At 60.2% G+C, this 40,667-nt stretch carries 37 protein-coding genes (1 of these 37 only partly in view); 24 read left to right on the forward strand and 13 right to left on the reverse strand.

Annotated features, from left to right (window positions below):
- From rnr to KGB25_RS15460, 11 genes are all read left to right on the forward strand, one after another.
- Positions 1-209 carry the end of a ribonuclease R gene (gene rnr, locus KGB25_RS15410; RefSeq protein ID WP_207284728.1) on the forward strand. The gene continues 2,410 nt to the left of window position 1, outside the view, so 209 of the gene's 2,619 nt are visible here — the last part of the coding sequence; the start codon falls outside the window, past its left edge; it ends in the stop codon at positions 207-209.
- On the forward strand, positions 206-970 hold the full coding sequence (gene rlmB, locus KGB25_RS15415) for a 23S rRNA (guanosine(2251)-2'-O)-methyltransferase RlmB (protein WP_192419680.1): 765 nt from the start codon (positions 206-208) through the stop codon (positions 968-970). Before rnr ends, rlmB begins: the two co-directional genes overlap by 4 nt.
- 285 nt (positions 971-1,255) lie before the next feature.
- Positions 1,256-1,678 carry a 30S ribosomal protein S6 gene (gene rpsF / locus KGB25_RS15420; RefSeq protein ID WP_008035342.1) on the forward strand — a complete coding sequence of 141 codons (423 nt, stop codon included), beginning with the start codon at positions 1,256-1,258 and terminating at the stop codon, positions 1,676-1,678.
- Between the two features lie 28 nt (positions 1,679-1,706).
- The gene (gene rpsR / locus KGB25_RS15425; protein WP_002551829.1) at positions 1,707-1,937 is read left to right on the forward strand and encodes a 30S ribosomal protein S18; all 231 of its coding nucleotides are present in this window, start codon (positions 1,707-1,709) and stop codon (positions 1,935-1,937) included.
- Positions 1,938-1,973: 36 nt separating this feature from the next.
- Entirely contained in the window at positions 1,974-2,867 is an 894-nt protein-coding gene (locus KGB25_RS15430; RefSeq protein WP_008035345.1) for a hypothetical protein, read from the forward strand.
- 19 nt (positions 2,868-2,886) lie between these two features.
- A complete protein-coding gene (gene rplI / locus KGB25_RS15435) occupies positions 2,887-3,333 on the forward strand; it encodes a 50S ribosomal protein L9 (protein ID WP_008035347.1) in 447 nt (148 codons plus the stop codon).
- Between the two features lie 119 nt (positions 3,334-3,452).
- Complete coding sequence (gene dnaB / locus KGB25_RS15440; protein WP_008035349.1) at positions 3,453-4,847, forward strand: replicative DNA helicase; 1,395 nt, start codon at positions 3,453-3,455, stop codon at positions 4,845-4,847.
- A gap of 176 nt (positions 4,848-5,023) precedes the next feature.
- On the forward strand, positions 5,024-7,327 hold the full coding sequence (locus tag KGB25_RS15445) for a YgiQ family radical SAM protein (protein ID WP_192226931.1): 2,304 nt from the start codon (positions 5,024-5,026) through the stop codon (positions 7,325-7,327).
- A gap of 397 nt (positions 7,328-7,724) precedes the next feature.
- Positions 7,725-11,000: a DUF2126 domain-containing protein gene (locus KGB25_RS15450; protein ID WP_223435547.1), complete on the forward strand. Its 3,276-nt coding sequence runs from the start codon at positions 7,725-7,727 to the stop codon at positions 10,998-11,000.
- Between the two features lie 88 nt (positions 11,001-11,088).
- Positions 11,089-13,575, forward strand: coding sequence for a circularly permuted type 2 ATP-grasp protein (locus KGB25_RS15455; RefSeq protein WP_223435548.1), 2,487 nt, complete (start codon positions 11,089-11,091; stop codon positions 13,573-13,575).
- On the forward strand, positions 13,575-14,465 hold the full coding sequence (locus KGB25_RS15460; RefSeq protein WP_223435556.1) for a transglutaminase N-terminal domain-containing protein: 891 nt from the start codon (positions 13,575-13,577) through the stop codon (positions 14,463-14,465). Before KGB25_RS15455 ends, KGB25_RS15460 begins: the two co-directional genes overlap by 1 nt.
- Positions 14,466-14,627: 162 nt before the next feature.
- Here KGB25_RS15460 and KGB25_RS15465 read toward each other — a convergent pair whose 3' ends face one another.
- Positions 14,628-14,819, reverse strand: a complete 192-nt coding sequence (locus KGB25_RS15465; RefSeq protein WP_008035362.1) for a hypothetical protein — start codon at positions 14,817-14,819, stop codon at positions 14,628-14,630.
- Positions 14,820-14,887: 68 nt separating this feature from the next.
- Positions 14,888-15,475 (reverse strand): TIGR00730 family Rossman fold protein, encoded by a 588-nt coding sequence (locus tag KGB25_RS15470; protein ID WP_008035363.1) that lies wholly within the window; start codon positions 15,473-15,475, stop codon positions 14,888-14,890.
- 343 nt (positions 15,476-15,818) lie between these two features.
- On the opposite strand from KGB25_RS15470, the gene azu reads away from it, so the two are divergent.
- A complete protein-coding gene (azu, locus tag KGB25_RS15475; RefSeq protein WP_223435559.1) occupies positions 15,819-16,265 on the forward strand; it encodes an azurin in 447 nt (148 codons plus the stop codon).
- 164 nt (positions 16,266-16,429) lie between these two features.
- Here azu and nadE read toward each other — a convergent pair whose 3' ends face one another.
- From nadE to KGB25_RS15490, 3 genes are all read right to left on the reverse strand, one after another.
- Positions 16,430-17,257, reverse strand: a complete 828-nt coding sequence (nadE, locus tag KGB25_RS15480; RefSeq protein ID WP_008043144.1) for an ammonia-dependent NAD(+) synthetase — start codon at positions 17,255-17,257, stop codon at positions 16,430-16,432.
- 4 nt (positions 17,258-17,261) lie between these two features.
- Positions 17,262-18,488 (reverse strand): nicotinate phosphoribosyltransferase, encoded by a 1,227-nt coding sequence (gene pncB, locus KGB25_RS15485; RefSeq protein WP_223435564.1) that lies wholly within the window; start codon positions 18,486-18,488, stop codon positions 17,262-17,264.
- Positions 18,489-18,704: 216 nt separating this feature from the next.
- Entirely contained in the window at positions 18,705-19,610 is a 906-nt protein-coding gene (locus tag KGB25_RS15490) for a LysR family transcriptional regulator (protein ID WP_008043152.1), read from the reverse strand.
- Between the two features lie 174 nt (positions 19,611-19,784).
- Here KGB25_RS15490 and KGB25_RS15495 point away from each other — a divergent pair, with 174 nt between their 5' ends.
- From KGB25_RS15495 to KGB25_RS15530, 8 genes are all read left to right on the forward strand, one after another.
- On the forward strand, positions 19,785-21,275 hold the full coding sequence (locus tag KGB25_RS15495) for an aldehyde dehydrogenase family protein (protein WP_223435570.1): 1,491 nt from the start codon (positions 19,785-19,787) through the stop codon (positions 21,273-21,275).
- Between the two features lie 132 nt (positions 21,276-21,407).
- Positions 21,408-22,691 (forward strand): NAD(P)/FAD-dependent oxidoreductase, encoded by a 1,284-nt coding sequence (locus KGB25_RS15500; RefSeq protein ID WP_192419684.1) that lies wholly within the window; start codon positions 21,408-21,410, stop codon positions 22,689-22,691.
- A gap of 365 nt (positions 22,692-23,056) precedes the next feature.
- Entirely contained in the window at positions 23,057-24,190 is a 1,134-nt protein-coding gene (locus KGB25_RS15505; protein WP_008035383.1) for a branched-chain amino acid ABC transporter substrate-binding protein, read from the forward strand.
- A gap of 171 nt (positions 24,191-24,361) precedes the next feature.
- Positions 24,362-25,276 (forward strand): ABC transporter permease subunit, encoded by a 915-nt coding sequence (locus KGB25_RS15510; RefSeq protein ID WP_008035385.1) that lies wholly within the window; start codon positions 24,362-24,364, stop codon positions 25,274-25,276.
- 3 nt (positions 25,277-25,279) lie between these two features.
- Positions 25,280-26,563 (forward strand): high-affinity branched-chain amino acid ABC transporter permease LivM, encoded by a 1,284-nt coding sequence (gene livM, locus KGB25_RS15515; RefSeq protein ID WP_008035387.1) that lies wholly within the window; start codon positions 25,280-25,282, stop codon positions 26,561-26,563.
- Positions 26,560-27,435, forward strand: coding sequence for an ABC transporter ATP-binding protein (locus KGB25_RS15520; protein WP_008035389.1), 876 nt, complete (start codon positions 26,560-26,562; stop codon positions 27,433-27,435). Before livM ends, KGB25_RS15520 begins: the two co-directional genes overlap by 4 nt.
- The gene (locus KGB25_RS15525) at positions 27,432-28,148 is read left to right on the forward strand and encodes an ABC transporter ATP-binding protein (protein WP_008035391.1); all 717 of its coding nucleotides are present in this window, start codon (positions 27,432-27,434) and stop codon (positions 28,146-28,148) included. Before KGB25_RS15520 ends, KGB25_RS15525 begins: the two co-directional genes overlap by 4 nt.
- Positions 28,149-28,988: 840 nt before the next feature.
- Positions 28,989-29,753 (forward strand): SDR family oxidoreductase, encoded by a 765-nt coding sequence (locus KGB25_RS15530; RefSeq protein WP_008035394.1) that lies wholly within the window; start codon positions 28,989-28,991, stop codon positions 29,751-29,753.
- A gap of 87 nt (positions 29,754-29,840) precedes the next feature.
- Here KGB25_RS15530 and KGB25_RS15535 read toward each other — a convergent pair whose 3' ends face one another.
- From KGB25_RS15535 to KGB25_RS15565, 7 genes are all read right to left on the reverse strand, one after another.
- Positions 29,841-30,968, reverse strand: coding sequence for an AGE family epimerase/isomerase (locus KGB25_RS15535; RefSeq protein WP_223435573.1), 1,128 nt, complete (start codon positions 30,966-30,968; stop codon positions 29,841-29,843).
- A gap of 130 nt (positions 30,969-31,098) precedes the next feature.
- A complete protein-coding gene (locus KGB25_RS15540; RefSeq protein ID WP_192226939.1) occupies positions 31,099-31,671 on the reverse strand; it encodes a HupE/UreJ family protein in 573 nt (190 codons plus the stop codon).
- Positions 31,672-31,705: 34 nt separating this feature from the next.
- Positions 31,706-32,320 carry an urease accessory protein UreG gene (ureG, locus tag KGB25_RS15545; protein WP_008035409.1) on the reverse strand — a complete coding sequence of 205 codons (615 nt, stop codon included), beginning with the start codon at positions 32,318-32,320 and terminating at the stop codon, positions 31,706-31,708.
- Positions 32,321-32,343: 23 nt separating this feature from the next.
- Positions 32,344-33,018, reverse strand: a complete 675-nt coding sequence (locus KGB25_RS15550) for an urease accessory protein UreF (protein ID WP_223435575.1) — start codon at positions 33,016-33,018, stop codon at positions 32,344-32,346.
- A complete protein-coding gene (gene ureE / locus KGB25_RS15555) occupies positions 33,015-33,515 on the reverse strand; it encodes an urease accessory protein UreE (protein ID WP_207284739.1) in 501 nt (166 codons plus the stop codon). The genes KGB25_RS15550 and ureE overlap by 4 nt, the downstream gene beginning before the upstream one ends.
- Positions 33,516-33,886: 371 nt before the next feature.
- Positions 33,887-34,519, reverse strand: coding sequence for a TetR family transcriptional regulator (locus KGB25_RS15560; protein ID WP_008035416.1), 633 nt, complete (start codon positions 34,517-34,519; stop codon positions 33,887-33,889).
- A 157-nt stretch (positions 34,520-34,676) separates the two neighbouring features.
- Positions 34,677-35,189 carry a hypothetical protein gene (locus KGB25_RS15565; protein ID WP_207284740.1) on the reverse strand — a complete coding sequence of 171 codons (513 nt, stop codon included), beginning with the start codon at positions 35,187-35,189 and terminating at the stop codon, positions 34,677-34,679.
- 388 nt (positions 35,190-35,577) lie between these two features.
- Here KGB25_RS15565 and KGB25_RS15570 point away from each other — a divergent pair, with 388 nt between their 5' ends.
- Positions 35,578-37,653: an AsmA family protein gene (locus tag KGB25_RS15570; protein WP_223435577.1), complete on the forward strand. Its 2,076-nt coding sequence runs from the start codon at positions 35,578-35,580 to the stop codon at positions 37,651-37,653.
- A 62-nt stretch (positions 37,654-37,715) separates the two neighbouring features.
- On the opposite strand, the gene KGB25_RS15575 is transcribed toward KGB25_RS15570, so the two are convergent.
- Positions 37,716-38,678, reverse strand: coding sequence for a LysR substrate-binding domain-containing protein (locus KGB25_RS15575; RefSeq protein ID WP_223435592.1), 963 nt, complete (start codon positions 38,676-38,678; stop codon positions 37,716-37,718).
- A gap of 108 nt (positions 38,679-38,786) precedes the next feature.
- On the opposite strand from KGB25_RS15575, the gene KGB25_RS15580 reads away from it, so the two are divergent.
- From KGB25_RS15580 to KGB25_RS15590, 3 genes are all read left to right on the forward strand, one after another.
- On the forward strand, positions 38,787-39,425 hold the full coding sequence (locus KGB25_RS15580; protein ID WP_223435579.1) for an FMN-dependent NADH-azoreductase: 639 nt from the start codon (positions 38,787-38,789) through the stop codon (positions 39,423-39,425).
- Positions 39,426-39,731, forward strand: coding sequence for a DMT family transporter (locus KGB25_RS15585; protein WP_008031171.1), 306 nt, complete (start codon positions 39,426-39,428; stop codon positions 39,729-39,731).
- 108 nt (positions 39,732-39,839) lie between these two features.
- Positions 39,840-40,667, forward strand: an 828-nt coding sequence (locus KGB25_RS15590; protein WP_223435584.1) for an esterase/lipase family protein, incomplete at its 3' end; no start/stop codon positions are given.

A 40,667-nucleotide genomic window follows, 5' to 3' on the forward strand; every position in this document is an offset into this window, starting at 1 on the left:
CTGAGCTGCGCAAAAGCCGTGAAATGAAGCAGGCGTTGCTGTCTGAAGCGAAAAGCGGTGGTAAAGCGGCGTCTGGGGGAAAGACCGGACGGTCGGCGCCTGACAAGGCTCCCGGCAGCAAGCCGAGCAAACACCGTAAAGGCCCGCCGAAAGCGGGCTCGGCCCCAGCCAAAAGCGGCGGGGCGCGTAAACCTAAGGCCAAGTCATGAGTCAGTTGGAAAAAATCTACGGCGTGCATGCGGTAGAAGCATTGCTGCGTCACCACCCGAAACGCGTCAAGCAGATCTGGCTGGCGGAAGGCCGCAGTGATCCGCGGGTTCAGACGCTGATCGCGCTCGCGGCCGAAAACCGCGTGGCCGTCGGCAATGCCGAACGTCGCGAGCTGGATGCCTGGGTTGAAGGCGTGCACCAGGGCGTGGTGGCGGATGTGAGTCCGAGCCAGGTCTGGGGCGAGGCAATGCTCGACGAGCTGCTCGATCGCACCGATGGTGCACCGCTGTTGCTGGTGCTCGACGGCGTGACCGATCCGCACAACCTTGGCGCTTGCCTGCGTTCGGCCGATGCGGCCGGTGCGCTGGCGGTGATCGTGCCGAAAGACAAGTCGGCCACGCTGACCCCGACGGTACGAAAGGTTGCGTGTGGCGCAGCGGAAGTGATTCCTTTGGTCGCCGTAACCAACCTGGCGCGCACCCTGGAAAAACTCAAGCAGCGCGGCTTGTGGGTCGTCGGTACGGCGGGCGAAGCCGAGCAGAGCCTGTATCAGCAAGACATGACCGGGCCGACCATCCTGATCATGGGTGCGGAAGGCAGCGGCATGCGTCGCCTGACCCGCGATCTTTGCGACTACCTGGTGCACCTGCCGATGACTGGCAGTGTCAGCAGTCTCAATGTTTCCGTGGCGACCGGCGTCTGCCTGTTCGAGGCCCAGCGCCAGCGCAGCGTAAAAGCCGCCACTGGCAAGAAGCCCTGACACTCCCTTGTAGGAGCCGGCTTGCTGGCGATCCAAGCGCCACGGTACTTCTGAAGCACCGCGTTGCCTGAATCGCCAGCAAGCCGGCTCCTACAGGTATGGGGTAATTGGTGGTTGTTCAAATAATCACCAATTGCCTTGCACCTCTTCTGTCCCTTCTCTACAATTGCGCCCCTTGCTGTGACGGCAGGCACGCATGTGTCTATCGCAGGCAAGTCCATAAGTGTCATTCACTCCTTGTCTGACCGCTTTTGAGCGGCAGGCTACAACCCGTAAGGAGCATTCATGCGTCATTACGAAATCATCTTTTTGGTCCACCCGGATCAAAGCGAGCAAGTCGGCGGCATGGTTGAGCGTTACACCAAGCTGATCGAAGAAGACGGCGGCAAAATCCACCGTCTGGAAGATTGGGGCCGTCGTCAACTGGCCTACGCAATCAACAATGTTCACAAGGCTCACTACGTGATGCTGAACGTTGAGTGCACTGGCAAGGCCCTGGCCGAGCTGGAAGACAACTTCCGCTACAACGATGCAGTGATCCGTAACCTGGTCATCCGTCGCGAAGAAGCCGTTACCGGCCAATCCGAGATGCTCAAGGCTGAAGAAAACCGCAGTGAGCGCCGTGAGCGTCGCGACCGTCCTGAGCACTCCGACGCCGAAGGCGTTGATGGTGATGACAGCGACAACAGCGATAACGCTGACGAGTAATCCACGGACCTTTTGAGGAGCCTATTACATGGCACGTTTCTTCCGTCGTCGTAAATTCTGCCGCTTCACCGCTGAAGACGTGAAAGAGATCGATTACAAAGATCTCAACACTCTGAAAGCCTACGTATCCGAGACCGGCAAAATCGTTCCAAGCCGCATCACCGGTACCAAAGCTCGTTATCAGCGTCAGCTGGCCACCGCTATCAAGCGCGCCCGCTTCCTGGCCCTGCTGGCCTACACCGACAGCCACGGCCGCTGAGACCGGGCAGTCGACACGTAGCAAAGGATTGAATGCATGCGTGCCATAGCTGAGTTCATCATGCGCGGCCGTATGCAGGCCACTCTCGTAGTGGCCGGATGCGCAACATTGCCGTTGTTGTATTGGTTGGGTGCTGCCGCTGGATGCCTAGTGCTCCTGCGGCGCGGATTGAAGGACGCCCTTGGCGTACTTGCTCTGGGACTGCTGCCGGCGTTGATCTGGTGGCTTTACTCCGATGACCCACGGGCACTTCTGGTGCTGCTGGGGTCTTCGAGCCTTGCGTTGGTTTTGCGCGCAAGCGAGTCCTGGAACCGCGTGCTGCTGGTCAGCATAGCGATGGGAGTGGTGTTTGCAGTGGTGCTGGGGACAGTTTTTGCTCCCCAAATCGAGATGCTGGCGCAGGCCTTGATAAAGGTCATGCCGTCGCTACTCGGTGATGTCTACCAGAAGTTGTCGGTAGACGAGCAAGCGCATTTTGCGTCCCTGATTGCACCGGTCCTGACTGGCCTGATTGCGGCCTTGTTGCAAATCGTCAGTGTGCTGAGCCTGATTGTCGGGCGCTACTGGCAGGCGTTGTTGTACAACCCGGGTGGTTTTGGTCGCGAATTTCGCGCCATCCGATTCCCGCTGGGGCTGGCGATGTTACTGCTGGCGTTCATGCTTCTGGGGCCGAACATCGGCCCGCAGATGGCCATGTTGACGCCGTTGTGCAGTGTACCGCTGGTGTTCGCCGGGCTGGCCCTGATTCACGGGCTGGTGGCGCAAAAGCGACTGGCCAGATTCTGGCTGGTGGGGTTGTACGTCACGCTGTTGCTGTTCATGCAGCTGATCTATCCGTTGCTGGTGGTCCTGGCCATCGTCGACAGCCTGATTGATTTTCGCGGTCGTTCGACGCCGAAAGACGTCGATAGCGCGAACGGTGAAGGTTAAAAGTTAAGAGGATTTTCACATGCAACTGATCCTTCTGGAAAAAGTCACCAACCTGGGCAACCTGGGTGACAAAGTAAACGTTAAGGCTGGTTACGGTCGTAACTACCTGCTGCCTTACGGCAAAGCTACCGCCGCGACCCCAGCCAACCTGGCTGCGTTCGAAGAGCGTCGTGCTGAGCTGGAAAAAGCCGCAGCAGACCGTAAAACTTCGGCTGAAAGCCGTGCCGCCCAACTGGCTGAGCTGGAAGTGACTATCACTGCCACCGCTGGTGACGAAGGCAAGCTGTTCGGTTCGATCGGTACTCACGACATCGCTGATGCACTGACCGCCTCTGGCGTTGAAGTTGCAAAAAGCGAAGTTCGTCTGCCGAACGGCACCATCCGCAACGTAGGCGAATTCGACGTAGCCGTGCACCTGCACGCCGAAGTTGAAGCCACCGTACGCGTTGTCGTGGTAGCAGCTTAAGCAGCACTTGTCGGCTGGCACCCTCGGGTGCTTGCCGGTAACATCGGGCACGATCCTGTTTACAGGTCGTGCCCTTTGTCTTTCTGCAGTTCCTGATTTTCACAACTATTCAAGTGGCCATGAACGATATCTCCGCTCCCGAGCAATACGATCTGCAAACCGCTTCCCTGAAGGTGCCGCCGCATTCCATCGAGGCCGAACAGGCCGTGCTCGGTGGTCTGATGCTGGACAACAACGCCTGGGAGCGCGTGCTTGATCAAGTCTCCGACGGCGATTTCTATCGACATGACCACCGCCTGATTTTCCGCGCGATCGCCAAACTCGCCGACCAGAACTCCCCGATCGACGTCGTGACCCTTGCCGAGCAATTGGACAAGGAAGGTCAGACCTCGCAGGTCGGTGGCCTCGGTTACCTCGGTGAACTGGCGAAAAACACGCCGTCCGTCGCCAACATCAAGGCGTATGCGCAGATCGTTCGCGCGCGAGCGACGTTGCGGCAGTTGATCGGCATCGCCACCGAGATTGCCGACAGCGCCTTCAACCCGGAAGGTCGCACGGCTGAAGAGATTCTCGACGAAGCCGAGCGGCAGATCTTCCAGATCGCCGAGGCCCGGCCTAAAACCGGCGGCCCGGTGAGCGTCAATGACCTGCTGACCAAGGCCATCGACCGCATCGACACCTTGTTCAACACCGATAACGCCATCACTGGCTTGTCCACCGGTTACACCGACCTCGACGAGAAGACCAGCGGCCTGCAGCCGGCCGACTTGATCATCGTCGCCGGCCGTCCGTCGATGGGTAAAACCACCTTTGCGATGAACCTGGTGGAAAACGCCGTGTTGCGCAGCGACAAGTGCGTACTGGTTTACTCGCTCGAGATGCCAGGCGAATCGCTGATCATGCGTATGTTGTCGTCCCTCGGTCGTATCGATCAGACCAAGGTCCGTGCCGGTCGCCTGGACGACGACGATTGGCCGCGCCTGACATCGGCGGTCAACCTGCTCAACGACCGCAAGCTGTTCATCGACGATACGGCGGGCATCAGCCCGTCGGAAATGCGCGCGCGGACCCGGCGTCTGGTGCGTGAGCACGGCGATGTCGCCCTGATCATGATCGACTACCTGCAATTGATGCAGATTCCGGGTTCCGGTGGTGACAACCGGACCAACGAGATTTCCGAGATCTCGCGTTCCTTGAAGGCCCTGGCCAAGGAATTCAATTGCCCGGTGGTGGCGCTGTCCCAGCTCAACCGCTCCCTGGAGCAACGACCGAACAAACGGCCGATCAACTCCGACCTCCGGGAATCCGGAGCGATCGAGCAGGATGCCGACGTCATCATGTTCGTTTACCGGGATGAGGTTTATCACCCGGAAACCGAACACAAAGGCATCGCCGAAATCATTATCGGCAAGCAGCGGAACGGCCCGATCGGCACGTCGCGACTGGCGTTCATCGGTAAGTACACCCGCTTCGAAAACCTGGCGCCGGGTAGCTACAACTTCGACGACGAGTAAGTTATTTGTTGTTTTTTTGGGCCCCATCGCCGGCAAGCCGGCTCCTACAATGATTGTGTAGGAGCCGGCTTGCCGGCGATGGGGCCTGATAATTTCCGACCATAACCGTCGGAATTGGTCATTTTTTGTGCTATATTCCGCGCCCGCGATTTTTCATCTCAACACCGGTCATCGTCATGCAAACAGCCAAGCCGTTATTTGACTATCCCAAGTACTGGGCCGAATGCTTCGGTCCAGCGCCATTCCTGCCAATGAGCAGGGAGGAGATGGATCAGCTTGGCTGGGATTCATGCGACATCATCATCGTCACCGGTGATGCCTACGTTGACCATCCGTCGTTCGGCATGGCGATCATCGGCCGGCTGCTGGAGTCCCAGGGCTTCCGCGTCGGGATCATTGCCCAGCCGAACTGGCAGTCCAAAGACGACTTCATGAAGCTCGGCGAGCCGAACCTGTTCTTCGGTGTCGCGGCCGGCAACATGGACTCGATGATCAACCGCTATACCGCCGACAAGAAGATCCGCTCCGACGACGCCTACACCCCCGGTGGCCTGGCGGGCAAACGTCCGGATCGCGCGAGCCTGGTTTACAGCCAGCGCTGCAAGGAAGCCTACAAGAACGTGCCGATCGTACTCGGTGGCATCGAAGCGTCCCTGCGCCGCATCGCCCACTACGACTACTGGCAGGACCGGGTGCGCAACTCGATCCTGATCGACGCCTGCGCCGATATCCTGCTCTACGGCAACGCCGAGCGTGCGATTGTCGAAGTTGCCCAGCGCCTGTCCTACGGTCACAAGATCGAAGACATTACCGATGTGCGCGGCACCGCGTTCATCCGTCGCGATACGCCGAAAGACTGGTACGAAGTCGACTCCACGCGCATCGACCGTCCGGGCAAGATCGACAAGATCATCAACCCGTACGTGAACACCCAGGACACCCAGGCCTGCGCCATCGAGCAGGAAAAGGGGCCGGTTGAAGACCCGAGCGAAGCCAAAGTCGTACAGATCCTGGCCAGCCCGAAAATGACCCGCGACAAGACGGTGATCCGTCTGCCGTCGGTCGAGAAGGTCCGTGGCGATGCGGTGCTTTACGCTCACGCCAACCGCGTGCTTCACCTGGAAACCAACCCGGGCAACGCCCGCGCGCTGGTGCAGAAGCACGGCGAAGTCGACGTCTGGTTCAACCCGCCGCCGATTCCGATGACCACCGAAGAAATGGACTACGTGTTCGGCATGCCTTACGCACGTATTCCACACCCGGCGTACGGCAAGGAAAAAATCCCTGCCTACGACATGATCCGCTTCTCGGTGAACATCATGCGTGGCTGCTTCGGCGGCTGCACCTTCTGCTCGATCACCGAGCACGAAGGCCGGATCATCCAGAACCGTTCCGAAGAGTCGATCATTCGCGAAATCGAAGAGATCCGCGACAAGGTGCCAGGTTTCACCGGCGTCATTTCCGACCTCGGCGGCCCGACCGCGAACATGTACCGCATCGCGTGCAAGAGCCCGGAAATCGAATCCGCGTGCCGCAAGCCATCGTGCGTGTTCCCAGGCATTTGCCCGAACCTGAACACCGACCACTCGTCGCTGATCCAGCTGTATCGCAGCGCCCGTGCGTTGCCGGGTGTGAAGAAGATTTTGATCGCGTCCGGTCTGCGCTACGACCTCGCGGTCGAGTCGCCGGAATACGTCAAGGAGCTGGTGACCCACCACGTCGGTGGTTACTTGAAGATCGCCCCGGAACACACCGAGGAAGGTCCGCTCAATCAGATGATGAAACCGGGCATCGGCAGCTATGACAAGTTCAAGCGCATGTTCGAGAAGTACTCCAAGGAAGCCGGGAAAGAGCAGTACCTGATTCCGTACTTCATCGCCGCTCACCCGGGCACGACCGACGAAGACATGATGAACCTGGCCCTGTGGCTCAAGGGCAACGGCTTCCGTGCCGACCAGGTGCAGGCGTTCTACCCGTCGCCGATGGCCACCGCCACCGCGATGTACCACTCGGGCAAGAACCCGCTGCGCAAGGTCACTTACAAGAGCGACGCCGTGACCATCGTCAAGAGCGAAGAGCAGCGTCGTCTGCACAAGGCGTTCTTGCGTTACCACGACCCGAAAGGCTGGCCGATGCTGCGTGAAGCGCTGACCCGCATGGGCCGCGCCGACCTGATCGGGCCGGGCAAGAACCAGTTGATCCCGCTGCATCAGCCAGCGAGCGACAGCTACCAGAGCGCCCGTCGCAAGAACTCGACGCCGGCCGGCAGTCACAAGGTCGCGGGTGAGAAGACCACCAAGATCCTGACCCAGCACACCGGTCTGCCACCACGTGCCAGCGATGGCGGTAACCCGTGGGACAAGCGTGAACAGGCCAAGGCAGCGGCATTTGCCCGCAACCAGCAGGCGGCCAAGGAGCGCAAGGATGCCGCCAAAGGCAAAGGGCCGAAGCCTGCGCGCAAGCCGGTTGTGCCGCGCTAAACCGCACTTGAGCTGAACAGAACGCCAACCTTCGGGTTGGCGTTTTTGTGTGCGGCAACCAAGCGGGCGTTTTCAGAGTCAGATAATGGGTTGTAGCTATTGGCCTCATCGCGAGCAGGCTCGCTCCCACAGGTTCTTCTTTGGATGCAGAATTTGTGAACGACAGAGATCATTGTGGGAGCGAGCCTGCTCGCGATGAGGCCACTACAGCCGCAGCCAACTCCAGCTGACAGCCCACTGGTCGCCACATTTGCGTGCAACGCCCCCAAAGCAATTTCCTGCATCGCCCGATTTTGGTGCTGTACTGCCTCAAGCAACCGGAGAAAGCGCCAGCGCCACTGGATGGCATAAGTCTTGCGCGCTTTCGATAACGCTTAAGGCTCGCAGGAGGCACGCCGTGTCGATTCATGTCGCATTGCACCACGTCACGCATTACCGCTACGACCGCGCTGTCGAGCTCGGTCCGCAGATTGTTCGCCTGCGCCCGGCCGCCCACAGCCGTACGCGGATACTGTCGTATGCGCTGAAAGTCTCGCCCGAGCAGCACTTCATTAACTGGCAGCAGGACCCCCAAGGTAATTACCTGGCGCGTCTGGTGTTCCCGGAGAAAACCGGGGAACTGCGGATCGAGGTCGATCTGCTGGCGGAAATGGCCGTATTCAATCCGTTCGACTTCTTCCTCGAACCCTACGCGGAAAAAATCCCGTTTGCCTACGCCGCGGACGAGCGCAAGGAACTGGCGCCGTACCTGGAAACCCTGCCGCTGACGCCTAAATTCAAGGCCTATCTGGACGGCATCGACCGCACGCCGCTGCCCAGCGTGGATTTCCTCGTCGCGCTCAATCAGCGCCTGAGCGAGGACATCGGTTACCTAATCCGCATGGAGCCGGGCGTGCAAACGCCCGAACACACCCTCGAACATGCCTCCGGTTCCTGTCGCGACTCGGCGTGGCTGCTGGTGCAGCTGCTGCGTAACCTGGGTCTGGCGGCGCGTTTTGTCTCCGGTTATCTGATTCAACTGACCGCCGACGTCAAAAGCCTCGACGGCCCGTCGGGCACCGAAGTGGATTTCACCGATTTGCACGCCTGGTGCGAGGTCTATTTACCCGGTGCCGGCTGGATCGGCCTGGACGCGACCTCAGGCCTGTTTGCCGGTGAAGGACACATTCCGTTGGCGTGTAGTCCCGATCCGGGCTCTGCGGCACCGATCAGTGGCCTGGTGGAACCGTGCGAGTGCGAATTCACCCACGAAATGTCCGTTGAGCGGATTTGGGAGGCGCCGCGCGTCACCAAGCCCTACACCGAAGATCAGTGGCTGGCGATCCAGGCGCTGGGCCGACAGATCGATGCCGACCTGCTGGAAGGCGACGTACGCCTGACCATGGGCGGCGAGCCGACCTTCGTCTCCATCGACGATCCGGACGGCGCCGAGTGGAACACCGCCGCGCTGGGGCCAGACAAGCGGCGTTTGTCCGCCGAGCTGTTCCAGCGCATGCGCAAACATTACGCACCCAAAGGACTGGTGCATTTCGGTCAAGGCAAGTGGTACCCCGGCGAGCAACTGCCGCGCTGGTCGCTGAACTGCTACTGGCGCCGCGATGGCGTGCCGATCTGGCACAACAGCGCGCTGATTGCCGATGAGCAGGAAGACTACGGTGCCGATGGTGAACTGGCCGGGCGTTTTCTGGCGAGTGTCGCCGAACGCCTGAAAATTCCGACACGCTTTGTGTTCCCAGCCTACGAAGACAATTTCTATTACCTCTGGCGCGAAGGCACTTTGCCGCTGAATGTCAGCGCCGAAGATTCGCGTCTGGAAGAACCCTTGGAGCGTGCGCGACTGCGCAAAGTCTTCAGTCAGGGACTGGATAAAGTGATCGGCCAGGTGTTGCCATTGGCGCGCACCGCCAAGGGCGATCAGTGGCAAAGCGGTCGCTGGTACCTGCGCGACGAGCACTGCCGGTTGGTGCCGGGGGATTCGCCACTGGGTTATCGCTTGCCGCTGGGCTCGCAGCCGTGGGTGAAAGCCGCCGAGTATCCCTTTATCTATCCCAACGACCCCAATCAGGAATTCCCGGCGCTCCCGGATACTCAGCAGTTGAGCCGCCCCGCCACCGCGGCCGAAGCGGTCGAGCGTGATCTGGAAATCGACGAATCCGCCGATTGGCTGACACGCACCGCGTTCTGCGCCGAGGCGCGGGAGGGGCGGTTGTACTTGTTCATGCCGCCGCTGGAGCGGGTCGAGGATTATCTGGAGCTGGTCACTGCAATCGAAGCCACGGCTGAGGAGTTGCATTGTCCGGTGCTGCTGGAAGGCTATGAACCGCCAAGCGATCCGCGCCTGAGCAACTTCCGCATCACCCCGGACCCGGGCGTGATCGAGGTCAACGTGCAGCCGTCCGCCACCTGGGATGAACTGGTGGAGCGCACCGAGTTTCTCTACGAAGAAGCGCGTCAGACGCGGCTGACCACTGAAAAATTCATGATCGACGGCCGACACACCGGCACTGGCGGCGGTAACCATTTCGTACTGGGCGGTGCGACACCGGCCGACTCACCGTTTCTGCGCCGTCCCGATCTGCTGCGCAGCCTGATCAGTTACTGGCATAACCACCCGTCGTTGTCCTACCTGTTTTCCGGATTGTTCATCGGCCCGACGTCCCAGGCACCGCGCGTCGATGAAGCGCGCAACGATGCGTTGTACGAGCTGGAAATCGCCTTCGCCCAGATGCCTGAACCCGGCGAAGAATGCGCGCCGTGGCTGGTCGACCGGCTGCTGCGCAACCTGTTGATTGACGTGACGGGTAACACTCATCGCGCCGAATTCTGCATCGACAAGCTTTATTCACCCGATGGCGCAACGGGACGCCTTGGTTTGCTGGAGTTGCGCGCTTTTGAAATGCCGCCCCATGCGCGCATGAGCCTGGCTCAGCAGTTGTTGCTGCGAGCGCTGGTTGCGCGGTTCTGGCGCGAGCCTTACGCGCCGCCGAAACTGGCGCGCTGGGGCACGGAATTGCACGACCGGTTCCTGTTGCCACACTTTATCGAGCAGGATTTCGCTGATGTGATCGTCGACCTCAATGCCGCGGGTTATCCGGTGCGGGCCGAGTGGTTCGCCGCGCATCTGGAGTTTCGCTTTCCCAAGGTCGGCGATTACGCCGTCAGCGGCATCGAACTGGAAGTGCGTCAGGCGCTGGAGCCTTGGCATGTACTGGGCGAGGAGGGCGCGGTCGGCGGCACGGTGCGCTACGTGGATTCATCCCTGGAGCGCTTGCAGGTGAAACTCACCGGCCTGGCACCGCAGCGCTATTTGCTGACCTGCAACGGCGTTCCGGTGCCTTTGCAACCGACCGGTCGGGTTGGCGAGTTCGTCGCAGGCGTGCGCTTTCGTGCCTGGCAACCGGCCAACTGTCTGCAACCGACGATCCCGGTCCATGCACCGCTGGTGTTCGACCTGCTCGACACCTGGATGCAGCGTTCGCTGGGGGGGTGTCAGTACCACGTCGCCCATCCGGGCGGGCGCAACTATGACAGCTTGCCGGTGAACGCCAATGAAGCCGAGAGTCGGAGGATGGCGCGTTTCTTCCGCATCGGACACAGCCCGGGGAAACTTCCTATACCAATTCTGGAAATAAACGACGAGCTGCCGATGACTCTCGATTTGCGACGTTTCTAAACCGTACGCGACGCTCGGATTTTTCGTATATCCGGGCGTCATGAGCGTGCGTTAGTCTGACCGTTCCTTGCTGTCTGCCGAGCTTTCCATGCCTGACCTGCTTGACCGCTACCCGCTGACGGCGGGCACTTATCACGAACTGCTCGACGACAGTGGCGCCGTACGCCCGCACTGGCGTCGGCTGTTCGACCAGTTGCAACGCAGCACGCCCGCGCAGCTGGTGCAGCGTCAGGCACTGCTGACCCGGCAGATCCAGGAAAACGGTGTGACCTACAACGTCTATGCCGATCCCAAGGGGGCCGACCGGCCGTGGGAGCTGGACTTACTGCCGCACGTGATCGCTGCGGATGAATGGGAGCATTTGTCGGCCGGCATCGCTCAGCGGGCTCGACTGTTGAATGCTGTGCTGGCTGACTTGTACGGCCCGCAACGGTTGATCGCTGAAGGCTTGCTGCCGGCTGAGCTGGTATTCGGCCACAACAACTTCCTCTGGCCCTGTCAGGGCATCACGCCGCCCGACGGGGCCTTTCTGCATCTGTATGCCGTGGATCTGGCGCGCACGCCCGACGGTCGCTGGTGGGTGACCGCGGATCGGACCCAGGCACCGTCCGGCGCCGGTTACGCCCTGGAAAACCGCACGATCGTGTCCCGGGCCTTCCCCGAGTTGTACCGTGATTTGAAGGTGCAGCATCTGGCCGGGTTCTTCCGCACGCTTCAGGAAACCCTGGCCCGTCAGGCGCCAAGCGACGATGAAGTGCCGTTGGTGGTGCTGCTGACACCGGGGCGTTTCAACGAAAGCTATTTCGAGCACCTGTACCTGGCGCGGCAACTCGGTTATCCGTTGGTGGAGGGCGGCGACCTCACGGTGCGCGATGCCACGGTTTACCTGAAAACCTTGAGCGGCCTGCGCAGGGTCCACGCGATCATGCGTCGGCTCGACGACGACTTCTGTGATCCGCTGGAGCTGCGCACCGACTCGGCGCTCGGTGTGCCGGGCCTGCTCGAAGCCGTGCGACAAGGACGGGTGCTGGTGGCCAACGCACTCGGCAGCGGCGTGCTGGAATCGCCGGGGTTGCTGGGCTTCCTGCCGAAGATCAATCAATTCCTGTTCGGCGAAGAGTTGATCCTGCCCTCTATCGCCACGTGGTGGTGCGGCGAAGCGCCGGTGCTGGCCCAGGCGCTGGAAAAACTGCCGGAATTGCTGATCAAACCAGCGTTCCCCTCACAGAGCTTCGCGCCGGTGTTTGGCCGCGATTTGAGTGAAAAACAGCGTCTGGCGCTTTCCGAGCGCATGCAGGCACGACCTTATGCCTATGTGGCGCAAGAACTTGCGCAATTGTCCCAGGCGCCGATCTGGCAGGCCGAGGGTGGCCAGTTGCAACCCCGAGCCATCGGCATGCGCGTGTACGCGGTGGCGAGTCGCGACGGGTATAGGGTTCTGCCTGGCGGTTTGACCCGGGTGGCCGCCGAGGCCGACGCTGAAGTGGTGTCGATGCAGCGCGGCGGTGCGAGCAAGGACACCTGGGTGCTGGGGGACCGGCCACCCAGCGGCGAACAATGGAAAGCCCAGCGCAACATTGGCGTGCACGATCTGGTGCGACGCGATCCGTATTTGCCGTCGCGGGTGGTGGAAAACCTGTTCTGGTTCGGCCGTTACTGCGAGCGCTGCGATGACAGTGCGCGGTTGCTGCGGATCATGCTGGCGCGCTACGTCGATGGCGATGACCCGCAGGCGCTGGACGCTGCGGTCGATCTGGGTGAACGGCTGATGTTGCTGCCCGAAGAAGGCGAGCTGCCTGAACGTTTGTTGGCGGCGTTGCTTGGTGACGACTGGCCGTTCAGCCTGCGTTCCAACCTGCAGCGCTTGCAGTGGGCGGCGTCGCAAGTGCGCGGAAAGCTCTCGCGGGAAAACTGGCAGGCGCTGGTGGAGTTGCAGCGCGAGGCCGTCGAACTGGAAACCGAAGAACCGGATTTCGGCGAGTTGCTGGATTTTCTCAACCGTCTGGTGATGTCGCTGGCGGCACTGTCTGGTTTTGCACTGGACGACATGACCCGGGACGAAGGCTGGCGCTTCCTGATGATCGGTCGACGGATCGAGCGCCTGCAATTTCTCAGCGGCAGCCTCGCGGCGTTTCTGCGCGGTAGCGGCGCCTTTGATCAGGCCGGGCTGGAGTGGCTGCTGGAGCTGGGTAACAGCAGCATCACCTACCGCTCGCGGTATCTGGCGGTGGCGCAATTGATTCCGGTGCTGGACCTGTTGCTGCTCGACGAACAAAACCCGCATGCGGTGCTGTTCCAGTTGAAGCTGGTGACCCGCACGCTTAAACGTTTGAACGATGATTTTGGTGTGCCGCGCGAAGCTGGTCTGCCGTTTCTGGTGGAGCGTCTGGCGCGCTTTGATCTTGGGTGTCTGGAGAATTCGCTGTTCGGTGAAGCCAGCGTACGCGCCGCCATCAATGGCCTGGCCGACCTGCTGCAAGAGATCGCCGATGCGAGCGGGCAGGTGTCGGATCGTTTGGCATTGCGCCATTTCGCCCACGTCGATGATGTCAGCCAACGCACGGTGTCCGTCTGATGAGCGCTCATTACCAGATTTTCCATGACACCCATTATCACTACGACAGCCCGGTGTCCCTCGCTCAGCAGTTGGCGCATCTGTGGCCGCGCTCGTGCGCCTGGCAGCGTTGTACTGCGCAACAATTGCAGATCAGCCCCGACCCGACGGCGCGCCGCGATGAACTGGATGTATTCGGCAATCCACTGACCCGGCTGGCGTTCGAGCGACCTCACGATGAGTTACTGGTTAACGCCAGTCTTACCGTCGAAGTGCTGGCCCGGCCAACGCTGGATTTCACTCAATCGCCGGCCTGGGAAGAAACCCGCAACGCACTGACCTATAGCAGCCAACCGCTTTCGCCCGACGTGCTCGAAGCGTGTCGTTACCGGTTCGAATCGCCCTATGTGCATTTGAAGCGCAACTTCGTCGAGTTCTCGGAAAGTTGTTTTCCGGCGGGCCGGCCGCTGTTGCTCGGTGTCCAGGCGTTGATGGAAAAAATCTTCAGCGAATTCACCTTCGACGCCGAAGCCACTCAAGTGGCAACACCTCTGGTGGAAGTGCTGGAGCGCCGTCGCGGAGTGTGCCAGGACTTCGCTCACCTGATGCTCGCTTGCGTGCGTTCCCGTGGGTTGGCGGCGCGTTACATCAGCGGCTACCTGCTGACTCAGCCGCCACCGGGCCAGCCACGGCTGATCGGTGCCGATGCATCACACGCCTGGGTTTCAGTGTTTTGCCCGGTGTTGGGTTGGGTGGATTTCGATCCGACCAACAATGTGCAACCGGCACTCGAACACATCACCCTGGCCTGGGGCCGGGATTTCTCCGATGTATCGCCGTTGCGCGGGGTGATTCTGGGGGGCGGAAATCACGATCCGGAAGTCCGGGTCACCGTGATGCCACTGGAGTAACAAAGATCCACCCTGTAGGAGCGAGCCTGCTCGCGATGGACGTCAACGATGACGCGTCCTGTCTGGAAAAACGCGCTGTCTTCGATATCTTCGCGAGCAAGCTCGCTCCTACACGGGACACAGATCCGGTGGGCCTGATCAGATCATCGGGCCCTGAGGGTCTCAGGCGTCGGGCGCCTGATCTTTCGGTGCTTCAACATCACTTTCTGCGGTCACTTCACCGTCTGCTTCCGGGTTCAGTGCGGCGGCGTCTTCTTCAGCTGAAGCTTTCTTGCGCTGAAGCTTTTCCTCTTTCTTCTGCTCCTTGGCCAAGTCTCTCTGACGTTTGGCGAAGGAATAATTAGGTTTAGCCATGGGCGATCCTCTGGGGTCGAAGGTGAGGTTGAGCGGCGCATATTCTGCCCTGTATCGGTGCCTAGCCGTTAGCTGGGTTTTTGCTCGGCCCATTTTGGCAGTACCGAGGGCTGCCAGGCGTCCAGTGCATCGAGCAGGGTGTGCGGCGATTCGCTCACTTGCAGCATGTCACGGTGTGCTTCGCGAACGAAGCCTTCGCCGACGATATGATCAAGAAAACCGGTCAACTTGCTGTAGAAACCGTTCACTTCCAGCAGTCCCAGCGGTTTGCCGTGGTAGCCGAGCTGACCCCAGGTCCAGACTTCGAACAGTTCTTCCAGAGTGCCCAGGCCACCGGGCAGCGCGATAAAGGCGTCGCTGAGCTCGGCCATCCGCGCCTTGCGCGCATGCATGCCGTCGACCACTTCCAGGCGCGTGAGGCCGCTGTGACCGATTTCCTTGTCTTTGAGGCTTTGCGGGATGATCCCGATCACTTCACCGCCGGCCGCCAGTGCGGCGTCGGCGACGATCCCCATCAGCCCGACGGCACCGCCGCCATAGACCAGGGTCAGCTTGCGCTCGGCCAACGCTCGCCCGAGGGCGACAGCCGCTTCACGATAAGCCGGGTTGGTGCCGGTGCTGGCACCGCAAAATACACAAACGGACGCTAAAGACATGCCTTACTCCATGGTCAGGATGGCCACAGAGTAAAGGCAGAGGCGCTATGCTCCAAGGTCTAAACTTCACGCCGGGACGTTTCACAGGTGCCACTGGCGCCACAGGCGTAAGCGGCGAGCAAACTGCACAACAGGCTATTGATGGACATGACAGACGCTCCGTATAAGTGATGACGACCTGATGATAGGGCCGCCCTAGACGTCTGGCTGGTAGATTGTTTCGATAGGTGTCATAGCCCGAAAGTTGTATACAATTTTTGATTCAGGTCATAGGAACTTGCGAAGTTTTCAGGCAGTCTTCTGTCCATTCGCACTTTTGTTAACCCTGCCTTGGAGATTCACCATGTTTGCCAAACTTGTTGCGGTATCCCTGCTGACACTGGCCAGCAGTCAATTGATGGCTGCCGAGTGCAAGACGACCATCGATTCCACCGACCAAATGGCCTTCAACACCAAGGCCATCGAAATCGACAAAAGCTGCAAGACCTTCACCGTTGAACTGACCCACTCCGGCAACCTGCCGAAAAACGTCATGGGCCACAACTGGGTGCTGAGCAAAGAAGCGGACATGCAGCCGATCGCTACCGATGGCCTGTCTGCCGGCATCGACAAGAACTACCTGAAAGAAGGTGATGCGCGCATTATCGCTCACACCAAAATCATCGGCTCCAAGGAAATCGACTCGGTGACCTTCGATGTGTCCAAGCTTGATGCTGCCGAGAAATACGGCTTCTTCTGCTCGTTCCCGGGCCACATTTCGATGATGAAAGGCACGGTTACGCTGAAGTAAGCGAATCGCGCGCATAAAAAAAGCGTCCACTTGGGACGCTTTTTTTGTGCCCGGCGTTTGACCGAGTCATCGTTCATCGCTAGCAGGCTAGCTCCCACAGGTGCTGCGCTGTCCTTGTGGGAGCTAGCCTGCTAGCGATGACGTCGGTCCAGACGCCGCCTTATTTATGGTGCAAACGGCATCACCCGCTTGTGATGGGTCTTCCTGTACGTATCGCAAATGATCTTGAACGCTTCCTCACGCACCGGCTGCCCATGCAGGAACGCGTCGATCTCGGCATACGTCACGCCATGGGACGCTTCGTCCGGTTTACCCGGCGACAGGTCTTCAAGGTCCGCCGTCGGGACTTTTTCCACCAGCGATTCCGGCGCGCCGAAACTGCGGGCAATCGCCCGGACCTGATTTTTTACCAGGCCGCTCAACGGGGCCAGGTCGCAGGCGCCGTCGCCGAATTTGGTGAAGAAACCCATCACCGCTTCCGCCGCATGATCGGTGCCGATCACCAGGCCATGGGCCGCGCCGGCGATGGTGTACTGGGCGACCATGCGCATCCGCGCCTTGGTGTTGCCGAGGACGAAATCCACCGAGACCGCGTGCTTGCCTTCGAACGCTGCCACTTCATTGGCCAGGGATTTGACCGCCGGGCCGATGTTTACGGTGTGGCGCTCGTCTGGCTTGATGAAGTCCACCGATGCCTGGGCGTCGTGTTCATCGAACTGGGTTTCGTACGGCAGGCGCACGGCGATGAACTTGTAGTTGTCATCACCGGTGCGGGTGCGCAGTTCACACATCGCACGCTGCGCCAGCAGGCCGGCGGTCAGGGAATCGACGCCGCCGCTGATCCCGAGCACCAGGGTCTTGAGCCCGGAATTGACCAGGCAATCCTGGATGAAACTGATGCGCCGCGCGATTTCAGCCTCGAGGGCGGCCTCGTCGGCGAATGGCGGTTGAACCTTGAGCTGCTCAGCAATCTCACGCTGTACGGCTTGCATGAATTCACTCCTTGCTTGGTGTGCTGGAAAGGGCGGCAGGAACTTTGAAAACGTGTCGCAAATAGGCAACGAAATTCGGGTCTTTACAGTGAGTCTTGCCAGGCTCGTCGGAGATCTTTGCCACCGGCTGGCCGTTGCAGGCCGCCATTTTAAGCACGATGCTCATCGGTTCGACACCCGGAATATCGCACGTCAGGTTGGTACCGATGCCGAAGCTGACATTGATCCGACCGCGTAATGCGCGAAATATTTCCAGCGCCTTGGGCAGCGTCAGGCTGTCGGAGAACGTCAGCGTCTTGCTCATCGGGTCGATACCCAGCTTTTGATAGTGGGCGATCGCCTTTTCCGCCCAGATCACCGGATCACCGGAGTCATGTCGCAGACCGTCAAAGAGCTTGGCGAAGAACAGGTCAAAGTCATTGAGGAAGGCATCCATGGTGATGCAGTCAGTCAAGGCGATCCCCAGCAGGCCGCGGTACTCGCGGACCCAGCAATCGAGGGCGGCGATCTGGCTGTCGATCAGCCGCGGGCCCAGTTGCTGGTGGGCCATGATCCACTCGTGGGCCATGGTGCCCAGCGGTTTCATGTCCAGCTCTCGCGAAAGGTGCACGTTGCTGGTGCCGACGAAGCGCCCGGGGAAATCGTGCTTGAGCACGTTCACCACTTCTTCCTGCACACGGTAAGAGAAGCGACGGCGAGTACCGAAATCGGCTACTTGCAATTCGGACAATTCGTCGCTGCCGGCATTCGCGGTCAGCCAGTCGAACTTGCGATAGAGCTGCTCACGCGCCTGCACCAGCACGATCTCCCGGTAGCGATAGCGGTTGCGCACTTCGCTGACGATGGACAGCAGCGGCACTTCGAACAGGATCACATGCAGCCACGGTCCGCGCAGGCGGATGAACAGTTCGCCGTTTTCGATGCCGGTGTGGACGTAGCGCAGATTGAAGCGGAACAACCCGAGAAAACGCAGGAAATCCGGCTTCATGAAGCTGATGCGCTCCATGAAACTCAACTGGTCGGCGCTCAGGCTCAGCTCGGCCAAGCGCTCGATCTGAAAGCGGATTTCCGCCAGGTACGGGCGCAAATCCTCACTGTTACGGCAACGAAACTCCCATTCGACTTCCACGTTCGGGTAGTTGTGCAGCACCGCCTGCATCATCGTCAGTTTGTAGAAGTCGGTGTCGAGCAGGTTCTGCACGATGCGATCGGCAAACACACTCTCGCTCATAACGGGATTCTCCAGGCTGGCCGCGGCCCGTGGCGGCGACGTTGCAGCTGTTTCAATGATGGGGGCTAGTGGCGCATATCAGCGCGGGGTATTGCCAGTGTTTTTTTGTGAGGGTTGTGCCGCTGCCGATGGCCTCTTCGCCGGCAAGCCCGGCTCCTACAGGACCTTTGTCTGGCCCGAAACCTGTAGGAGCACGGCTTGCCGGCGAAGGCGTCCTCAAGGCATTACAGGGCTGTCGATCTGCTCCAGCATCCACTTCACAAAATCCCGCACCTTCGGCACTTCCGCCGAATGCTCCGGGTACGCCAGGTAATAGGCGTCGGAACTGGGCATTGCATGCTGCCAGGGAATGACCAGTTTGCCGTCGGCCAATTCCTCTTCCACCAGAAACCGCGGCAACAACGCTACGCCGCAGCCGACCTGTGCGGCACGGATGCACATATAAAAGGTTTCGAAGCGCGGGCCGTGATAGCTGTGTTCAGTGTGATAACCCTGGCTGTCGAACCAGTCGTGCCAGGCTTGCGGCCGGGAGGCGTTTTGCAGCAGGACCAGGTCGGTGAGTTGCGTCGGATCGGTGAACGGCGTGGCCGGGAGGCTGCTCGGTGCACATACCGGAACAAGCTCTTCGCCGAACAGCTTCAGGCATTCGGTGCGGGGCCGTGAGCCCTGGCCGAAATAGAACGCCAGATCGCTGCGACCTTGCAGCAGGTCATCGGCTTCCTGCTCGCTGCACAGGTCCAGATGAATCGACGGATGGCGCAGTCGCCAACCCTTCAAACGGGGGACCAGCCAGCGGGCGCCGAACGTCGGCGGGGTCGAGACGCGCAGGACTTCGGTCTCTCCGCCGTAGGAGCGCAGGTAATGGGTCGACATCTCGACTTGCGTGAGGATTTTTCGTACCTCAACCAGATACAAATCACCGGCCGGGGTCATTTGCAGGCGTCGGCGCACCCGCCGGAACAACAGGTGCTGCAACAATTCTTCGAGTTGCGCGACCTGTTTGCTGACGGCGCTCTGGGTCAGGTTCAGCTCTTCGGCGGCCCGCGTGAAGCTCAAATGCCGGGTCACGGCCTCGAAACACTGCAGCGCGGTGATCGATGGCAGGTAGCGTTTATTCAGCATGGGTTGTCCTTTTTTCTTGTTTCTTGCTGACCAGCAATTCGCAGCATGAATAAACGGAATGATATCTCTCTTAAAGGTCGTTTGTTGGGTAACCTCCGGCGAGCTAAAACTACAGGTCTGATCAGCCGTGATATTCCGGCTGCACGTTTTCTGTTTTAGCTCGAGGAGTGACCCATGGTTGCCGCATTGCTTGATCGTCTTGGTGTGAACCCGACCCTGTACCAGAACGGCAAAGTGCCGGTGCATTCGCCGATCGATGGCAGCAAGATCGCCTCTGTGAACTGGGAAGGCGCCGCTGAAGTCGAGCAGCACATCAGTCGCGCAGATCATGCGTTCGAATTGTGGCGCAAGGTCCCGGCCCCGCGCCGTGGCGAACTGGTGCGTCAACTGGGCGACATCCTGCGCGAATACAAGGCCGACCTCGGCGAGCTGGTGTCCTGGGAAGCGGGCAAGATCACTCAGGAAGGCCTGGGTGAAGTTCAGGAGATGATCGACATCTGCGACTTCGCCGTCGGTCTGTCCCGTCAGCTGTACGGCTTGACCATCGCCTCCGAGCGTCCAGGCCACCACATGCGCGAAACCTGGCACCCGCTGGGCGTCGTGGGCGTGATCAGCGCGTTCAACTTCCCGGTCGCGGTCTGGGCCTGGAACACCACGCTGGCGCTGGTCTGCGGCAACCCGGTGATCTGGAAACCGTCGGAGAAAACCCCGTTGACCGCACTGGCCTGCCAGGCGCTGTTCGACCGCGTACTGAAAAACTTCAGCGATGCACCTGCGCACCTGAGCCAGGTGATCATTGGCGGTCGCGATGCTGGCGAAGCACTGGTCGATGACCCGCGTGTCGCGCTGATCAGCGCCACCGGCAGCACCCGCATGGGCCGCGAAGTGGCACCGAAAATTGCTGCACGTTTCGCCCGCAGCATTCTCGAACTGGGTGGCAACAACGCCATGATCCTCGGCCCAAGCGCAGACCTGGACATGGCCGTTCGCGCCATCCTGTTCAGCGCCGTCGGCACTGCCGGTCAGCGTTGCACCACCTTGCGTCGCCTGATCGCTCACGAATCGGTGAAAGAAGAAATCGTCACCCGCCTGAAAGCCGCGTACTCGAAAGTGCGTATCGGCAACCCGTTGGAAGGCAACCTGATCGGCCCGCTGATCGACAAGCACAGCTTCGACAACATGCAGGATGCGCTGGAACAGGCCCTGAGCGAGGGCGGCCGGGTCTTCGGCGGCAAGCGTCAGCTGGAAGACAAATACCCGAACGCTTACTACGTCTCGCCGGCCATTGTTGAAATGCCGGAGCAGAGCGACGTGGTCTGCCACGAAACCTTCGCGCCGATTCTTTATGTGATCGGCTACAAAGACTTCGACGAAGCCCTGCGTTTGAACAACGCCGTGCCACAAGGCCTGTCTTCGTGCATCTTCACCACAGACGTGCGTGAAGCCGAGCAATTCATGTCGGCGGTGGGCAGCGACTGCGGCATCGCCAACGTCAACATCGGCCCGAGCGGCGCGGAAATCGGCGGCGCGTTTGGTGGCGAGAAAGAAACCGGCGGTGGTCGTGAGTCGGGCTCCGATGCCTGGCGCGGGTACATGCGCCGCCAGACCAACACCGTGAACTACTCGCTGGAGTTGCCGTTGGCGCAGGGGATTACGTTCGACTGATGGGCCCCTTCGCGGGCAAGCCTCGCTCCTACACAGGATCACTCAACACCTGTAGGAGCGAGCGGGCGGCGATCCGACTTGCCCGCGAAGCTTTTGCTTTGTTGTTTGTTAGGTTTCTGTTGGAGTCTGGCAATGCCGTTACGCGAAGAGTGTCTGTGGGAAAAACTGACGCCGCAAAGGCCCGACAATGCTGCGCTCAAGGGCGAAGTAACGGTCGATGTCTGCGTCATCGGTGCCGGGTTCACCGGTCTGTCGGCGGCGGTGCATCTGCTGGAACAAGGCAAGACGGTGTGTGTGCTGGAAGCTCATCGTGCCGGTCATGGCGGTTCTGGACGCAACGTCGGGCTGGTCAACGCCGGCATGTGGATTCCACCGGACGAGATCGAAGCCGGGTTCGGCGAAGCGGTGGGCAGTCAGCTCAATCGCATGCTGGGTGCCGCACCGTCTCTGGTGTTCAGCCTGGTCGACAAATACAACATCGATTGCCAGTTACGCCGCGAAGGCACGTTGCACATGGCGCACAACGCCCGTGGCGAAGCGGATTTGCGCAGTCGTGAAGAACAATGGAAACGTCGCGGCGCTCCGGTGGAACTGCTGACCGGTCAAGCCTGCGAACAAGCAACCGGCACCAAAAAGATCGCCGCCGCGTTGCTCGACAAGCGTGCCGGCACGATCAACCCGATGGCTTACACCACGGGGCTGGCCAAAGCAGCTATCGGCCTTGGTGGTCGGCTGTTCGATCATTCTCCCGTGACCAGGCTCGAACGACAGGGCCAGCGCTGGTCGGTGCAAACGGCGCAGGGTTCGGTGCTTGCCGAGCAAGTCGTGATTGCGTCCAACGCTTACACCGAAGGTGACTGGACGGAACTGCGGCGCAATTTCTTCCCCGGTTATTACTATCAAGTGGCCTCGGTACCGCTGACTGACGACGCCGCGAAGCAAATCCTCCCGGGTGGTCAGGGTTCATGGGACACCCGGCAGGTGCTCAGCAGTATTCGTCGCGACAAAGACGGTCGCCTGTTGCTCGGCAGTCTGGGTAATGGCAATCAGAAGCCGACCTGGTTCCTCAAGGCTTGGGCCGACCGGGTTCAGCAGCACTATTTTCCGTACCTCAAACAGGTGGAATGGGAGTGCACCTGGACCGGTTGCATCGCATTTACTCCCGATCATTTGATGCGCCTGTTCGAACCGGCGCCCGGTTTAGTGGCAGTCACCGGTTACAACGGTCGGGGCGTGACCACGGGGACGGTGGTCGGCAAAGCCTTTGCCGATTATTTGTGTAACGGAAATCCTCAGGCGCTGCCGATTCCCTTCGCACCCATGCAGCCACTGGCGGGGGTGGGGCTGCGTAGCTGTCTATATGAGGCCGGATTTTCGCTGTATCACGCGGGCCAGTGCCTGCGGATCGTGATTTGATTGTTGAAATTTGTTGCTGGAAGCGGCGCTTTTCGGCGCAGCGGCTAGCCTGTAAAAGGTGCGGGTTGTAGCAGTACCGCACCAGCAGTGTGCACTTCGGTGACGCACGTTGTTACAGGCTGGTTGCACGTCGTTTGGCGCCGCGGTTGCAATGATGGCGCGTGCGGGTTGCGCCTTAAAAAATAAATGGTTTCACCTTCCGCGGTTTAGACGGTTGCACGCCCAATGAAAATGGGCTCGAAACAGTCGAAATAACAATAAAGCAGCGACTTTTTTCAGAATAAAAAACCGATGGCACGGCCCTTGCTCTGAGCATTCAGTGAAGTCGCAGTGCCAACTAAAAAAAAACCTTGGAGCACCACCTCATGTCCCAGACGTTTTACAAGAAAGGCTTTCTGGCCCTCGCAGTGGCAGCTGCGCTGGGTGTTTCTGCGTTTGCACAGGCTGACGTAAAAATCGGTGTTGCGGGTCCTATGACAGGCGCCAACGCAGCATTTGGCGAGCAGTACATGAAGGGTGCACAGGCAGCAGCCGACGCAATCAACGCGTCGGGCGGCGTCAACGGGGAAAAAATCGTACTGGTCAAGGGCGATGACGCCTGCGAACCGAAACAGGCTGTGACGGTCGCCAAGGACCTGACCAACCAGAAAGTGGCAGGCGTGGTTGGTCACTTCTGCTCCTCGTCGACCATCCCGGCCTCCGAGATCTACGACGAAGCAGGCATCATCGCAATCACTCCGGGTTCCACCAACCCACAGGTGACCGAGCGTGGCCTGAGCGCCATGTTCCGTATGTGCGGTCGTGACGACCAGCAGGGCATCGTTGCCGGCGACTACATCGTCGACGTGCTCAAGGGCAAGAAAGTCGTGGTTCTGCACGACAAAGACACCTACGGCCAAGGTCTGGCCGACGCCACCAAGGCTCAACTGGCCAAGCGCGGCGTAACGCCGGTTCTGTACGAAGGCCTGACTCGCGGCGAGAAAGACTTCAGCGCCGTGGTAACCAAGATCCGCGCAGCCGGTGCCGATGTCGTCTATTTCGGCGGCCTGCACCCGGAAGCTGGTCCACTGGTTCGCCAACTGCGTGAACAAGGCCTCAAGGACGTCAAATTCATGTCCGATGACGGCATCGTTACTGACGAACTCGTGACCACCGCCGGTGGCCCGCAGAACGTTGATGGCGTGTACATGACCTTCGGTGCCGACCCACGCCTGCTGCCAGACAGCAAAACCGTGGTAGACACCTTCCGCAAAGCCGGCACCGAGCCAGAAGGCTACACCCTGTACGCCTACGCTTCGGTTCAGACCCTGGCGGCTGCTTTCAACGGCGCCAAGTCCAACAGCGGCGAAAAAGCGGCTGAGTGGCTGAAGAAAAACCCGGTTAAAACCGTGATGGGCGAGAAGACCTGGGACGCCAAGGGCGACCTGAAAGTCTCCGACTACGTGGTTTATCAGTGGGACAAGGATGGCAAATACCACCAACTGGAAAAACAGAAGTGATATGAGCTGTTGATCTGCCCGGCGCCTTGAGCGCCGGGCAATCGAAGAACATGTCCGTGCAGTACCTGTCTTTTCTCGTAGAGCTGCACACAACCGTGTTGCGCGGGTGGCTGAACCCCGGTCCGTCGCACCTCGCTTCTGTGCAGTCTCTCAAATGCGTGAGATTGCGTTATGGATGGTATTTTCCTGCAGCAACTGGTCAACGGCCTGACCCTCGGGTCGGTCTATGGCCTGATCGCCATCGGCTACACAATGGTCTATGGCATCATCGGCATGATCAACTTCGCCCACGGCGAGGTTTACATGATTTCCGCTTACCTCGCGGCAATCAGTCTGGCTCTGCTGGCATACTTCGGTATTGAATCCTTCCCTCTGCTGATGCTTGGCACACTGGTCTTCACCATCATCGTCACAGCGGTATATGGCTGGGTCATCGAGCGTGTCGCCTACAAACCCCTGCGTAACTCCACCCGACTGGCACCGCTGATCAGCGCCATCGGTATTTCGCTGATCCTGCAAAACTATGCACAGATCGCACAGGGCGCCCGTCAACAAGGCGTACCGACCCTGCTGACCGGTGCATGGCGAGTGGAAGTCGGAAGCGGCTTCGTTCAGCTCACCTACACCAAGATCTTCATCCTGGTTGCCGCATTCGCCGGCATGGCCCTGCTGACCTACGTCATCAAGTACACCAAGCTCGGCCGCATGTGCCGCGCCACCCAGCAAGACCGCAAGATGGCCTCCATCCTTGGGATCAACACCGATCGCGTCATTTCCTACGTGTTCATCATCGGTGCGGCAATGGCGGCCCTGGCCGGCGTGCTGATCACCATGAACTACGGCACGTTCGACTTCTACGCAGGCTTCGTCATCGGCATCAAGGCGTTCACCGCAGCGGTACTCGGCGGGATCGGCTCGCTGCCTGGCGCGATGCTCGGCGGGATCATTCTCGGGATTTCCGAGTCGCTGTTCTCGGGTCTGGTCAACTCGGACTACAAAGACGTTTTCAGCTTCTCGCTGCTCGTTCTCGTTCTGGTCTTTCGGCCCCAAGGCCTGCTCGGCCGTCCTCTTGTGTCGAAGGTGTAAGCGATGTCTTCAACCACTAAAAAAACCATTGATCTCAAAAGAAGCCTGGTTGACGCGATTCTTGCCGGTCTTGTTGCCCTCATCGTGTTCGGCCCGATTGTCGGCATAGTCCTCGACGGCTATGGCTTCAATCTGGAAACGACCCGAGTGGCGTGGATTGTCGCCATTGTCATGGCCGGCCGCTTTGCCTTGAGCCTGTTCCTGCAAACGCCGAAAGGCCTGAGAATTCTCGAAGGCTTTGAAACCACCGGTTCGGGGGTTCATGTACTGGCACCCGATTACAAATCCCGGCTGCGCTGGATCATCCCGCTGATGATCGTCATCGCCGTGGTGTTCCCGTTTTTCTCCAACTCCTACCTGCTGGGCGTGGTCATCCTCGGGTTGATCTACGTGCTGCTCGGGCTTGGTCTGAACATCGTGGTTGGCCTGGCCGGTCTGCTCGACCTCGGTTATGTGGCGTTCTACGCCATCGGCGCCTATGGGTTGGCACTCGGTTATCAATACCTGGGGCTGGGTTTCTGGACCGTGCTGCCACTGGCGGCGATCACGGCGGGGCTGGCCGGTTGCATCCTCGGTTTCCCGGTGTTGCGCCTTCACGGTGACTACCTGGCGATCGTGACCCTGGGCTTCGGTGAAATCATTCGCTTGATCCTCAATAACTGGCTGACCCTGACTGGTGGCCCCAACGGTATGCCGGCGCCTCTGCCAACCTTCTTCGGCCTCGAGTTCGGCAAAAGGGCGAAGGACGGTGGCGTTCCGTTCCACGAGTTTTTCGGCATCGCCTATAACCCCGACGTGAAGTACTACTTCATCTACGCGGTATTGTTCCTGGTCGTGCTGGCCGTGCTGTACATCAAGCACCGTTTGACTCGCATGCCGGTTGGTCGCGCCTGGGAAGCCTTGCGTGAAGATGAAATCGCCTGCCGTTCCATGGGTCTGAACCACGTGCTGGTCAAGCTTTCGGCGTTCACCATCGGTGCGTCGACAGCCGGCCTCGCTGGCGTGTTCTTCGCCACTTACCAGGGCTTCGTCAACCCGACCTCGTTCACCTTCTTTGAATCGGCCCTGATCCTCGCCATCGTGGTACTCGGCGGCATGGGCTCGACCATCGGCGTGGTTATCGCAGCCTTCGTGCTGACCGTGGCCCCGGAACTGCTGCGTGGCTTCGCGGAATACCGCGTGCTGCTGTTCGGCATCCTGATGGTGTTGATGATGATCTGGCGACCGCGCGGCCTGATTCGGATCAGCCGTACCGGTGTGACCCCGCGTAAAGGAGTAGCGCCATGAGCGAAGTCGTACTCTCGGTCGAGAAGCTGATGATGCACTTCGGCGGCATCAAGGCGTTGAACGATGTCAGCCTGAAGGTCAAGCGCAACTCGATCTTCGCCCTGATCGGCCCCAACGGCGCCGGCAAGACCACCGTGTTCAACTGCCTGACCGGGTTCTACAAGGCCTCGGGTGGCAAGATCGAACTCAACGTGCGCGGCGAGCGCACCGATGTCATCAAAATGCTCGGTGAACCGTTCAAGGCGACTGATTTTGTATCGCCGAAAAGCTTCATCAGCCGGCTCCATTACAAGATGTTCGGCGGCACTCACCTGGTGAACCGTGCCGGCCTGGCGCGGACCTTCCAGAACATTCGCCTGTTCAAGGAAATGTCGGTGCTGGAAAACCTGCTGGTGGCCCAACACATGTGGGTCAACCGCAGCATGCTCGCGGGCATCCTCAACACCAAGGGCTATCGCAAGGCTGAAAGCGATGCGCTGGACCACGCCTTCTACTGGCTGGAAGTGGTGGACCTGGTGGATTGCGCCAACCGTCTGGCCGGTGAGTTGTCCTACGGCCAGCAGCGTCGTCTGGAGATTGCGCGGGCCATGTGCACCCGGCCGCAGATCATCTGCCTCGACGAACCGGCCGCCGGCCTCAACCCTCAGGAAACCGAAGCGCTGAGCGCGATGATCCGGCTGCTGCGCGACGAGCACGATCTGACCGTGGTGCTGATCGAACACGACATGGGCATGGTTATGAGCATTTCCGACCACATCGTGGTGCTGGACCACGGCGTCGTCATCGCCGAGGGTGGCCCCGAGGCGATTCGCAACGATCCGAAAGTGATTGCAGCCTACCTGGGTGCCGATGAAGAGGAGGTGGTGCTATGAGCAAACCGATCCTCGAACTCAAAGACCTGGACGTGTTTTACGGCCCGATCCAGGCCCTGAAAAAAGTCTCGATGCACATCAACGAAGGGGAGACCGTCAGCCTCATCGGTTCCAACGGTGCGGGCAAGTCGACCCTGCTGATGTCGATCTTCGGCCAGCCGCGCGCGGCAGACGGGCAGATCATCTATCAGGGCGTGGACATCACCCATAAGTCGTCGCACTACATTGCGTCCAACGGCATTGCGCAATCACCGGAAGGCCGGCGCGTGTTCCCCGACATGACCGTCGAGGAAAACCTGCAGATGGGCACCATCCCGATTGGTGACAAGTACGCCAAGGAAGACATGCAACGCATGTTCGAGCTGTTTCCGCGTCTCGAAGAGCGGCGGACCCAGCGGGCCATGACCATGTCCGGCGGCGAACAGCAAATGCTCGCCATCGCCCGTGCGTTGATGAGCCGGCCGAAACTGCTGTTGCTCGATGAGCCGAGCCTGGGGCTCGCGCCGATTGTGGTGAAACAGATCTTTGCCACCCTGCGGGAACTGGCCAAGACCGGCATGACCATCTTTCTGGTCGAGCAGAACGCCAACCACGCCCTGCGGTTGTCGGATCGGGCATACGTGATGGTCAACGGCGAGATCCGCCTCAGTGGCACCGGCAAGGAGCTGCTGGTGAACGAAGAGGTGCGTAACGCTTATCTCGGCGGGCATTGAGTCCTGTTGAAATACCTAAAGCCCCGACGAGCAATCGTCGGGGCTTTTTTACGCCTCCAATACACCGCAAATCCCTTGTGGGAGCGAGACCGGCTTGCCGGCGATAGCGCAGTGTCAGTCGACATGCTTTTCACAGACCCACCGCAATCGCCGGCAAGCCGGTCTCGCTCCCACAGGGACCGCGGTGAATTGTGGAAAACAAATTTGCCAAGCTCTCAAAGCGCGACATAAAGCCGCTGCAAATAGTTGTTTTGTCACGGTTTTGACTTGTCCCCGTTTGCTGTGGAACTGGCTGTGAATAACGTGGGAGTAGCTGGCTGAGAGCCTTTTAAATCGTGGCCTGTAGCGATGTGGTTGTTTTTTGATCAGGCGTTTTTGCCGGGCTTGAGGTCAGCGTTGTCAACCTTTTTATTGATTGCGAAAGAGGCCTGAAACACACGAGGGAAGCCTGTGGATAAGTCTGTGGTTAAACTCTGGAAAGACTCGGCTAAGGGCCGTAGTTACTGGCTTGGCGCCATCGTTGGCAAACCCGGTCAATCGTGCAAAACGCCTTGGGCTACACAGCCAGCACTTCAGGGTCAAGCGAAAAACTTTATGATCTGCCCGCAAAGCCTTGTGCACAGCGGCTTCCAGCTTTTTCACTTGCCCCCGGAAACTGTGGACCGGCCTGTGGATAACGTGCGCGTACATAGCTACAGGCCACGGTGTATATGGCGTTGCTCGCGTTGGTTGTTTTTCGTACAGATTTTCTGATAGTTGCCGCTGTCGGCAAGGCCGGGCATGCTGCCAGCTGATTTTCTAATCCAATGGCGGCCCGTCGGCCGAAGCAAGGAGAACACGATGTCCAACACCCTGTTTATTACCGGCGCGACTTCCGGTTTTGGCGAAGCCTGTGCCCGTCGTTTTGCCGAGGCTGGCTGGAAACTGGTGCTGACAGGTCGTCGTGAAGAGCGCCTCAATGCCTTGTGCGCCGAGTTGTCGAAGCAGACCGAGGTCCATGCCCTGGTGCTCGACGTGCGTGATCGCAAGGCCATGGAGGAGGCGATCGCCAACCTGCCACCATCCTTCGCCAAGCTGCGCGGGTTGATCAACAACGCTGGCCTGGCGCTCGGCGTGGATCCGGCGCCGAAGTGTGATCTTGATGATTGGGACACCATGGTCGACACCAACATCAAGGGCCTGATGTACAGCACTCGCCTGCTGTTGCCGCGTTTGATCGCCCATGGCCGTGGCGCCGGCATCATCAACCTCGGCTCCATTGCCGGCAACTACCCGTATCCGGGCAGTCACGTGTATGGCGCGAGCAAGGCCTTCGTCAAACAGTTCTCCCTGAACCTGCGCTGCGACCTGCAAGGCACGGGCGTTCGCGTCAGCAACATCGAGCCGGGCCTGTGTGAGAGTGAGTTCTCGCTGGTGCGCTTTGCCGGTGACCAGGAGCGTTACAACGCGACCTACGCCGGTGCCGAGGCGATCCAGCCGCAAGACATCGCCGAGACCATTTTCTGGGTGCTCAATGCGCCAGCGCACATCAACATCAACAGCCTCGAGTTGATGCCGGTGAGCCAGACGTGGGCCGGGTTTGCGATTGAGCGTAACAAGGGGTAAGACCGCGTAACGGCCAATCGCCGGCAAGCCGGCTCCTACAGGTTCACCTTTGTAGGAGCCGGCTTGCCGGCGATAGCGATCTTTCAGTTAACGAAGATAGTCGGCCAACCCGCCATAGCAGGTCGCCAAATGATAAGGCGTGGTAGACGGCATATCCTGCCGACTCACTTCACCATTCTCGTCACGACACTCATACCAGCCACGCGCATGCAGAGAACGCTGTTGCAGCGCCTGCAATTGGTGCAGTACCGATGCCCCGCTGTCCGGGCGCAGCGTCAACGCACGCAAGTATTCAGCCTGAGCCCAGATGCGTTGGGTGGCATCTTTCGAATGCCCGTCGAGCGTGAGCATCGCGCGCACGGCGCCACTCGATTGATCGACGCCCAGTTGCTCGGTGAACGCAAAGGCGCGCTCCACTGAGGCGTGCAGTTTCGAACCGCGCAACAACGGCGAAGACTCCAGCAGGAAATACCATTCGAACTGGTGTCCCGGTTCAAACCAGTTATCCACAGACCCCAGCGGTTTTTCCATCAACACACTGTGTTGCGGATCGATAAAGCGTTGTTGCATGGCTGTGCATAACTCGACGAGCGCACGCTGCACGGCGGGGTCTTCACGCACGGATAGCGTGGCAAGAAACGCTTCGGCGAGGTGCATCAGCGGGTTTTGCAGCGGCCCGGTGTTCAGCAACGACCAATCACGCTCAAGGCAGGCTTCGTACAAGCCATCGCCCGAACTGAAGCGCTGATCAAGCACTTCCAGCACCGCGTTGAGCACCGACTCCACCAGCGGTTCGCGAACCTTCTCCCAGTAATGGGCGCAGGCGAAGAGGATGAAGGCGTGGGTGTAGAGATCTTTGCGCTGATCCAGCGGCGCGCCCTGCGGGTCGATGCTGTAGAACCAGCCACCGTGTTCGGCATCGTGGAAATGTTGCTGCAACGAGCGGAACAACGCAGCCGCACGCTCTTTCGCGCCCGGCACCTGGCCGATCAGGCTGGAAAACAGATACAACTGCCGCGCGCAGGCCATGGCCCGGTAGCGTTGCGGTGGCAAGGGATGATGCTCGGCATCCAGTGCTTCGTAGGGCAGCGCCAGTTCGGCATTCCAGCCGGGGCCTTGCCAGAGGGGCACGATCACGTCCTGGAAATGCTGTTGCACCGCGGCAAACAGAGCGGTCAATTCAGGCTGGGAAGCGGAGCGGGGAGCATGAGGCATTGGCTGGCGTCGTCACGGCAGGGTCGAATGCGCGACATGTTATCAGGCCTGAGAGATGTGGTGTCTGTCAGGCCGCCTTCGCGGGCAAGCCTCGCTCCTACAGGAAGAGGCTATTACCGGCAAAACCAAATCAACCCGCCAACAACCACACCCCGGTCGCTGCCGAAGCCGCGCCCGCCAGACGAACCAGCGGCGCCGCTGCTTGCGGCAACACGCGAACCAGCGCATAACCCGCCGCATGCAACGCCGCCGTTGCCGCCACAAACCCTGCGGCATAGGCCCAAGGGCTCGACATGTCCGGCAATTCCAGCCCATGCGCCACGCCATGGAACAACGCAAACAACGCCGTCGCACCCACCGCCACGCTCAGTGGCGGACGTACCGCCAGCGCCACCGCCAGCCCCAGCGCCAGTACCGACGCCGCAATCCCGCTTTCCAGCGCTGGCAGGTTCAGCCCTTCAAAACCAAGCAGGCCGCCGATCAGCATGGTGCCAACGAACGTGCACGGCAGCGCCCAGCGTGCAGCGCCTTTCTGCTGTGCCGCCCACAGCCCGACGGCAACCATCGCCAGCAAGTGATCGAGGCCGCCGATCGGGTGGCTGATGCCGGCGATCAAGCCATTGTCGCCGTGACCGGGGTGGGCGAAGGCGATGGCCGGAGTCAGCAGCAGGGCCATGGCGCCCAGGATGCGTTTAAGTGTCATGGATAAGCTTCCTTGTTGATAAGTTTGATCGTAATCAGGCTGCGGTCAGCAAGCCCTGGCGCTCGATGAAAGCGATGATTTCTTCCAGGCCCAGCCCGGTTTTCTGGTTGCTGAAGACAAACGGTTTGCCGTTGCGCATGCGCTTCGTGTCGCTGTCCATCATCGAAAGCGACGCGCCTACCAGCGGTGCGAGGTCGACTTTGTTGATCACCAGCAGGTCGGATTTGCAGATCCCCGGCCCACCCTTGCGCGGCAGTTTGTCGCCCGCCGAGACGTCGATTACGTAAATCGTCAGGTCGGACAATTCCGGGCTGAACGTGGCTGAAAGGTTGTCGCCTCCGGACTCCACCAGAATCAGGTCCAGCCCCGGAAAGCGTCGGTTCAGTTGATCCACGGCTTCGAGGTTGATCGAGGCATCTTCGCGGATTGCCGTGTGCGGGCAGCCGCCGGTTTCCACGCCGATGATCCGTTCCGGCGCCAGGGCCTGGTTGCGTACCAGAAAATCGGCGTCTTCGCGGGTGTAGATGTCGTTGGTCACGACCGCCAGGTTGTAGCGCTCGCGCAGCGCCAGGCACAGGGCCAGCGTCAGGGCGGTTTTGCCGGAACCGACCGGGCCGCCGATGCCGACGCGCAGAGGTTGTGTGTTCATGTGATTCTCCAAAATAACAGGCCCTAGGAACGGAACAGACGGCTGTACTGGCGCTCATGGGCCATGCACGCCAGGGACAGGCCGAAAGCGGCGCTGCCATAGTGGTCGGGGTTGATTCGGGTGGCGTCCTGCTGGGCTTGTTGCAGCAGCGGCAGCAGTTCACTGGTCAGTCGTTGCGCGGCTTGCTGGCCCAGCGGCAGGGTTTTCATCAGCACCGCCAACTGGTTTTCCAGCCAGCTCCAGAGCCATGCGGCCAGCGCGTCTTGCGGGCTGATGTGCCAGGCGCGTGCGGCCAGCGCCCAGCCGAGGGCCAGGTGCGGTTCGGGGCGTTGTTCGAGAAAGGCGCGGGCCGGTACGTCGAGTTCCGGCAAACCGTTGAGCAGTTGCTGTAAGGAATAGCCCATTTGTCGGCTCTCCTGATGCAACTCGCGGGTTTCCCGGCTGGCGCGGTGTTCTTCGCAGCGTTGCAGCAGTTCGGCCCAGTTTTCTGCGGCGGCGGCCACGCAATGGGCGAGCAGCAGGGGCGCCTCGAAGCGTGCCAGGTTCAGCAGCAATTGATCGCTGATCCAGCGACGGGCGCTGTCTGAATCACTTACCCGGCCGTTATCCACCGCCATTTCCAGACCTTGGGAATAGCTGTAGCCGCCAATCGGCAATTGCGGACTGGCCAGGCGCAACAGCGCCCAGGCCGGGTTCATTGGCGTACGCCGAACTGATGCAGTTTCGGCGGGTAGTTGAAGTCTTCGTCGCCATGCCGCGAGTGGTGATGGCCACCGCCATAGGCGCCGTGTTCCGGCTGGAACGGCGCTTCGATGTTTTCGACCTTGGCTTCAAGTTGTTCGAGCATGGCCTTGAGCACGTAGTCGTCGAGCAGGCGCAACCAGCCATCACCGACTTGCAGGGCGACGTGGCGATTGCCCAGGTGATAGGCCGCGCGGGTCAGTTCGAATGCATTGGCGCAGGTGACGTGCAGCAGTTGTTCGGGGCGGGCGCAGACGCGGACGATGCGACCGTCTTCAGCCTGTAGGCATTCGCCATCAGTGAGGGGCGACTGACCGCGCTCCAAAAACAACCCGACGTCTTCACCCTCGGCACTGAAACAGCGCAAACGGCTTTTGCTCCGGGCTTCGAAGGTCAGGTGCAACTCGGCGGCCCAGACGGGTTGAGGCTCGATTCTGCGATGAATCACCAGCATCGGAAAGCTTCCAGCTATGGACAATAGTCAGGCTAGAGCAAGGGGCTTGCCAATCGGCGCAAGTGTAGGAAATGCCTGTCGGCGCATGGAGGGCGTTTCAGTTTGTTGCGGCAATTTGGTGCGAGGCTGGGAAAGGCGCACCAAATGACGGCGCAGGGTGTGCTCCAGATTGTTCGCGATCCCGCATTCACCACCCAACCTTGTAGGAGCCGGCTTGCCGGCGATAGCGGTCGGCCAGACGACATCTTTATTGGCTGAAGGGCGCCATCGCTGGCAAGCCAGCTCCTACAAGGGAGGTGGTGGTTCAGATGCACCGTGTTGTCTGAATCGCCAGCAAGCCGGCTCCTACAGGGGATCGGCGTGCAGGAGGGTTATTCCGTGCTGCCCAGGCCTTGCCAGTGCTTGAGGCCGATAAAGATAAAGCGCAGCTGCTGAGTGATTTTCGCCTGCGGTGTCAAATGCGCGGGCAACGCCTCGGCCGGCGGATCAATGATTTCCGGCAGGGTCGCAAACACGCTTTTGACGATGAGATCGGCCATGACACTCAGACCGGCGATGTCCAGGTGTTGCAGCTTTGGCATCAGCGACAAATCGGCCGCAAGGTCCGAGCTGATGTCTTCGCGCAAGCGACCGATGGCCAGGCGCACCGGTAGCGAACCGCCGTACTGCTCGCGGGCCAGAAACAGGAATTGCGAACGATTGGCCGACACCACGTCGAGAAAAATCCGCACCGAGGCATCGATGATGCCGCCCATGACGAACTCGTTGTGACGCACCAGGCGGATGGTTTCGCGGAAGGTTTGTCCGACTTCGCTCACCAGCACCAGGCCCAGTTCATCCATGTCGGCGAAATGCCGGTAGAAACCGGTGGGGACGATGCCCGCGGTTTTCGCCACTTCGCGCAGGCTCAGGCTGCCGAATCCTCGGCCGCACTCCATCAAATGGCGGGCAGCGTCCATCAAGGCATTGCGGGTTTGTTGTTTCTGTTCGGCGCGGGGCAGCATCGCAAGGGTGTTTTCTGGACAAGACAGCGGCGCACTCTAGCAAATCGGCTTTGCCGGCGTCGAACGACTATCGGGAGTGATGCGAGGGAATGCGTGGCTTCTATAAAGTCAAAAGCCCAATCCGTGGATTGGGCTTTTTTTCAAGGCCGCCATGGGCTTAGCTCACAGCGCTGTTGCGTTCGATTACGCGGTCACCACCACCTTCAGCCAGGGTTTGGCCTTGTGGGGTACGGTCGGAACCGTCGGCAGCCAGGGTTTGGCCTTGTGGAGTGCGGTCGGAACCATCAGCAGCCAGGGTTTGGCCTTGTGGAGTGCGGTCGGAACCGTCAGCAGCCAGGGTTTGGCCTTGTGGAGTGCGGTCGGAACCGTCAGCAGCCAGGGTTTGACCTTGTGGGGTGCGATCGGAACCGTCGGCAGCCAGGGTTTGGCCTTGTGGGGTGCGATCGGAACCGTCAGCGGCCAGGGTTTGACCTTGTGGAGTGCGGTCCGAACCATCTTGAGTGATCAGGCCTTTTTCTTTCAGGCGATCATTACCACCTTCGGCAACGGTTTGACTGAACACCGAGTGGCTGTCTTTCACTTGTGGGGTGGCCTGGTCAGCGGCTGGCAGGGCGAAAGCGGTGCTGGCCAGCATGGAGAGGGTAAGGCTAAACAGTAGTTGGCGTTTCATGATCATGTGCTCCGTGGGAGGGCGGCAAAGTGGGTACGAGGCCAATGCTACTCTCGATAAGTCGATATAAAAGTTCATAAACGCAATGGTAATAATCAACAGAATTGATTGTTCCGTGCGAAGGCTCTAGACCGGGCCTTTCCGGCGGATGTTTTCGCACTGATGTGGGTATTTTCTACTCACGTGCGTCGCACAAAAGTGCGGGGTCGGTAACGCCGGATTTCGAGTGCAGGGTGTCCCCGACCGATTATTTGAACGTTAAGCCGCATTTCGATTAAACCTGCGCGCCGTTTCCCAGTCCTAGGCTTCATGCCAGGCCGGTTCTGGCCTGGGGTTTCACACGCGCGTCGCGGTCAGGGCGCTCAGTCGTATTCAGGAGCCCTGTGCAATGACGCGCACCCCGAAAATTCTTGCCTGGACCTTTGCCAGCCTGGTTGTGTTACTGGCGATACTGGTTCTGATCATCGCGTTCTTCGATTGGAACCGGATCAAACCGACCCTCAACGCCAAAGTCTCCGAAGAGCTGCATCGACCGTTTGCCATCAATGGCAACCTCGCGGTGGTCTGGCAGCGTGAGCTTGACGAAGGTGGGTGGCGCGCCTGGGTGCCGTGGCCGCATGTGGTGGCGCAGGACCTGAGCCTCGGCAACCCGGACTGGTCGAAGCAACCGCAAATGGCCACGCTCAAACGCGTCGAGCTGCGCATTTCGCCGCTGGCTCTGTTGGCGCAACGGGTGACGATCCCGCGCATTGACTTGACCGAACCAAACGCAGACCTCCAGCGCCTGGCCGATGGCCGCGCCAACTGGACCTTCAAGCTCGACCCGAAAAACCCGAACGCCAAACCTTCCAGTTGGGTGGTCGACATCGGCGCGATTGGTTTCGACAAAGGCCATGTCACCCTCGACGACCAGAGCCTGAAAACGCAGCTCGACCTGATCATCGACCCGCTTGGCAAACCGATCCCGTTCAGCGACATCGTCGGTGAAAAAGCCGCGAAAACTGCGCAGGAGAAGGGCGCGGCTCCTCAGAATTACGCGTTTTCACTGAAGGTCAAAGGCCAATACCACGGCCAGAAACTGGCGGGCGAAGGCAAGATCGGCGGCCTGCTGGCCTTGCAGGATTCGGCCCGGCCGTTCCCGCTTCAGGCCCAGGTCAAGATTGCCGACACCAGCGTCGAGCTCGCCGGTACGCTGACCGACCCACTCAACCTTGGTGCGCTGGACCTGCGGCTGAAACTGGCCGGCAGCAGCCTGGGCAACCTCTATCCGCTGACCGGCGTGACCCTGCCGGATACACCGCCCTACGCCACCGACGGCCACTTGATCGCCAAGCTGCATGAGCCGGGCGGCGCGGTGTTCCATTACGAAGCGTTCAACGGCAAGATCGGCGAGAGCGACATCCATGGCAGCCTGGCCTATGTCGCCAGTCAGCCTCGGCCGAAACTCAGCGGTTCGCTGCTCTCCAATCAACTCTTGTTTACCGACCTTGCGCCCTTGATCGGCGCCGACTCCAACGCCAAGCAAAAGGCCCGCGGCGGCGAAAGCAAGCAGCCGGCGGACAAGGTGTTACCGGTCGAAGAGTTCAAGACCGAGCGCTGGCGCGACATGGACGCCGACGTCGAATTCACCGGCAAGCGCATCGTCCACAGTGAAAAACTGCCGTTCAACGATCTCTACACGCACCTGGTGCTGACCGATGGCGTGCTCAGCCTCGAACCCCTGCGTTTCGGCGTGGCCGGCGGCAAACTGGATGCGCAGATTCGCCTGAACGGTCGCACCGAGCCGCTGGAAGGCAACGCCAAGCTGACCGGGCGCGGTTTCAAGCTCAAGCAGCTGTTCCCGACCTTTGAACCGATGAAGACCAGTTTCGGCGAGCTCAATGGCGATGCCGACATCAGTGGTCACGGCAACTCGGTGGCCAAGTTGCTGGGCACGGCCAATGGCAATCTGAAGATGCTGATCAACGACGGTGCCATCAGCCGCGAGTTGATGGAGCTGGCCGGGCTGAATGTTGGTAACTACGTGGTCGGCAAAATCTTTGGCGACAAAGAAGTGAAGATCAATTGCGCTGCGGCCGACTTCGACATCAAGACCGGCCTGGCCACCACTCGGTTGTTTGTCTTCGATACCGAGAACGCGATCATCTACATCGATGGCACGGCGAACATGGCGACTGAGCAACTGGACCTGACCATCACCCCGGAATCCAAGGGCTGGCGCCTGATTTCCCTGCGTTCGCCGCTGTACGTGCGGGGCAAGTTCATCAAGCCGGATGCGGGCGTGAAGGCGGTGCCGCTGATATTGCGCGGGGCGGGGATGGTTGTCTTGGGCGTGATTGCGGCACCGGCGGCGGGGTTGCTGGCGCTGGTGGCGCCGAGTGGGGGTGAGCCGAATCAGTGTGCGCCGTTGCTGGAGCAGATGAAGGCGGGCAAGGCACCCGTCACCGTTAAGCCCACCAAATAAACCGATGACGGTCTGACAGGCGCTACAAATCTTTCAGGATGTCGGCCACAGGGAAGTGATCGCTACTCCGGTGTGAGTGACAAGCGCGGCGAAAAGTTTGATGTGATTGGCGACCTTGGCAACAGGCCGGACAATCGGGCTTCCTCCTGCAACCACGCAAAAAACGCCCGCACTGGCGGATGGCGTTCACGACCCGGTACGCACAGCGCGCTGTAACCGGCGCCACTCACCTGGATTTCACTCCGGTAAGCCACCAACAAACCACTGGCCACGCTCTCGGACACCAGAATATTGCTCGCCAGCACCAGGCCTTGTCCGGCGATCGCTGCTTGCAGCGCGTAATGCTCTTCGTCGTATTCGCGGACCGCCGGGTTTGCCGTCAGCCAGGTTTCTGCAGACTGCGAGCACCACGCTTCCCAGCCATGGGCGTACAGCTTCGAGTTGTGCCAACGCACGCTGATCAACGTCGGTGCGCGGATGCTGGCCTGTGCAACCTGTTCCGGCGAGCCATAAACGCCGAACGATTCATCGAACAGGCACAGGCCATAAAGGTTCGGGTAGTCATCGAGGCTATAGCGCACCACCAGATCGACGCTGGCGTCCTGATGCAAATCGATGACTTCGCAATGGGTGTCCAGCCGCACGCTGATGTTCGGATGCCGGGCGTAAAAACGCCCCAGTCGCGGTACCAGCCACAAGGCGGCAAAAGCGGCGGTGGTGGAGATTGTCAGGCTGGTGCCGCTGCGTTGCGGGCGCAAGGTGTCGACGCTTTGCGCCACTTCCAGAAAAGCGCCGTGCAGGCTGTGGAACAGACGCTCGCCGCATTCGGTCAGGCGCACTTGCCGTGGCAGTCGCTCGAACAGCGGCACGCCGAGCCAGGTTTCCAGCGAGCGGATCTGATGAGAAACCGCCGTTGGCGTCACCGACAATTCTTCGGCGGCAGCCTTGAAACTCAGCAGGCGTGAGGCGGATTCGAACGCGCGCAGGGCGGTCAGTGGCAGCGAGGCAAACATTGAACACTCCATGGATGAAATTAATTCATCCAAGCTGATTTTTGCTCATTTGAGACGAGACGGTCGTGGGCACAAGCTGCATGCCACACGCCGTTTGAGTTTAGTCCTCAGGAGATTCAGATGAACACAATTCTTGCCATTCACGCCAGCCCACGGGGCGAACGTTCCCACTCCCGTCGCCTGGCCGAAGTGTTTCTCGGCGCCTGGCAGGCCCGCCATCCGCAAGCGCAACTGACTCGTCGCGAAGTCGGACGGGCGTTGATTCCTCCGGTCAACGAAGCGTTTGTGGCCGCCGCGTTTTACCCCGAGCCCGAGGCGCGGCCGCTGACGATGCAGGCCGACCTCGCGTTCAGCGATGAACTGGTCGCCGAGTTGCTGGGCCACGATCTGCTGCTGATTTCCACGCCGATGCACAACTTCAGCGTGCCCAGCGGCCTCAAGGCGTGGATCGATCAAATCGTGCGGCTCGGGCTGACCTTCAATCACACGCTGGACAATGGTGTCGCGCAATACGAGCCGTTGGTGCACGGCAAGAAAGCGCTGATCGTTACCAGCCGTGGCGGGTTCGGTTTCGGTCCCGGTGGTGAACTGGAAGCCTTGAACCATGCCGATACGCTGTTGCGCACGGCGCTGGGGTTTATCGGCATTACCGACGTGACCGTCGTGGCCGCCGAGGGGGAAGAATCCGCCGAGCGCACCTTCGAGATCTCCGTCGCTGAGGCCGAGCAGCGTTTGCTGACGCTGGCCAGGGAGTTCTAGATGGCCTGGGTGTTTTTGCTGATTGCCGCCGGGTTCGAAGTCACCTTCGCCATGGGCATGAAGTATGCCGAAGGCTTCACCCGGCTCTGGCCGTCGCTGATCACGGTAGTGGCGGCGGTGGGCGGGATTTACTTCCTGACCCTGGCAATGCGCGAATTGCCGGTGAGCATCGCTTACCCGATCTGGACCGCCATCGGTTCGCTGGGCACGGTGTTTCTCGGGTTTGCGTTGCTCGGCGAAAGCCTGACGGCGGTCAAACTGGTATCGGTCGGATTGATCGTGGCGGGGGTGGCGGGGCTGAAATAGAGCGGATGTCATAGACTGGTCGTCGAGCTGTCACATTCGATGTCGATGCTGGGCTGATGTCTTGTATTCAGCCTTGCGTCACCTCACCGATCACAAGGACGTTTGCCCATGTCGCAAGGTTCTGCCACGCGTTATCCGTTGGTGCTGGTCCCGGGAATGCTCGGGTTTATCCGTCTGGTGCTTTATCCGTACTGGTACGGGATCGTGGCGGCGTTGCGCCAGGGAGGGGCGACGGTGATTGCGGTTCAGGTGTCGCCGCTGCACTCGACTGAAGTGCGCGGTGAACAATTGCTGGCGCGGATCGATGAAATCCTGCGCGAAACCGGTGCCGAGAAGGTCAACCTGATCGGCCACAGCCAAGGCTCACTGACCGCCCGTTACGCCGCCGCCAAACGCCCGGATCGCGTGGCTTCCGTGACCTCGGTGGCAGGCCCCAATCACGGCTCGGAACTGGCGGACTACTTGCACAAACATTACCCGGCGGACAGCGCGAGGGGGCGGCTGCTGGCGTTTTTTCTTCGGATCATCGGTGCGTTGATGAGTTTGCTGGAGACGGGTTATCGCGGGCCGAAGCTGCCGGTGGACATCCACGCGTCCCATGAGTCGCTGACGACGGCGGGTGTGGCGTTGTTTAACCAACGTTATCCACAGGGCTTGCCTGAAACATGGGGCGGGCACGGGCCGGAAGAGGTCAACGGCGTGCGCTATTACTCGTGGTCCGGCACGTTGCAGCCAGGCAAGACCGATCGCGGGCGCAATCTGTTCGACGGGACCAACCGCAGTTGTCGGCTGTTTGCCAAAACCTTCGTGCATGAAGTCGGGCATTGCGACGGGATGGTCGGGCGTTACAGCTCGCATCTGGGCACGGTGATTGGCGATGAGTATCCGCTGGATCACTTTGACATCGTCAACCAATCGTTGGGGTGGGTGGGGAAG

Origin of the sequence: Pseudomonas sp. BF-RE-21, from assembly GCF_019947305.1 — a bacterium.
Taxonomy (GTDB): Bacteria; Pseudomonadota; Gammaproteobacteria; order Pseudomonadales; family Pseudomonadaceae; genus Aquipseudomonas; species Aquipseudomonas migulae.

Excerpts from the sequence above, each read along its gene's own strand:
- ureE (WP_207284739.1), bottom strand. The coding sequence starts at position 33,515 with ATGCTGGTGATTCATCGCAGAATCGAGCCTCAACCCGTCTGGGCCGCC.
- KGB25_RS15540 (WP_192226939.1), bottom strand. The coding sequence starts at position 31,671 with ATGACACTTAAACGCATCCTGGGCGCCATGGCCCTGCTGCTGACTCCG.
- KGB25_RS15465 (WP_008035362.1), bottom strand. The coding sequence starts at position 14,819 with ATGGCTAAACCTAATTATTCCTTCGCCAAACGTCAGAGAGACTTGGCC.
- KGB25_RS15580 (WP_223435579.1), top strand. The coding sequence starts at position 38,787 with ATGAACACAATTCTTGCCATTCACGCCAGCCCACGGGGCGAACGTTCC.
- KGB25_RS15570 (WP_223435577.1), top strand. The coding sequence starts at position 35,578 with ATGACGCGCACCCCGAAAATTCTTGCCTGGACCTTTGCCAGCCTGGTT.
- KGB25_RS15510 (WP_008035385.1), top strand. The coding sequence starts at position 24,362 with ATGGATGGTATTTTCCTGCAGCAACTGGTCAACGGCCTGACCCTCGGG.
- KGB25_RS15525 (WP_008035391.1), top strand. The coding sequence starts at position 27,432 with ATGAGCAAACCGATCCTCGAACTCAAAGACCTGGACGTGTTTTACGGC.
- rpsF (WP_008035342.1), top strand. The coding sequence starts at position 1,256 with ATGCGTCATTACGAAATCATCTTTTTGGTCCACCCGGATCAAAGCGAG.
- KGB25_RS15470 (WP_008035363.1), bottom strand. The coding sequence starts at position 15,475 with ATGTCTTTAGCGTCCGTTTGTGTATTTTGCGGTGCCAGCACCGGCACC.
- KGB25_RS15445 (WP_192226931.1), top strand. The coding sequence starts at position 5,024 with ATGCAAACAGCCAAGCCGTTATTTGACTATCCCAAGTACTGGGCCGAA.
- KGB25_RS15490 (WP_008043152.1), bottom strand. The coding sequence starts at position 19,610 with ATGCTGAATAAACGCTACCTGCCATCGATCACCGCGCTGCAGTGTTTC.
- KGB25_RS15455 (WP_223435548.1), top strand. The coding sequence starts at position 11,089 with ATGCCTGACCTGCTTGACCGCTACCCGCTGACGGCGGGCACTTATCAC.
- KGB25_RS15505 (WP_008035383.1), top strand. The coding sequence starts at position 23,057 with ATGTCCCAGACGTTTTACAAGAAAGGCTTTCTGGCCCTCGCAGTGGCA.
- KGB25_RS15495 (WP_223435570.1), top strand. The coding sequence starts at position 19,785 with ATGGTTGCCGCATTGCTTGATCGTCTTGGTGTGAACCCGACCCTGTAC.
- KGB25_RS15500 (WP_192419684.1), top strand. The coding sequence starts at position 21,408 with ATGCCGTTACGCGAAGAGTGTCTGTGGGAAAAACTGACGCCGCAAAGG.
- dnaB (WP_008035349.1), top strand. The coding sequence starts at position 3,453 with ATGAACGATATCTCCGCTCCCGAGCAATACGATCTGCAAACCGCTTCC.
- KGB25_RS15530 (WP_008035394.1), top strand. The coding sequence starts at position 28,989 with ATGTCCAACACCCTGTTTATTACCGGCGCGACTTCCGGTTTTGGCGAA.
- KGB25_RS15585 (WP_008031171.1), top strand. The coding sequence starts at position 39,426 with ATGGCCTGGGTGTTTTTGCTGATTGCCGCCGGGTTCGAAGTCACCTTC.
- KGB25_RS15560 (WP_008035416.1), bottom strand. The coding sequence starts at position 34,519 with ATGCTGCCCCGCGCCGAACAGAAACAACAAACCCGCAATGCCTTGATG.
- azu (WP_223435559.1), top strand. The coding sequence starts at position 15,819 with ATGTTTGCCAAACTTGTTGCGGTATCCCTGCTGACACTGGCCAGCAGT.
- rpsR (WP_002551829.1), top strand. The coding sequence starts at position 1,707 with ATGGCACGTTTCTTCCGTCGTCGTAAATTCTGCCGCTTCACCGCTGAA.
- KGB25_RS15520 (WP_008035389.1), top strand. The coding sequence starts at position 26,560 with ATGAGCGAAGTCGTACTCTCGGTCGAGAAGCTGATGATGCACTTCGGC.
- nadE (WP_008043144.1), bottom strand. The coding sequence starts at position 17,257 with ATGCAAGCCGTACAGCGTGAGATTGCTGAGCAGCTCAAGGTTCAACCG.
- rlmB (WP_192419680.1), top strand. The coding sequence starts at position 206 with ATGAGTCAGTTGGAAAAAATCTACGGCGTGCATGCGGTAGAAGCATTG.
- KGB25_RS15565 (WP_207284740.1), bottom strand. The coding sequence starts at position 35,189 with ATGAAACGCCAACTACTGTTTAGCCTTACCCTCTCCATGCTGGCCAGC.
- livM (WP_008035387.1), top strand. The coding sequence starts at position 25,280 with ATGTCTTCAACCACTAAAAAAACCATTGATCTCAAAAGAAGCCTGGTT.
- pncB (WP_223435564.1), bottom strand. The coding sequence starts at position 18,488 with ATGAGCGAGAGTGTGTTTGCCGATCGCATCGTGCAGAACCTGCTCGAC.
- KGB25_RS15550 (WP_223435575.1), bottom strand. The coding sequence starts at position 33,018 with ATGAACCCGGCCTGGGCGCTGTTGCGCCTGGCCAGTCCGCAATTGCCG.
- rplI (WP_008035347.1), top strand. The coding sequence starts at position 2,887 with ATGCAACTGATCCTTCTGGAAAAAGTCACCAACCTGGGCAACCTGGGT.
- ureG (WP_008035409.1), bottom strand. The coding sequence starts at position 32,320 with ATGAACACACAACCTCTGCGCGTCGGCATCGGCGGCCCGGTCGGTTCC.
- KGB25_RS15460 (WP_223435556.1), top strand. The coding sequence starts at position 13,575 with ATGAGCGCTCATTACCAGATTTTCCATGACACCCATTATCACTACGAC.
- KGB25_RS15430 (WP_008035345.1), top strand. The coding sequence starts at position 1,974 with ATGCGTGCCATAGCTGAGTTCATCATGCGCGGCCGTATGCAGGCCACT.
- KGB25_RS15575 (WP_223435592.1), bottom strand. The coding sequence starts at position 38,678 with ATGGAGTGTTCAATGTTTGCCTCGCTGCCACTGACCGCCCTGCGCGCG.
- KGB25_RS15535 (WP_223435573.1), bottom strand. The coding sequence starts at position 30,968 with ATGCCTCATGCTCCCCGCTCCGCTTCCCAGCCTGAATTGACCGCTCTG.